A 43,878-nucleotide genomic window follows, 5' to 3' on the forward strand; every position below is an offset into this window, starting at 1 on the left:
GCCGCTGTCGAGCCCGTCCGCGCCAGCCCGGTCGAGGCGCGTCCGAGTGGAGCGAGGCGCGCCTCGCGCCGCCTCGCCGGACACGAGGCGGCTCGTGGCGTGCCCGCGGGCGGGGGAGCGGTGAACCTCTTCGGGCGCGTCCTTCGCGCCGGTGAGGGGAAGAAGCTGCGCAGCCTGGCTGAGGTCGTGCCGCTCATCAACGCCCTCGAGCCGGAGGTCGAGGCGCTGAGCGACGACGAGCTCGCGCACATGACCGTCTCGTTCCGGGAGCGCCTGGCGGCTGGTGAGGACCTCAACGACCTGCTCGTCGAGGCCTTCGCCGTCGTGCGCGAGGCGGCGCGGCGCACGATCGGCCAGCGTCACTTCGACGTCCAGCTGATGGGCGGGATGGCGCTCCACTTCGGCTGGATCGCCGAGATGCGCACCGGCGAGGGCAAGACCCTCGTCTCGACCCTGCCCGCGTACCTCAACGCGCTGAGCGGCAAGGGCGTGCACATCGTCACGGTGAACGACTACCTGGCTCGGCGCGACGCGGAGTGGATGGGCCAGATCTTCCGCTTCCTCGGCCTGACCGTCGGCCTCGTCGTGCCCGAGGTGGACGACTTCGAAGCCAAGCGCGCCGCCTACCGGGCCGACATCACCTACGGGACGAACACCGAGTTCGGCTTCGACTACCTGCGCGACAACATGGCCGTCGACCTCGGGCAGATGGTCCAGCGCGGCCACCACTACGCCATCGTCGACGAGGTCGACTCGATCCTCATCGACGAGGCGCGCACGCCCCTCATCATCTCCGGGCCGAGCGAGGACTCGACGCGCCTGTACTACCAGTTCGCGAGCATCGTCCGGACCCTCCGGCGTGACGAGGACTACGAGGTCGACGAGGAGAAGCGCACGGTCGTGCCGACCGAGTCCGGCATCGCGAAGGTGGAGCGGCAGCTCGGCGTGGACAACCTCTACGACGCCGTCTCGGTCAACTACGTCCACCAGCTCAGCAAGGCGCTCGAGGCGAAGGAGCTGTACAAGCGGGACAAGGACTACATCGTCGCCGACGGGGAGGTGAAGATCGTCGACGAGTTCACCGGGCGCATCCTCGAGGGCCGGCGCTGGTCCGACGGGTTGCACCAGGCCATCGAGGCCAAGGAGCGCGTCCGCATCCTCGAGGAGAACCACACCTGGGCGACGATCACCCTCCAGAACTACTTCCGCATGTACGAGAAGCTCGCGGGCATGACGGGCACCGCCGAGACCGAAGCCGCGGAGTTCGCCTCGACCTACGGCCTCCAGGTCGTGCCGATCCCGACCAACAAGCCGATGATCCGCGTCGACCACCCCGACCTCGTCTTCAAGACCGAGGAGGCCAAGTTCGCCGCGATCGTGGCGGACATCGCCGAGCGCTACGAGCGGGGCCAGCCCGTCCTCGTCGGCACCGCCTCGGTCGAGAAGTCCGAGCACCTCTCGCGCCTGCTCGACAAGCAGGGCATCCCGCACACCGTCCTCAACGCGAAGCAGCACGCCAAGGAGGCCGCAATCGTCGCGCAGGCCGGCCGGCTGCACGCGGTGACGGTCGCGACGAACATGGCTGGGCGGGGCGTCGACATCCTGCTCGGCGGCAACCCCGAGGGCCTGGCGCGCCAGGCGCTGCTCGCCGAGGGCCTCGACCCGGCGAGCGAGGCGGGTGCGGCACGCCTCGCCGAGCTCGAGGCGCACTACCGGGAGACCTGCGCGGCCGAGGCCGCCGAGGTGGTCGCGCTCGGCGGCCTGTACGTCCTCGGCTCGGAGCGCCACGAGAGCCGCCGGATCGACAACCAGCTGCGCGGCCGGGCGGGTCGTCAGGGGGACCCGGGCGAGAGCCGCTTCTACCTCTCCCTCGAGGACGAGCTGATGCGCCTGTTCGCGTCGGGCGCGATGAGCTGGGTGATGGACCGGGCGCTGCCCGAGGACGTGCCGATCGAGGCGCGCATGGTCACGCGGGCCATCGAGCGCGCCCAGAACACGGTCGAGGCGAAGAACGCGGAGATCCGCAAGGACGTCCTCAAGTACGACGAGGTGATGAACGAGCAGCGCAAGGTGATCTACGAGCGCCGCATGCAGATCCTCCAGGGGGAGGACCTGCGCGAGTACACGCTCGAGCTGCTGCGCTCGGCGCTCGGCGCGCTCGTCGACAGCGCCTGCCCCTCGAGCTTCGCCGAGGAGTGGGACCTCGAGCGCCTCGTCGCCGAGCTCGCCCAGTACTACCCGAGCCAGTTCACCGTGGAGGACCTCGAGCAGGCCGAGACGCTCGAGCAGCTGCGGGAGAGCATCGTGGCGGACGCCGTCGAGTACTACGAGCGGCGCGAGGCCGAGCTGCCCGGCGGCCCGGACACCGCCCGCCAGCTCGAGCGCCAGATCATGCTCCAGATCATCGACCAGCGCTGGCGCCAGCACCTCGCGGAGATGGACCATCTGCGCGAGGGGATCCACCTGCGCGGGCTCGCGCAGACCGATCCGCTCGTGGCCTGGCAGCAGGAGGGCTACGAGCTCTTCGGCAGGCTCATGGACGCGATCGACGACGACTACCTGCGCTACGTGATGCACGTCCAGGTGCTCGTCGAGGAGGAGGCCGCGCCCGACTACCGGCAGGCGACGTTCGAGGCCGCGCAGGACCCGGTCGCCGGCTTCGCCGCCCCGGCGGACGCGAAGGCGCCGCCGTCGGTGGGCGCCGCGCCGGACCGAGGCGCCAGCACGCTCGCGCCGCCCCAGCGCGCGGCCGCCCTCGCGCCGGCGAGCCGCCTCGTCGGCGTACCCAGGGCGAAGATCGGCCGCAACGAGCCGTGCTGGTGCGGGAGCGGGCGCAAGTACAAGCTCTGCCACGGCGCGACCTGAGGTGCCGGCGATGAGCGCGCCCGGCGTCGGCGGCGCCGGGGTCGAGCGGGGAGAGCTCGCGGACGAGCTGGCCGAGCTCGCCGGCCGCCTCGAGGCCGCCGAGGCCTACCTGCACCTCGACAGGCTGCGGGCTCGGCACAGCGAGCTCGAGGCGCAGCTCGCCGACCCCGGCCTGTGGGAGGAGCCCGAACGCGCCCGGCGCCTCAGCGCCGAGTACGGGCGCGTGCGGTCCGACCTCGAGGAGCTCGAGCGGCTGCGCCGGAGCCTCACCGAGGCTCGCGAGCTGCACGACCTCGCGCTCGAGGAGGGCGAGGAGGCGCTGGAGGCGCTGCGGCCCGAGCTTCGCGAGGCGCTCGACGGCGTGCGCGCCGCCCTCGAGGAGCTCGAGCTGCGGAGCCTGTTCGCCGGCGAGTACGACGAGCGCGACGCGGTCTGCGAGATCCACGCCGGGGCCGGCGGCACCGACGCCCAGGACTGGGCCGAGATGCTCCTGCGGATGTACCTGCGCTGGGCGGAGCGGCACGGCTTCGGGGTCGAGCTCGACGAGGTGTCCCCCGGCCAGGAGGCGGGCATCCTGTCGGCGACCTTCATCGTGCGCGGCCGCCACGCCTACGGCCTGCTCGCCGCCGAGCGCGGGGTGCATCGCCTCGTGCGCATGTCGCCGTTCGACTCCCAGCACCGGCGCCAGACGAGCTTCGCCTCCCTCGAGGCGACGCCGTTCCTCGAGGACGCCGGCGACGAGGTCGAGATCGACGAGCGGGACCTGCGCGTCGACACCTACCGCTCCTCGGGCGCGGGCGGCCAGCACGTCAACGTCACCGACTCGGCGGTGCGCATCACGCACCTGCCCACCGGGATCGTCGTCTCCTGCCAGAACGAGCGGAGCCAGCACCAGAACAAGGCCCGGGCGCTCCAGATCCTCGCCGCCAAGCTCGCCGAGCGGCAGCGAGCCGAGCGGCGCGCCGAGCTGAGCGCGCTGGCTGGTCCCCAGGCGAAGGTCGAGTGGGGCAACCAGATCCGCTCGTACGTCCTCGCTCCCTACCAGCTCGTCAAGGACCTGCGCACCGGCGAGGAGACCGGCAACGTCGAGGCTGTCCTCGACGGCGACCTCGACCGCTTCATGGTCTCCTACCTGCGCTGGCGCCGCGGCGGCGGGGCGGAGCAGCCCGGCTAGCCGAACGCCGCAGGCCTTCGACTGGCGAGTTGCGGCTGCGGGATCGCGCCGCTTCCTCGGCTCGGGCGGGTGATCTCGAGCCTGCGGTGACGGGTTGGCCAGCGACGGCCCCGCCTCGAGGGGTCGAATCCGTCCCTGGCGACGCGCTCGGGCGCGCGTCGACCAACGAGTGCCGGCTGCCAGGCGCCTGGCGGTGGCCAGGGGAGCGTTCGATGCGTCGGACGGCGCCGAGCACCACGTCGGCGGCCGGCCAGCCGTCGATGACGGGCGCGACCTCCCAGGGTGTCTGCGGGACGCGTCGGCCAGGAGCGTGGAAGAGGGCCCGTCGCAACGCCTCGGGCCTCGCGTCGCGCCAGGTGCCGTCCGCGGAGCGGGGCTGGAAGCACCGCACGAGATCGGCTGCAGGGACGCCGATCTTCATCCAGGCAGCGTCTGCCTCGAAGGAGGTGACTGGGAAGCGGCAGCGCTCGGAGTCTGCAGCCGGCGCAGGAGCTGCTCGGCGCGGGCGTGGGCTCGGTGGTGACGACGAGGTCCCTCGGGTCGGCTTCCCCGCTCGGTGCGCAGGCCCCAGGAGCCGTGATCGAGGGAGGGGAAGAGGCGGCGCTGGCGACCGGGGTGCAGGAGGTGCACGCAGGACGGTCAGGCGCGTGCCGTCTGGGAGGTCGGCGTCGGAGGAGCGCGAGGCGAGCTCGGCCGCCGCACGCTCGAGGATGCTCGGGTACGGGCAGCTCAGGAGCCGGCGTCGCCAGGGTGCGCTCGCCTGTTCTGGGCCTACCTCGGTCGGTGCCGCTCACCTGCTCCGCCCCGCCCTGCGGCCACCTCGGGATCGACGACCGCTGCCGCTGCCGTCGTCACCGCCAGGTCGAAAGTTACACTCGCGTACTTATTGGCAGGGCCCCTCGTCGGCGATGCTTTGTCCACGTCTGTCACGGGTTTGTCATGTCGCGTCGGCTAGGGTTTGGCGGGTCGTCGCGGCGCACGCGCTGGAATGGCGCCGCGGGCGGCACGGTGACAAGAACGTGCAAGTCGTCGCACCTACCGAGGTGGGCAGCTGAGCCGTCTCAGCGGCTCGACCCGAGGAAGAGGACGATGATCCGGTTCGAGAACGTCACGAAGGCCTACCGGGGTGGCGAGCCGGCGCTCCGGGACGTCTCGCTCGAGATCCAGCGGGGCGAGTTCGTCTTCCTCGTGGGTCCCTCCGGCTCCGGGAAGACCACCTGCCTCAAGCTGCTGCTGCGGGAGGAGACGCCCGACGAGGGGGCGATCTGGGTCGCGGGCCGCAACATCGGCGAGCTCTCGCACTGGCGGGTTCCCTACCTGCGGCGCAACATCGGGTGCGTCTTCCAGGACTTCCGCCTGCTGCCGAACAAGACCGTGGCCGAGAACGTCGCCTTCGCCCTCGAGGTGATCGGGCGTCCCCGCAGCGTCATCTCGACGCAGGTCGCCCAGGTGCTCGAGCTCGTGGGCCTCGGCGAGAAGTCGGCCCGCATGCCCGACGAGCTCTCGGGGGGCGAGCAGCAGCGCGTCGCGATCGCGCGGGCGTTCGTCAACCGGCCGCTCGTCCTCCTCGCCGACGAGCCGACGGGCAACCTCGACCCGGCGACGAGCGAGGGGATCATGCGCCTCCTCGACCGCATCAACCGCACGGGGACGACCGTCGTCATGGCGACCCACGACGTCGGCATCGTCGACGCCATGCGACGGCGCGTCGTCGAGCTCGAGCGCGGGCGGGTCGTGCGCGACCAGCTGCGCGGCGTCTACGGTGCCGACGCGCCGAGCACCTCGCGGGGGATCCCCGCGGTGTCGCTCCTCGCCCCGGGTGCCGGCGGCTCGAGCGCGGGCGAGCGCGCCGCCTCGCCGTCGTCCACCGGTCGCGTCGCCGCGCTGCGGGCGCGCCGCGGCGTCCGGCAGGTGTGATGGGCGTCTCGCTCGACTACGTCGCCAAGGAGACGGCGACGAACCTGTGGCGCAACCGCATGATGGCGCTCGCCGCCATCTTGACCGTCGCCGTGTCCCTCTCGCTCGTCGGGACGGCCCTCCTGCTGCGCCAGGCCGTCAACCGCCAGATCGGCCAGTTCGGCAGCAACGTGAGCCTGCAGATCTTCATGAACGCCGACGCGACGCCCCAGCAGGTGGCGAGCGTCCGCTCGCTCATCGAGCAGACGCCGCAGATCACTCACTTCACCTACCTCGACCACGCGGCGTCGTACGCCCAGGCGAAGCGCATCCTCGCGAGCTCGCCGACCGCGCTCGAGGCGCTCACGCCGGCGACGACGCCGACGGTCTTCGACTGCCAGCTGAAGAGCCCGGACGAGGCGCCGACGGTCGCGGCGATCTTCAAGGGCTACCCGGGCGTGTACGCCACGCCGTTCCCCGCGCAGAGCATCCGCGTGCTCCAGCAGGTGACGAACGTGCTGCAGGCGATCCTCCTCGCCATCGCGATCGTCCTGCTCGTCTCCTCGTCCGTGCTGATCCTGAACGCCATCCGCGTGGCGATCTTCGCCCGCCGGCGCGAGATCGGCGTCATGAAGCTCGTCGGGGCGACGAACTGGTTCATCCGGGTCCCCTTCATGCTCGAGGGGCTCGTGCAGGGGCTGTTCGGCGCCGTCGTGGCGGTCGGCATCGTGCTGCTCTCGAACGTCGGCGTCGGCTACCTGATCCGCCACTACCACGTCACCGTGCTCGGCTCGAGCGTGCTTCCCGCCTCGGACCTCGCCGTCACCGAGCTCGTCGTCGTGGCGATCGGTCTCGTCGTCGGCGTCGCGGGGTCCTCGGTCGCGATCCGGCGCTTCCTCGACGTCTGAGGCGGCCGACCCTGGGGGCGACCGGGCCCGGGCGGGCGCTCGCGGCCATCGACACCTGGGGGGCCGGGTCCGCCGCCGCCGCGCTCGTCGACCCCTCCGGGATCGTCGAGGCCCACGGCGACCTCGGCCGGCCCTTCGCGCTCGCCTCGGTGACGAAGCTCCTCAGCGCCTACGCCGCGCTCGTCGCGCTCGAGGAGGGCATCGTCCGGCTGGACGACGAGGCCGGCCCGCCGGGCGCCACGCTCGAGCACCTGCTCAGCCACGCCTCGGGACTGTCCTTCGCCGACCGCAACGTCGTCCTCGCCCGCCCTGGTGCGCGCCGCATCTACTCGAACGCCGGCTTCGAGGTGCTCGCCGAGCACCTCGCCGCCGCGGCTGGCATGCCCTTCTCCCGCTACCTCGCCGAGGCGGTGCTCGAGCCGCTCGGGCTCGCGACGACGCGCCTCGAGGGCTCGCCGGCGGCCGGCGCCCGCTCCAGCGCTGGCGACGTCGCCGCCTTCGCCGTCGAGCTGCTGGCACCGCGCCTCGTCGCACCCGAGACCCTCGGGCGCGCCGTCACGGTCGCCTTCCCGGGCCTCGCCGGCGTCCTGCCGGGCTTCGGTCGGATGGCACCGTGCGACTGGGGGCTCGGCTTCGAGCTTCGCGACGCGAAGGCGCCGCACTGGACCGCCCCCTCCTGCTCGCCGGGCACCTTCGGGCACTTCGGCCAGAGCGGCACGTTCTGCTGGGTGGACCCAGCGGCGCGCTGCGCGCTCGTCGTGCTCACCGACCGCCCCTTCGGCCCCTGGGCGAAGCGAGCGTGGCCGGCGCTCGGCGAGGCGGTGCTCGCCGGGCGCGGCGACTGACCGCCGGGTCGCGCCGAGGCACGCAAAGTAGACTCGCGCCCATGGCGTCGGCGCCCCCGTCGAGGCGATGAAGGGCGTCCTCCTCGCCGGCGGGACCGGCAGCCGGCTGCACCCGCTCACGCGCATCACGAACAAGCACCTGCTGCCGATCTACGACCGCCCGATGATCTCCTACGCGGTCGAGGCGCTCGTCAAGGCCGGGATCACCGAGCTCATGGTGGTCACCGGGGGCACCCACGCCGGCGAGTTCCTGCGCCTGCTCTCGAACGGGGAGGACCACGGCGTCGACCGGCTCTGCTACGCCTACCAGGAGCGGCCCGGGGGCATCGCCGAGGCGCTCGGGCTCGCCGAGCGCTTCGTCGGGGACGACCTCGTCCTCGTGATGCTCGCCGACAACGTGTTCGGCGCGTCGATCCGGCCCGTCGTCGAGGCCTTCGGCCGCCAGGGAAAGGGTGCCCGGATCGTCCTCGCGCGCGTCGAGGAGCCCGAGCACCTCCGCCACCTCGGCGTGCCGGAGCTCGGCCCGGACGGCAGCGTCGTGCGCATCGTCGAGAAGCCGCACGACCCGCCGAGCCCCTACTGCGTGACGGGCCTCTACTGCTACGACCCCTCGGTCTTCTCGGTGATCGCGACCCTCGAGCCCTCCGGGCGCGGCGAGCTCGAGATCACCGACGTGAACAACCACTACGTCGCCGCGGGACAGATGTCCTACGACGTCTACGAGGGCTTCTGGGGCGACGCCGGCGAGTCGATCGACGCCTACTACGCCGTCAACGACCACGTCCGGCGCTACGGGGCCAACCTGGGCTGAGGGCGCGACCGGCGTAGGGATCGGGCCGCCGAAGCCGCGCCGGGCGCCAGGCGCTCGGGGTCAGGGCGATGCCCCGTGGGTAGGCCTCGAAGAGCCAGCGCCCGACGCGGCGCGCGAGGGCGCGGCTCGCCCCACACCCGTGGACGACGGCACCCACGAGGCGGGGGTGCGCCATGAGCGAGGAGCAGGCGGCGGCGACGGTCTGGTCGCGCCGGAGCGTGCGCGCGAGCGCCGCCTCGTAGCGGCGGGCGACCGCGGCCGGGTCCGCGGAGCCGGGCCCGGCGATCGCCGCCGCCGCGAGCGTGCCCGTCTCGAGCGCCTGGGCGATGCCCTCGCCGGTGAACGGGTCGGCGGCGAAGGCGGCGTCGCCGGTGAACAGGACGCGCCCGTCGGCGGCGCAGACGCTGACGTCGCGGCGCGCCGGGATGGGCCAGGCGCGCGCCGGGGCCTCGAGGCGGGCGCGCGCGCCGAGCAGCGAGGTGACGAAGGGGCTGGCGAGCATCCGCTGCCAGGCGGCGGCGAGGTCGCGGCCCCGCCGGCCGGGCCCGAGCGGGGCGCAGACGCCGAGGTTCACGCTCGCCGCGCCGACCGGGAAGGACCAGCCGTAGCCAGGGAGGAGCTCCTCGTCGAACCACACCCACCACTGCCGGGCGGCCTCGGGGCCGACGTCTCGCGCGTAGGCGCGAAAGGCGAGCCAGCCCTCTTCGGGCCCGCCGGCGGTCGTGTCGCGCCCGAGGGCCCGCCGAACGGCCGAGCGCGCCCCGTCCGCCGCGACGAGGTAGGCGGCGCGCGCCGTGAGGCCGCCGTCGAGGGCCGCCTCGAGGAGCCCGCCGCCGGGCGACAGCGCACGAAAGGCGCGCGCCTCGAGGACGCGCGCCCCGGCGGCTCGGGCGAGGTCGAGGAGGCGGGCGTCGAGGTCGCCGCGCCGGGCGACGGCCGCGGGGACACCGCTGCCGTCCCCGAGCGGCAGCGTCGCGACGCGCCCGGACGGGGAGCGCAGCGCCAGCTCGCGAGCGGGCGTGAACGAAGCGACGTCGGCGGGGTCGAGCCCGAGCTCCTCGAGGCGGTAGAGCGCGCCGGTCGTGAGGCCGTCCCCGCAGGTCTTGTCCCGGGGAAAGCGCGCCCGGTCGACGAGGAGCACGTCCCGCCCGGCACGCGCGAGGCCGATCGCCGCCGCGCAGCCGGCCGGCCCGGCGCCGACGACGAGCACGTCGGCAGCGAGCGCGCCCGGCGGACCGCCCTCACCCATCGCGGCGCCCTCGCCGTCGGCGGCGCTGCGCGAGGGCGGCCTCGACGGCGCTCGCCACGTCTCGGTGGGCGAAGGCGAAGCCGTCCGCCTCGAGCCGGCGCGGCAGGACGCGCTGGCTCGCGAGCGCGACGTCGCGCGCGACGTCGCGCCCGAGGGCGAGCACGAGGAGGCCCCGGGGGACGGCGAGCACGGAGCGCCGGTGCAGCGCCGCGGCGAGCGCGGCCGTGAGCTCGGCGTTGCGGGCCGGCTCCGGCGCGGTCACGTTCACCGGGCCGGCGAGGTCCGGGCGCGTCGCGAGGTGGACGAGCGCCCCCACGGCGTCGTGCAGGGAGACGAAGCTCGTCCACTGCCGACCGCTCCCGAGGCGCGCGCCGAGCCCGAGCGAGAAGAGCGGGACGAGGCGCGCGAGCGCGCCGCCGTCGGGGCCGAGGACGACGCCGAGGCGGGCGTTCACGACCCGGATGCCCGCCTCCCGCGCCGGCGCGGCGGCGGCCTCCCAGGCGCGGCAGACCTCGGCCAGAAAGCCCGTGCCCGCGGCGCTCGACTCGTCGAGCACCTCGTCGCCTCGGTCGCCGTAGAAGCCGATGGCGGAGGCGCAGACGAAGGCGGTGCGGCGCGCCTCGCTCGCGGCGAGCGCGCGCGCGAGGACGTCGGTTGACACGACCCGGCTCGCGCGGATCCGCTCGCGCTTCGCCGGGCTCCAGCGCGTCGGCGTGATCGGCTCGCCGGCCAGGTGGAAGACGGCGTCGACGTCGGCGAGGCGCCCGTCGTCGAGGCCGGCGAGGTCGAGGCGCCGGCGGGCGAGGTCGAGGCCGACCTCGCCGGGGCCGGGCGAGGCGCGCACGATGCGCGCGACGTCCCAGCCCTCGGCACGCAGCCGGGCCTGGAGCGCGCGCCCGACGAACCCGCTCGCCCCGCTCACGAGCGCCCGCACGCCACCTCCCTCGCCGCTCGCCCAGCGGCCCTAGCCGGCGGGCGGCCCGCCGCGAAGGCGCGCCGCCGCCCCGACGAGGCGGCGCAGCGCGGCCTCGTCGGCCCCACCCTCGACGAGGGCGGCCACGAGCGCCTCGACCTCGCGCGCCGCCTCGGCGTCGACGCTCGCGCCGAGTTCGCTCGGCGTCTCGCCCACGGCCACGGCCACCATCAAGGCGACGATCGCCCCGCTCGAGACGCAGCCGAGGGCGATCACGCCGCCGAGGTGGTGCGTCGCCGCCGCGGCGATCATCCCGGCGATGGCGGCCGCGCTCGCCACCGCCACGACGCGGCGCACGATGGCGGCGAGGTTCGCGTCGACCCTGGCCACGTCATGCGACCCTACCTCGCCCGCCGGTAGGCTCGGAGCGATGCAGGGAGAACCCGCCCGGGAGCGCCGTCCGGCCGCGGCCTTCGAGGGCGCGCTCGGGATCAACGCCTGGTTCGTCGAGGACATGTACCGTGCGTACCTCGCCGACCCCTCGTCGGTGAGCGAGAGCTGGCGGGAGTTCTTCGCCGACTACCCGAGCCACATGCCCGGGGCGCCGCCCGCCCCTGCCCGCGCCGGCTACGCCACGCCGGGCGAGGAGGCGCCCGCGCCCGCACCGGCTCCCCCCGCCGCTCCCCCCGCTGCCGTCGCGCCGCTCGACGCCAGCCGGCCGTCCGCGACGGTGCTGCGCGGCGGCGCGGCGCGCCTCGTCGAGAACATGGAGCGCAGCCTCGCGGTCCCGACGGCGACGAGCGTCCACCCGGTGCCGGCGCGCCTGCTCGAGGCGAACCGCAACCTCGTCAACCAGCACCTGGCGCGCGCCTCGGGTGGCAAGGTGAGCTTCACCCACCTCATCGCCTGGGCGATCGTCCGGGCACTTCGCGACGTGCCCGCGCTCAACTCGAGCTTCGTCGCAGACGCCGACGGCACGGGGTCGCCGGGGGTCGTGCGCCACGAGCACGTCGGGCTCGGCATCGCCGTCGACCTCGAGCGCGCCGACGGGTCGCGGACCCTCGTCGTCCCGGTGCTCAAGGAGGCCGACCGGCTCGACTTCGCCGCCTTCCTCCACGGCTACGAGGACCTCGTGCGCCGCGCCCGGTCGGGGCGGCTGACCGTCGAGGACTTCGCCGGGGCGACGGTCTCCATCACGAACCCCGGCGTCCTCGGCACGACCCAGTCCGTGCCGCGCCTCATGGCCGGCCAGGGGGCGATCATCGGCATCGGCGCCCTCGGCTACCCCCCCGAGTACGCCGCGGCCGATCCGGCATCGCTCGCGGAGATCGGGATCGGCAAGGTCGTCACGCTCACCTCCACCTACGACCACCGGATCATCCAGGGGGCGGAGTCGGGGCGCTTCCTCCAGCGCGTCCACGAGCTGCTCGTCGGCGCCGATGGCTTCTACGACGACGTGTTCGCCGCGCTCGGCGTCGGCTGCGAGCCGGCGCGCTGGGCGCGCGACCGGCACCCGCTCACGCCGGGGCAGCGCGAGGCCACCCAGCTCGCCAAGGAGCAGGAGGTGCGCGCCCTCATCAACATGTACCGGGTGCGCGGCCACCTCATCGCCCACCTCGACCCGCTCGCGAGCGGCCCGCCGCCGCTGTTCAGCGACCTCGACCCGGCGAGCTACGGCCTCACCGTCTGGGACCTCGACCGCCCGTTCCACGTCGGCGGCCTCGCCGGCCACGACGTCCTCACCCTCCAGGAGATCCTCGACATCCTGCGCGACGCGTACTGCGGGACCGTCGGGGTGGAGTACATGCACATCCAGCACCCCGAGGAGAAGCGCTGGGTGCAGGAGATGGTCGAGGGGGTCCCGACCTCCCTCGGGCCCGACGAGCAGCGGCACATCCTCGCCCGCCTGAACGCCGCCGAGGCCTTCGAGCGCTTCCTGCACTCTCGCTACGTCGGACAGAAGCGCTTCGGCCTCGAGGGCGCCGAGTCGACGATCCCGTTCCTCGACGCCGTCCTCGAGGAGGCCGCCCGCTCCGGCGTCGTCGAGGCCGTCCTCGGCATGGCGCACCGCGGCCGGCTGAACGTGCTCGCCAACATCGTCGGGAAGGCCTACAGCGAGATCTTCGGCGAGTTCGAGGGCAACCTCGACCCCGAGACGGTCCAGGGGTCGGGGGACGTGAAGTACCACAAGGGCGCGGTCGGCAAGTGGGTGGGGCGGGACGGCATCTCGCTCCCGGTCACCCTCGCCTCCAACCCCTCGCACCTCGAGTCCGTCGACCCCGTCGTCGAGGGGATGGCTCGCGCCAAGCAGGACCGGATGCCCGCCCCCGCCGACTTCCCGGTGCTCCCCGTGCTCGTGCACGGCGACGCCGCGTTCGCCGGGCAGGGGGTCGTCGCCGAGACGCTCAACCTCTCGCTCCTCAAGGGCTACCGGACGGGCGGGACGATCCACCTCGTCATCAACAACCAGCTCGGCTTCACGACGCCGCCGACCGAGGCGCGCTCGTCGGTGTACGCGACCGACGTCGCGAAGATGGTCCAGTCGCCGATCTTCCACGTCAACGGCGACGACCCCGAGGCCTGCGTGCGCGTCGCCCGCCTCGCCGTCGCCTACCGCCAGCGCTTCCACAAGGACGTGGTCGTCGACCTCGTCTGCTACCGCCTGCACGGCCACAACGAGGGGGACGACCCGAGCTACACCCAGCCGCTCATGTACAAGCGGATCGAGGCGCACCGCTCGGTTCGCAAGCTCTACACCGAGACGCTCGTGAAGCGGGGCGACATCACCCTCGAGGAGGCCGAGCAGGCGCTCGCCGACTTCTCCGCGCGCCTCCAGCAGGCGCTCGACGAGACCCGGTCGGCCGCCCCGCCGCGCATCGACCGTCTGCCCGAGCGCCGACGCAGCGAGCTCCCGAGCCTCTCCTCGACGCCGACCGGCGTCGAGCGTGGGACGCTCGACCGCCTCGTCGAGCGGCTGCACGCCGTGCCGGACGGGTTCACGCTGCACCCCAAGCTCGCTCGGCACCTCGCCCAGCGCGTCGAGCAGTACCGAGGCGGCGAGGTCGACTTCAGCCTCGCGGAGGCGCTCGCCTTCGGCTCGCTCCTGCTCGAGGGCTACGACGTCCGCCTGACGGGCCAGGACACCCGGCGGGGCACCTTCTCGCAGCGGCACTCGGTGCTCGTCGACTACGAGACGGGCGAGGAGTACACGCCGCTCGAGCACCTCGAGGGGCTCGCGGCCGGGCGAACCGGGCGCTTCACGGTGCGCGACTCGCTCCTGTCCGAGTACGCCGCGCTCGGCTTCGAGTACGGCTACTCGGTCGAGGCTCGCGACGCGCTCGTCGCCTGGGAGGCCCAGTTCGGCGACTTCGCGAACGGGGCGCAGGTCATCATCGACAACTTCATCGTCGCCGCCGAGGAGAAGTGGGGCCAGCTCTCGGGCCTCGTCCTGCTCCTCCCGCACGGCTACGAGGGCCAGGGGCCGGAGCACTCCTCGGCGCGCCTCGAGCGCTTCCTCACCCTGGCGGCGGGCGACAACATCACGGTGGTCCAGCCCAGCACCGCCGCGCAGTACTTCCACCTGCTGCGCGCCCAGGTCCTGCGCAGCGCCGCCCGTCCGCTCGTCGTCATGACGCCGAAGTCCCTGCTGCGGGCGCGACCGGCGCGCTCGCGAGCCGACGAGCTCGTCGGAGGTGGCTGGCGCGAGGTGATCGACGACACCGGCGCGCCGGCGCGCGAGGCGCCCGAGACGGTGCGACGGGTCGTCGTGTGCAGCGGACGCATCGCCTACGACGCGCTCGGCCGCCGGGACGCGCTCGAGGCCGAGGGCGGCGCCGCGACCGCCGTCGTGCGCGTCGAGCAGCTCTACCCCTTCCCCGAGGCGGCGCTCGCCGCGGTGCTCGGCCGCTACGCGCGAGCCGAGGAGGTCGTCTGGCTGCAGGACGAGCCCGCCAACATGGGCGCGCGCACCTTCGTCGAGCCGCGGCTGCGCCGGCTCGCGCCCGCGGGTGCGACGCTGCGCTCGGTGAGCCGGGACGAGGCGGGCAGCCCGGCGACGGGAAGCCACGCCATCCACGCCCTCGAGCTCGAGCGCCTGCTCGCCGAGGCGGTCGGCGCGCTCGGGCGCTGAGGCCGACGAGTGCGCCCGCCGCCGGCTCCGGTGCGCCTGCTCGTCCCCGCTCGCGCATGACGGCGCACCACATCGTCGTCGACGGCTCGAACCTCGCCACCGAGGGGCGATCCCTGCCCAGCCTGGAGCAGCTCGAGCAGGCGGTCGCGGCGCTGCGCGAGGAGCTCCCCGACGCGCTCGTCACCGTGGTCGTCGACGCCACCTTCGCGCACCGCATCGACCCGGCCGAGCGCCCTCGCTTCGAGGAGGGGGCGCGCCGCGGCGAGTACGTGTCGCCGCCGGCCGGCGCGATCGGCCGCGGCGACGCGTTCCTGCTCAAGATCGCGCAGAAGGTGGACGGCACCGTCCTGTCGAACGACTCCTTCCAGGAGTTCCACGGCGAGCACCCCTGGCTCTTCGAGCGGGGGCGGCTGCTCGGCGCCTCGTTCGTGCCCGGCGTGGGCTGGATCTTCGTCCCGCGAACCCCCGTGCGCGGGCCGCGCAGCCGCGCCGCGCTGCGCGACGCGGCCCGTTCGCGCGAGGAGGTGGAGCAGGCGATCGCCGAGGCCACCCGAGAGGTCACCGTCGTCGAGGCGCCGAGCGACGGCGCCGAGGCGCGAAGCGCCCGTCGCCGCGCCCCGGCATCGTTCCAGGCGGTGAACGAACCGACGGCGTTCATCGCCTTCATCGCCGAGCACCGCCTCGGCGACCTGGTCGAGGGTGAGGTGGACAGCTTCACTTCGCACGGCGCCGTCGTCCGCTGCGGGGACGTTCGAGCCTACGTGCCGCTCGCGGGACTCGCCTCGCCACCGCCGCGCGCTGCCCGATCGGTGCTCCGCCGCGGCGAGCGCCGGACCTTCGCCCTCACGGCGCTCGACCCCCAGCGACGAGGCGTGGAGCTCGCCCTGCCCGAGGTCGCGGTCGTCTCGGGCCATCCGAGCGAGGAGACGGTCGAGGCGGAGCTGCGCATGGCGCGCTCGCTCGCGCGACCCGCGGGCACCGGGAGCGCCGGCGCGTCCCGGCGCCGCAAGACGGAAGCGACGGCTTCGCCGTCGGCCGAGCCGGTTCCGTCCGCCGAGCCGAGGTCGGCAGGCGACGCCGCTGCCGAGCACGCCGCCGCCGAGCCGGCACCAGTCGCCCCCGGCGCGACCGCAGCAGCAGAGCGCTCCTCGGCCCGACGCGCCCCGGCGAGGAGGGGAGCGAAGCGAGCGCTCGACCAGCAGGCCCCGCCGCAGGGCGCGCCGCCGTCGGACCTGGCGCCCGCGGCGGAGCCGACCGGCGGCAGCGGGGCGCGGCGGAGGCGGCGGTGAGCGCCGGCGGTTCGGCTCGACCGCCGGCGCCAGCCGAGCTCGTCCCCCACCGGCCGCCGTTCCTCCTCCTCACGGAGATCGTGTCGCTCGCGCCAGGTGAGACCGGGCGGGGGCGGTGGCGGCTTCGCGGCGACGAGGACTTCTTCGCCGGCCACTTCCCGGGACGCCCGACCCTGCCGGGGGTGCTCATGGTGGAGGCGCTGGCGCAGCTCGGGGCGGCGGTGGTCCTCGCGGACGACCGGTTCTCCGGGCACCTGCCCCTCTTCGGCGGCATCGACCGGGCCCGGTTCCGCCGTCAGGTCCTCCCGGGCGACGTCCTCGACCTCGAGGTGCGTCTCGCCCGCCTCTCGACGCGAGCGGGGAGGGGGCACGGCGTCGCGACGGTCGACGGCGAGCTCGCCTGCGAGGCAGACCTGCTCTTCGTCCTGGTACCGGCGTGACGCGACTGCGGCTGGCGACCTGGAACGTCAACTCCCTGCGCGCGCGCGTCCAGCGCGTCGAGGAGTGGCTGCGCCGCAGCGAGCCCGACGTCGTGTGCCTGCAGGAGACCAAGTGCGCCGACGACGCCTTCCCGGCCGAGGCCTTCGCGGCTCTCGGCTACGCGGCCGCGCACCACGGCAACGGGCCCTGGAACGGCGTCGCGATCCTCTCGCGCGTCGGCCTCGCCGGGGTGCGCGCCGGCTTCCTCGACGAGGCCCCCGGCGAGGTCGACGAGTGCCGCATCCTGTCGGCGACCTGCGGCTCGATCCGCGTCGTCAGCGTGTACGTGCCGAACGGCCGCGCCGTCGGCTCGCCGCAGTACGCCGCCAAGCTCGCCTGGCTCAGGCGGCTGCGCGCCGAGCTCGACGCGACAGCTCGGCCGGACGAGCTGCTGGCGCTCTGCGGCGACTTCAACGTCGCGCCGGAGGACCGGGACGTCTTCGACATCAGTCGGTTCGAGGGCATGACGCACGTCACCGGCCCGGAGCGTGCGGCGCTCGCCGAGGTGCTCGGCTGGGGCCTCGAGGACGTGACCCGCGCGTTCCATCCGGACGAGGTGGGCCCCTTCTCCTGGTGGGACTACCGCGGCGGCGCCTTCCACAAGGGAGAGGGGATGCGCATCGACCTCGCGCTGTGCTCCCGGCCGCTCGCGGCGCGGGCGGTGGGAGCCTTCGTCGATCGCGAGGCGCGCAAGAAGGGCTCGAAGGCCATCACCCAGCCGTCGGACCACGCGCCGGTCGTCGTCGACTTCGACCTCGCCTAGCGCTCGGCCGCCCTCGGCGACCTCGGGCGGGGCCTGCCCGCGGGCCGTTTCGCGCGACGGGACGGGCCGGCGCCGCTAAGGTCGTCGCCGTGCAGCTGCTCGGCGACGACGCCATCGCCGCCGCGCTCACCTCCCTGCGCTGGGAGCGCGACGGGGCAGAGCTCGTGAAGGTGGTGCGCCGCGACGACTTCGCGTCGGCCCTCGCCTTCGTGAACGAGGTCGGCCGGCTCGCCGAGCAGGCCGGACACCACCCCGACATCGAGATCCGCTGGAACACCGTGACGCTGCGGCTGTCGACGCACTCGCTCGGCGGCATCACCGACGCGGACCTCTCGCTCGCCCGTTCGATCGACGCGCTCGGCTGACGCGGGCCGATGCCCCCGTCCGGCCTCCCCTACGTCCCGGTCGACGCGCTCGCCGGCCGGGCCCACGTGGTCGTCGACGGCGCGCCACGCCCCGGCTCGGTCCTCGTCCTCTCGCACTGGCCGTCGACCCCGGCGCCCGCCGGCCTGCGCCGGGACCTCTCGGCGGAGATGGCCTTCGCCTGGCTCGCTCGCCACCCCCGGTGGCCCGCCTCGGCGGCCGCGGTGACGACGGACCACCTCGACGAGGACGGCCTCGCGGCGCTGCTCGCGCTCGTCGACCCCCCGGTCGCCCTCGCGCGCCGGCGCGCGCTCGTCGCGCTCGCCCGGGCGGGCGACTTCGGCGTCGTGGCCGACGCCGCAGCGGCGCGGCTGGTCTTCGCGGTCCGGGCCGTGATGGGCCGCGACGCGCCGTCCGGCGCACCGGGGTGGCGCGGCGAGGAGGTCGGCGCTCGCTACGAGGAGCTGCTCGGGCGGCTCCCCGAGCTCATCGACCACCCCGAGCGCTTCGCGCGCCTCGGTGCGGCGGAGGAGGCCCGCTACCGCGCGAGCGTGGCGTGCCTCGAGGTCGGCGAGGCCACGATCGAGGAGGAGCCGTGCCTCGGCCTCGCCGTCGTTCGGGTCGGGCGCGCCGTCGCCGACCTCGGCGAGCGCCTCGGCGAGCGGGCGAGCCTCCCGCTGCACCCCGCCGCCCTCCACTCGGCGACCGCCATGGCCCGCGTCGCCCTCGTGCACGGCGACCGCTTCGTCTACTACGACCGCTACGAGACCTGGGTCGCCTACACGAGCCGGCGCCTGCCTCGCCGCCGCGACCTCGAGCCGCTCGCCGGGCGTCTCAACGAGGCCGAGGGCGCGCCGGTGTGGGAGGCCGACCCGCCCGGCGCGCTCGTGCCGGTCCTGGCCCACGCGCCGGGCCGGTCGAGCCGCCTCCCGCCCGAGCGCGTCCTCGAGCTGGTGCGGCGCTACCTCGCCAGCGCGCCGGCGGCCTGGGACCCCTTCCTCTCCGTCCCGGCGCTCGGTCGTCGGTGAGGCGACCGTGGCGCCTCAGCGGACGGGCAGGTCCCAGATGGGGAACCAGCGGTCGAGCTCGGGCTCGATGGCGAGGTCCTCGCCGAGCTCGGCTTTCAGCCGGAGCTCGGCCTCGTTGTCGCGTCGCTCGCCGTCGAGGGGGACGAAGGGGTAGAAGGTGCCGCGCTTGTAGAGGTAGACGAGGTAGACGCGGCCGGCAGCCTCCGCCGCCGGGGCACCAGGCGGTCTCGCGAACGCGAAGACCGAGCAGAGCAGCTGGGGGCCGTAGCCGTGCTCCTCGAGGGTCGAGTTGGCCACGTGCACCCTGGTCACGAGGGTGTCGAAGTCGTCCGCGCGCAGCACGAGCCACCGGTAGCCGTACTGGTCGCTCTCCTTGGTGAGACGCAGCGCGCCCTCCTCGGCGTCCTCGAGCGACAGGAGCTGGCCGATCTCGGCCTCCGTCTGGCCGAAGGCCTGGCCGGCCACCGGCTTGAAGCACACGCCCGCGGATCCGGTCGGGACGAGGCCCTCGGTCGCCTCGAGGGTCACCCGGGCGCCAGGCAGGCCGAAGAGGCGGTCGAGGTTCGGCTTCGCCGGCTTCGTGCGCCCGAGGAGGACGTCGAGGAGGCCCACCCGCTGCTAGGCGACGCTGCGCCGCATCTGGGCCTCGAGGCGCGCCAGCTGCTCGAGGCGCTTCTGCAGCGGCGGGTGGGTCGCGAAGAGCGTCGACACGCTCGCGCCGCCGGCGATGGCCGGCGCGAAGTAGAAGGCGTTGAAGTGCTGCGCCGCGCGCAGGTCCCTCGTCGGAATGCGGGACATCTCGCCGCTCACCTTGACGAGCGCCGAGGCGAGGAGCGCGGGCTGGCCGATGAGCAGGGCGCCGGACCGGTCGGCGGCGAGCTCGCGATAGCGCGAGAGCGTGCGGATGAGGACGAAGCTGATGGCGTAGACGATGGCGGAGACGAGCATCATGCCGAGCTCGACGATGGCGAGCTGACCGCCGTTGCGGTTGTCCTCGAAGCCCCCGAACAGACCGGTCCAGTAGAAGAGGCGGGTCGCGAGGCCGGCGAGGATGCCGAGGAAGCTCGCGACCGTCATCACCGCCACGTCCCGGTGCGCCACGTGGGACAGCTCGTGCGCGAGCACCGCCTCGAGCTCGGGCTCGCTGAGCCTGCGCAGCAGGCCCGTCGTGACGCACACGACCGCGTGCCGCTGGTCGCGCCCGGTCGCGAAGGCGTTCGGGATGTCGCTGTCGGCGACGGCGACGAGCGGCCGCGGCATGTCCGCCAGCGCCACGAGGCGGTCGACGACGGCGTGCAGGCCGGGAGCCTGCTCGCGCTCGACGATCCGGCCGCCCATCGCGTACAGGGCGATCTTGTCGGAGAAGAAGTACTGGACGGCGAGGATGCCGAGCGCGACGACGAGGATCACGCCGAGCGCGACGTGGGCGACGACGAGCGCGGTGACGAAGGCCGCGTAGAGCAGGCCGAGCAGGAAGACGGTCGTCATCATGCGCGCCGTCAGGCCCCGGTCGGCCGGGTAGCGGGTGCGGGTCATTGCCGAGCTGCTCCTCACGTCGTGGCCTCAACCATCCTGCACGTCGCTCGCCTCGGTCTCGAGGAGGCGTCGGACCTCCTCGAGGTCGGCGCCCGGCGGCGGGAGGACGAGCTCCGAGGGGACGATCCTCGAGGGAGGAAGCTCGGTGCCGGTCGCTCGCACCGCCTCGATCGCGGCGGCGAGCGCCTTCTCGAAGTGGTCCTCGTCTCCCTCCCGGATCGCGGCGTCGAGCTCGAGGTCGAGCACCTCGAGGGCGTCCCGCTCGGCGTCGGGCAGCTCGTACTGGCTGTCGCCGAGGATGCGGACGATCACGACCCACCTCCGTCGCCGAGCGTGAAGAGGTCCTTCGGCGCCTCCTCCTCGACCGTCTCGCCGTCGACGGGCCCCTCGGCCTCCGCGCCGGCCTCCCCGCTTGCCGGCGCGGCGATCGCCGCCGTCGGGGTCGCCGTCCCGAGCTGGCTCTTCAGCTGCGCGAGCTCGAGCTCGACCTGGCCGCTCTGCTGGGCCTTGTCCAGCTCGGCCTGGATGGGGTCGCTGCTCCCGCTCAGGTCGGTGAGCGCGCCGGAGGCGAGGAGCTCGTCCACCGCCGAGGCGCGCGCCTGCATCTGCGCGATCTTGTCCTGGGCCCGCTCCATGGCGAGGCCCGTGTCGCTCATCGACTCGGAGATCCCGGCGACCGCCTCGCCGATCTTCGTCTGCGCCTGCGCGGCGGTGTAGGAGGCCTTGAGCGTCTCCTTCTGGGTGCGGAAGGCCTCGACGCGCGCCTGGAGCGCCTGGGTCGTGGCCACGAGCCGCTCCTGCTGGGCGACGAGCTGGTCGTGCTGGCCCTTCAGGGACTCGAGCTGGCTGCCGAGGGCGGCGCGCCGGGCGAGCAGCTCGCGCGCGAGGTCCTCGCGGTTCTGCCCGAGTGCCTGGCGGGCCTGGTCCTGCAGCTTGGCGGCCGCCTGCTGGAGCTGCTGGGCCTGCAGCTCGATGCGCTTTCGCGCCGTCGCGACGTCGGCCACCCCCTTGCGCACCTGCTGCAGCTGCTCGAGCTGCTTCTCGTAGGAGAGGTCGAGCGTCTCGCGGGGGTCCTCGATGCGGTCGAGGGCCTTGTTCGCCTTTGCCTGCACGATGCCGGTCAGGCGCTTCAACACGCTCATCGCACGCTCCCTCGGTGCTGTCGAGTCCCTCGCCGGCGCCCCGCCCACGGGCGTCGTGCCGGAACGAGTGTAGGCCGTCGCCGTCCCGACCTGGCAGGCGGGCGGGGGTGGCGAGGCGGTACGCGCCGAGGCGCGCGAGCCGTTAGGTTCGAGGCGTGGCCGCGGACCTGTGCCTGCTGTGCGTCCACGCGCACCCCGACGACGAGGCGTCGAAGGGCGCGCCGACCGTCGCCCGCTACCACGCCGAGGGCGTGCGCACCGTCCTCGTCACCTGTACCGGCGGCGAGGAGGGGGACGTCCTGAACCCGGCGCTCGACACGCCCGAGGTGCGGGCCGATCTCGCCGCCGTCCGCCGGCGCGAGCTCGAGGCGGCGGCGTCGGTGATCGGCTACGACGAGGTCGTCCTCCTCGGCTACCGGGACTCGGGCATGCCCGGCTCGCCGGCGAACGCCGACCCGCGCAGCTTCGCCCAGGTGCCGCTCGAGGAGGCGGTCGGGCGCCTCGTCGCCGTGATCCGTCGTGTCCGGCCGCAGGTCATCGTGACCTACGGGGACGACCAGCGCGTCTACCCCCACCCGGACCACCTGCGCGTCCACGAGGTGTCGGTCGCCGCCTTCGACGCGGCTGGGGACCCCGGCGCGTTCCCGGAGGCGGGCCCGCCGTTCCGGCCGAGCAAGCTCTACTACTCGGCGACGCTCCGGGAGCAGTTCATCGCACGTCACGAGAAGTTCCTCGAGCTTGGGCTCGCCTCCCCCTACGAGGACCGCCTCGCGCGCTTCGCCGCGTGGGACCCGCCGGCGCCCACGGCGCGCGTCGACGTCGCCGGCTACGCGCACGTGCGGCGGGCCGCCCTCCTCGCGCACGCCACGCAGATCGACCCGTCGTCGCCCCACTGGTTCGGCCTGCCCGAGGAGGTCGACGAGGCCATCCACACCGTCGATGGGTACGTGCTCGCCCGCAACCTCCTCGGGCCGATCGGTCCAGAGGACGACCTGTTCGCCGGCCTGCGGGAGCGGGCCGCGGCGCCGAGGTGATGCCGGCCGGCGAGCGGCCCGCGCCGCCGGCGCCTCGACCTTGCGCGCCCGGGCCAGCCGCGCGCTAGGAAGTGGGGCGGCGGGCGAGCGGAGGGTGCCGAGATGGCGAAGTGGCTGACGCAGGAGTGGCTCGACGAGAGCACGGAGCTGGCGAAGGACCAGCCGGTGCGTCCCGGCGCGAGCGCGCGGCTCCAGTACCGCATCGTCGACGGCCCGGACGGCGACGTCTCCTACTACTGGATCGTCGTCGACGGCAGGCTCGTGGAGAACCGCCTCGGCGAGCTCGCGGACGCAGAGGTCACCCTCACGGAGTCCTACGAGGACGCGAAGGCGATGCAGCAGGGCCTCCTCGACGCCAACACCGCGTTCATGCAGGGCAAGATCAAGGTGACGGGCGACGTGGCCAAGCTCATGTCGCTCCTGCCGATCACGATGTCGCCGGAGTTCCAGGCCTTCCAGCAGGCCGTCCTCGCGATCACGGAGTTCTGAGTCGCGCCCGGCGCGCAGGCCGAGGGCACCGACGCCCGGGTCCGCTCGGGTGCTGGCTCGGTACCGGTCCGGCGGGGCGGGTCCGGTGCGTGCGCGCTGCACCTCGCTACCACGCCGCGTGGAACCGCACGGAGCGCGAGTTACAGTTGGTGCACTTTCGTGCACCCTGACGTGCATTGACTGTGCACGACTGACTGCGCTCGCCTACACTCGGCGCTCGATGCCCGGCCGACGGCCGGGGGGCGACGAGCGACGGGGCCCGCAGGCGCGCGGCCATCGAAGCGGGGTGGTCGAGGTGGCAGAGGCGCAGGCTGGCGGGCGGATGCCAGACTTCGGTGCTCGCCGCATCACGACGTACGTGGCAGCGGACGACCCCATCTCCAAGGCGGGTCTGTCGAGCCAGCTGCGGACGAACCCGGAGCTCGTCGTCGTGGAGGACGTGGAGCGCGCGATCGTCGCCGTGGTCGCCGCCGACCTCGTCGACGACGACGTCGCGCGCACGATCCGGGCCCTGCTGCGGGGCGGCTGCCGGCACGCCGTCCTCGTCGCCTCGAGCGTCGACGACCGGGGGGTCCTGAAGGCCGTCGAGGCCGGAGCGGGCGCGATCCTCCGCCGGGGCGAGGCATCCCCCGATCGGCTGGCCAACGTCATCATCGCGGTGACCGAGGGCCAGGGCACGCTGCCCCCGGACCTCCTCGGCTCCCTCCTCAGCCAGGTCGGCAAGCTCCAGCGCAACGTGCTGCAGCCGCGCGGGCTGCTGTTCAACGGCTTCACCGAGCGCGAGATCGAGGTGCTGCGCCTCATCGCCGACGGCTACGACACGAGCGAGGTCGCCGACAAGCTCGCCTACTCCGAGCGCACGGTGAAGAACGTGATCCACGACGTGACCTCCCGCTTCAACCTCCGCAACCGCTGCCACGCCGTGGCCTACGCGGTGCGCGCCGGCGTGATCTGAGCGGCGGAGGCCTCTTCGGGCAGGAAATCCTGCCCGATCGGTTGGACGAGGGACCGTGACGGACCGCGAGGCGACGGGGAGCATCGCCGGGTGATCCACGAAGTCGACGAGGTGCTCGAGACGCTCGTGAAGCGCGAGGCGCTCGGCGGCTCCGGCGTCGAGGTCGTCTTCGACGCGCCGACGAAGGAGTGGGCGTCTCGGCGCAACACCCCGACCGTCGACGTCTACCTCTACGACATCCGGGAGGACCTGCACCGGCGCGCCTCGGGTGCCTACGATCAGCGCGACGGCGCGGGCGTCCTCACGTCGCGCACCGAGCCGCCGCGCTACTTCCGGCTCTCCTACCTCGTGACCGCGTGGACCCAGCGTCCCGAGGACGAGCACCGGCTCCTCGCCGCGATGCTCGCCACCTTCCTCCGCCACAAGATCCTCCCGCCAGCCGACCTGGTCGGCTCGCTCGCCGAGATCGGCCTGCCCGTCCTCCTCGAGGTGGCGAAGCCACCACCCGAGCCGCGCCAGATCTCCGAGGTGTGGACCGCGCTCGGGGGCGAGCTCAAGCCCTCGCTGGACGCCGTCGTCACGGCGCCGATGACGAGCGAGCCGGTGCTCGTCACCGCGCCGCCGCCCGAGGAGGGCCTCGAGCTGCGCACCTTCGGGGAGCCCGGCCAGGAGTCGTTGGCGCGCTCGCGGCAGCGTACGGGCACGGCAGACGACGCGCGCGACGCCGCAGCACCTCGCGCGCCGGCGCGCGGTGGCGCGAGGCGGTGAGCGTCGGGGCCCGCGCTCCGGGCGTGCGTCGGCACGCGGCGGACGAGCCCACCGCGGCTCGCGCCCCCGAGGCACCCGGGGGCGGCGGCGCACTGCACCAGCTCCTGGCGCTGGTCGAGGCGCAGGTGCGTGCTGCGGTGGCGGCGCGGCGCGCGCTCGACCCGAACCCCGACGACGCCTTCCGGGGCCTGTACCTGTCGGACGAGCAGGTCGACCGCCTCCTCGCGGGCGGGTGGCCGCCGGTCGCCGCCCCGGACGCCGTGCGCGCGAAGGTGCGTCGGCGCGTCGAGGCCGTCCTCGCGGCCGAACGAGGCGAGCCGGGCAGTCTCGTGCACCTGGCGAGCCGCTTCGGGCTCGAGACCCTCGACGTCGAGCTGCTCGTGGTCGCGCTCGCGCCGGACCTCGACAGCCGCCTCGAGCGCCTGTTCGGCTACCTGAACGACGACGTGACGCGGCGCCGCGCGAGCGTCGGCCTCGCCCTCGAGCTGTGCGGCGAGTCGCCGATGGGCCCCGGGCGCCATCACCTCGGGCCGAGCTCGCCGCTCGTCGCGGGAGGCCTCGTGTTCCTCGAGGAGCCGGAGCGGCCCTTCCTCACGCGCTCGCTGCGCGTCCCCGACCGGGTCGCCGCCCACCTGCTCGGGGACGACTCGCCGCCGCCCGAGCTGGCCGACCTGCTCCTGCCGGCCCCGGCGCCGGTCGAGCTCGACGCGGCGTCCCTCGCGCGCGCCATCGAGGGCGGGGTCGCCTTCGTCTACCTCCACGAGCGCCCCGGGACCGCCGGGCGCGCGCTCGCCGTCGAGGCGCTGCGCGTGGCCGGCCTCGAGGCGCTGAACGTCGACCTCGCGCGCCTCGGCCCGGACGCGGACCCGGCGACGGTCGCCTCGTGCCTCGAGCGAGAGGCGCGCCTGCGCGGCGCCGCGATCGTGGCGGGTCCGCTGGAGGCCCTCGGGGAGCGCGCGAGCCCTCGGGAACGGGCGGCGGTGCGCGCCTTCGCGGAGCTCGACGCGACCGTCGTCCTCGTCGGCCGGGGCGGCTGGGACCCGGCGTGCTCGTGGCGCGTCCCGCTCGTCCTCGACGCGCCGCTGCCGTCGCTCCCGGCCCGCCTCGGCGCCTGGCAGGCGCAGCTCGGCAGCTCGGTCGCCCCCGCTGCGCTGGAGGCCGCCGTCGCCGCCTTCCGCCTCGCCCCCGAGCAGATCGCGCAGGCGAGCCAGGCGGCGCGCTGGCACGCCCTGCACGCCGACGAGGCCGTCGGGCCGGCGCACGTGCGGATCGGCGCGCTGGGCCAGAACTCGGCGGGCCTCGAGCGCCTGGCGCGGCGCGTCCAGCCGGCGGTGGGCTTCGACGACCTCGTCCTGCCCGCCTCGACGCGCCGTGCCCTCGAGGAGCTCGTCGGGCGCGTGCGGCACCGGGAGCTCGTGCTCGGCGAGTGGGGCATGCGCCCAGGGGGCGCCCGTGGGCACGGCGTGACCGCCCTGTTCGCCGGCGAGTCGGGGACCGGCAAGACGATGTCGGCGGAGGTCGTCGCCGGGGCGCTCGGGCTCGAGCTGTACACGATCAACCTCGCGACCGTGGTCGACAAGTACGTCGGCGAGACGGAGAAGAACCTCGAGAAGATCTTCGCCGAGGTCGACGGCGTGAACGGGGTCCTCTTCTTCGACGAGGCGGACGCGCTCTTCGGCAAGCGCTCCGAGGTGAGAGACGCCCACGACCGCTACGCGAACATCGAGGTCGCCTACCTCCTGCAGCGCATCGAGACGTTCGAGGGCCTCGCCATCTTGGCCACGAACCTACGGGCGAACGTCGACGAGGCGTTCACGCGGCGCCTCGATGCCGTCGTCGACTTCCCCTTCCCCGACGAGGCCCAGCGCCTCGAGCTGTGGCGGCGCTGCCTCGGCGCGAGCGTCCCGCTGGAGCCGGACGTCGACCTCGACTTCCTCGCCGCCTCGTTCGAGCTGTCGGGCGGCAACATCCGCTCCATCGCCCTCACCGCCGCCTACCTCGCGGCGGCCGACCGCCGACCGCTGTCGATGGCCGACGTCGTGCGCGCCGTGCACCGCGAGTACCGCAAGCTCGGCCGCCTCTCGGTGCGCGCGGAGTTCGGCAAGTGGTACGACGTGGTGGCCAGCGAGGAGGAGCTGGAGGGGGCAAGCTGAGGTGCCATCTCGACGGGAGGAGGAGTGCCATGCGCGAACGTGAAGAAGCCGTCTTCGTCGAGCGCCCTGCCGAGCCGCGGGCCACGAGTCGCGCGAGCGAGCCGGCGGTGCGCTTCGACCCTGCGTCGCCGTCCCCGGGCCTGGGCGCGGGCACGGTGCTCCGGCTCCAGCGCTCGGCCGGCAACGCGGCGACCGCCGCCTACCTCGAGCGCGACGACGAGGCCCGCTCGCCGGTCTACGACGTCGTCGGGCGCGGCGGCACGCCGCTCGACGACGCGACGCGCGCCACGATGGAGGAGCACCTCGGCGCGGACTTCTCGGACGTGCGCCTCCACGTCGATCGCCGGTCGGCCGAGTCGGTGCAGGCGGCCGCGTACACGGTGGGCAACGACATCGTCGTCCACCCCGACCACTTCCAGCCGGGGACTCCGCAGGCGCAGCGGACCTTGGCGCACGAGCTCACCCACGTCGTGCAGCAGCGCTCGGGGCCGGTCGACGGCACGCCGGCGCCGGGCGGCATCCAGGTCTCCGATCCGTCCGACCGCTTCGAGCAGGAGGCGGAGCGCTCCGCCTCGGCGGTGCTCGCCTCGGCTCGCTCGACCCCGAGCGACCGGGAGCCCGTCCAGCGACTCGCGCTGCAGCGCGAGCAGGGCGAGGAGGACGAGGACGAGGAGGTGCAGCGCGTCGCCCTCCAGCGGGCCGGCGAGGAGGACCAGGAGGAGCAGGAGGAGGCCTGAGGCGACCCGGCGCCGCCCGCCGTTCCTCCTCGGCGGCTGTCCTGGTTCCAGTTGCGTCATGCCTTATGGCGCGATAGGGCGTGCGTTATGTCGCAATTTCGCCGGTGGCGTGTGCCCATCGGGGCAAGAAGAATTGCACCTTCGGCGACCTCGATGTCATGGCAGGGCAGGACACGGGCGGTAATGATGACCGCAGTCGGCGCGGTCACCTAGGAGGGTCCACCAATGCCCACGTACCTGTCTCCCGGCGTCTACGTCGAGGAGCTCGAGTCTGGCTCCCGCCCGATCGAAGGCGTCGGGACGGCAGTCGCCGCGTTCGTCGGCCTCGCCGAGCGAGGCCCGTTCAACCAGCCCACGCTCGTCACCAACTGGAGCCAGTACACCCAGACCTTCGGCGAGTTCGTCGAGGGCGCGTTCCTCTCGCACGCCGTCTACGGCTACTTCCAGAACGGCGGCGGTGCGTGCTACGTCGTGCGCATCGGCTCGGGCCCCGAGCGCGCCGCTGTCGCGCAGCTCGGCACGGGCGGGGAGGCGCCGCTCAGCGCGTACCGGATCCAGGCGCTCGCCGCGGGCCCCGAGGGCAACGGGATCACGGTCGAGGTGGCCGACAGCGAGGTGGCCGGCGCCGAGGAAGGCGCCTTCAAGCTCGTCGTCAAGGCGAACGGGAGCGTCGCGGAGACCTTCGACCCCGTCTCGCCCAAGCGCGGCAAGACGAACGTCGTGACCGTCGTGAACGCCCAGAGCCAGCTCATCCGCATCGAGGAGACGGCGAAGGGCGCCATCGAGTCCGTCGCTCGCGGCAGCGTGAGCCTCTCGGGGGGCGGCGTCGAGGCGCCCTCGAGGCTGAACGCCGGCGACTACGTCGGCGACCCGGCGTCGCGCTCGGGGGTCGGCGGTCTCGAGGCCGTCGACGAGGTGACGATGGTCTGCGTGCCCGACCTCATGAGCGCCTACCAGAAGGGTCTCATCGACCTCGAGGGCGTGAAGGCCGTGCAGCTCGGCATGATCTCCCACTGCGAGCTCATGGGCGACCGCATGGCGATCCTCGACGCGCCGCCGGGCCTCAACGCCCAGGAGGTCAAGGACTGGCGCGTCAACCTGGCGGGCTACGACTCGAAGTACGCGACCCTGTACTGGCCGTGGATCAAGGTGTTCGACCCTGCCACGGGCACGAACATCTTCGCGCCGCCCTCCGGCCACGTCGCCGGGATCTGGGGGCGCAACGACGACACGCGCGGCGTCCACAAGGCGCCGGCGAACGAGGTCGTCCGCGGCGCGATCGACATCGAGCTCAACATCACGAAGAACGAGCACGACCTCCTCAACCCGGTCGGGATCAACGTCATCCGGGCCTTCCCCGGACGCGGGATCCGCGTCTGGGGGGCGAGGACGCTCTCGAGCGACCCGGCGTGGCGCTACATCAACGTGCGTCGGCTGTTCAACTACCTCGAGGAGTCGATCCTCGGCGGTACGGACTGGGTGGTGTTCGAGCCGAACGACCGCGCGCTGTGGGCGAAGATCCGCCGCACGATCGCGGCGTTCCTCGTGAACGAGTGGCGCAAGGGCGCCCTGTTCGGCTCGACGCCGAACGAGGCGTTCTTCGTGAAGTGCGACGACGAGACGAACCCCGCGGAGGGCATCGACGCTGGCCAGGTCGTCTGCGAGATCGGCGTCGCGCCCGTCAAGCCGGCGGAGTTCGTGGTCTTCCGACTCTCGCAGTTCTCCGGCGGGACGAGCCTCGTCTCGGAGTGACACGTCGGGGCGCGCAGCGCCCCGACCGCCGCACGGCGGCGAAGGTGAACCAACGGCTGTAGGCGGGCGAGGAGCCCGTGGACGTGGAGAAGAGGAGCGACGAGCGTGGGACTTCCCGAATTCGACACCGGCGTCGGCTGGTCATTCGGCCTGGAGATCGACGGCATCGAGATCAAGGAGATCCAGCAGGTCGACGGGCTGAAGCTCGAGGTCGACTCCATCGAGCTCAAGCACAACACCTCGGACGGCAAGTACATCAACAAGATGCTCCCGGGCCGGCGCAAGGCGGGGGAGATCAGCCTGACCCGAGGCGTCACGAGCGACACCGGCTGGCACAGCTGGATCCAGCTCGTCATGGAGGGCAACATGCCCGGGGCCCGCAAGAACGGCCAGATCAACATCTACGACTACATGGGCAATCCCGTGCAGTCGTTCAAGTTCATCAACGGCTGGGCGAAGAGCATCGAGTACGGGACGCTCAAGGCAGGTGACACCTCCGTGCTCACCGAGAAGCTGACCATCGCCCACGAGGGCCTCGAGCCGGCGTCGTGATGCGGCGGGGCCCGGCGACGGCCACCGGGTCCGAGTCGGACGCTCCGGCGGCGGAGCCCTCCGCGGCTCCGCCGCCGGGCGCGACCGCGCCGGCGACGGTGGCGCAGCCCGAGAGCCAGGCGCTGCGCACGGAGTTCGACTTCATCCTGCCGCGCGGCTACGTCGACCCATCGGGTACGGTGCACCGCGAGGGGCGGATGCGGCTCGCGACCGCGCGCGACGAGCTGCTCCCGCTCCACGACGACCGCGTGCGCGCCAACCCCCCGTACCTGAGCGTCGTGCTCCTCGCGCGGGTGATCACCCGACTCGGGACCCTCGAGGGCGACGCGGTGAACGCGAGCGTCGTCGAGAACCTCTTCGCCTCGGATCTCGCCTTCCTGCAGGATCTCTACCGGCGCGTCAACTCGGAGGGGCACACCCTCGCCGCGGTGACGTGCCCGTCGTGCAACGAGCGCTTCTCGGTCGATCTGGCCGGTGGTCGCCTGGGGGAATCGTGACGTACGCGCCCGACCGGCTCTACCAGGAGGTCGCGTACGTCGCCTACCACTTCCACTGGTCGCTCGGCGACATCCTCGACCTCGAGCACCCGACCCGTCGTCGCTTCGTCGACGAGATCGCCAGCATCAACCGACGGCTGTCCGGCGAGAGCTGAGCGATGGGCGTCGTCTCGCTGCTGCGCCGGACGGTCTCCCGTGCGCGGGGGGGTGCGTCGCCGGCGGCGCCCGCTCCGCCGGGCCCGGTCGCGCTCCAACGCGCAGCGGCTCCCGAGGTGCCCACCCGCCCGGCCTGGGAGGAGGTGGCGCCGCTCGAGCTGACGCTCGGGGAGCTGGACGGCGTCGTGTCGACGCGCTTCGGGGAGCACCTGCGCGCGTGGCAGGACCCGACGGTCTCGCTCGCGCCACTCGGCCACCGTCGCGGCGCGGAGGAGCCCGCCGGCGAGGTGGCGGGCATCGCCGTCCTCTCCGAGCCGCTCGCCCCCCCCGCCAATCCGATCGGCGTCGGCGGACCGAGTCTCGAGCTCGCCGAGACGGCGCCCGCCTCGCGCGCGCAGCATGCGACCTCGGCGCCAGCGGCGGTCCCGGCGTCCGTGCAGCGCACGACGCCGCCGCCGGAGCCGATCGCGACCCCCGCTGCCGAGCCTGTCGCGCCGGGGCGTCCGCCGCTCGCGCGCTCGCCGTCGGGCCAGCGCGTCGTCGAGGCCGAGCCGATCGTCGCGCGCTCGCAGCCGGTTCCGGCGCGAGCGCTGGCACCGGCGTCGCAGGGAAGGCCCGACTCGCCCGGGCCGGGAGCTCGGGCGCTCCCGCTCGCAGCGCCCGTCGCGCGCGAGCGAGGCCCCGAGTCGCCGCCGCTCGCAGGCGTCCCCGTCCAGCGAGCCGGTCTGCGCGCCGGTCCCGACGTGCTGCAGCCGGCCGCCCCCGCCCCGCCGGCCGCCCCCGCCCCCCCGGCCGCTGTCCCGGCCGCGAGCGGGGGCGCAGCCGTCGCCGGGCTCTCCAGCGCGCCCGCCGTGCCGCCCCGCCCGCGCGGACGCGTGGAGGCGCCGCAGGGCGCCCTCGTGCGCGCCGCCGACCCCCCCCTCGTGCTGCGCACGCTGCGCAGCGCGGCAGCGCCGGGCCCGACGTCGAGCGCGGGAGCGGTCGCCTCCGCGCCGGCGACCGCCGCGCCTGCTGCGCCGGTCGTCCAGCGTGCGGTGTCGCCGGAGGCGCCGGAGCCGGCGGATTCCGGGCGCGAGCGGGCGCAGCCGGCCGCGCACGACACGGCGGCGCTCCTCGGCGAGCGGCCTGCGCCGACGAGCGCCGGAGTCCCGGCCGCGCCGGCCGCGCCGGCCACTCCCTCGGAGGGCTCTCGTCCGCTCGCGAACGCCGAGGAACCGGCGCGCCCGCTGCGGCGGACTGGGCTCGGCGAGCCGCTGCACAGCCTGCCGCCGACCGCAAGGAAGATCGACGCGCCCGCGGCCGACCGGCCGGGCGCGCAGGTGCAGCGTTCCCCGGCGCCGCCCCTGGCACCCGTGGCGCCCCCCACGAGCGGCCGTGCCGGCCCTGTTCAGGAGGACATCGAGCTCGTTCCCGAGGGCCTCGAGCTGTCGCGCGTCCTCGAGCGCCGGGTCCGCCTCGACGAGGCGCCGGTCGCACCACCCGATCCCCGGGCACCGCTCGTCGGCGACCGCTCGATCGCGCCCGTGCTCGGTGGCGAGCCGACCGGTGGCGCCGCGGGCGCGGCCGGCGAGGGCCCTCGACCCATCCACGAGTCCGTGGCGTCCGCCCACCGGCTCGCGGCGGCGACGGTCCAGCGAACGGTCGAGGGCGCTCCCGCCCGCCAGCCGCACGCGCCGTCGTCGTGGGCAGGACCGACTGCTGCGAGCGCCGGGCGAGCGGCGGCTCCCGTCGGCGGTGCGCGCCCGTTCCCGGGCGCAGGGCATCCGGCGCAGGTCGGACCGAGCCCGGGCGCGCTGACGCTCCAGGCGCTCGCCGAGCCAGGAGTGCCGAGTTCGCCGCTCGCGCCGTCGGTCGCCGTCCCGACGCCCGTCGTCCCCGCGTCCCCGTCGCCGGCCGGCCTGCGGACGCCGGTCGTGCGCCCGACCTTCGTCCAGCCCGACGTGCCGCCGATCGTCCAGCGGGCCAGCTTCGAACGGCCTGGCCCTGGCTCGGCCGGCTCGGCAGCAACGGTGGCCGGGCTCGCGGTCCACGCGCGCGAGGCGCCCGTACGGGTGCTCGGCCAGCCGACGTCGAGGCCGAGCCCTGGCGGCTTCGCGCCGGCCTACGAGCCGCCCGCGTCCTCGCCGCGCGAGCCGCTGGCGCTCACGGCTGGGCCGAGCGATCGAGCGCGTCGTTGGTCGCCGGATGCGACCGCGCCGCGCGAGCCGCTGGCGCTCGCCGTCGCGCCCCCGGCGACGATCCAACGCCTTCCCGCCGCGGGACCCCAGCCGGCGCGAGCCGAGGTGTCGACGAGCTCGGTCCAGACCAGCGCGCGCCCGCTCGGCTCGAGCCCGGCTCCGGCTCCCGCCGCGCCGGTGCTTCCGGTGCAGCGTTTCGTTGGGGACCTCGCTGCCAGCGTCCTGCAGTCGGCGTTCGGCTCGAAGGCCGCCTCCAAGGAGGCGGGCGCCCAGGAGGGTGCGCCCGGCAGAGAGCTGTCGAACCAGGAGGTCCGCCGGCTCGCCGGACGCGTCTACCCCTACATCAGCCAGCGGCTGAAGGCCGAGCTCGTGCGCGACCGAGAGCGGGCCGGGATGATCACCGGCCTGCACCGCTAGGGGCCGGCGATGAGCGACCCGACCCTCGACTCGGTCGTCAGCGTCTACTTCAGCCTCGAGATCGACACCGCCGACCTCGGCGTCTTCTCCGCGTGCGACGGCCTCGGGATGGAGTTCCAGGTCACCCAGCGCGAGGAGGGCGGCGGCGGCATCTACGTCTACCAGCTGCCCGGGCGCTTCAAGTACACGAACCTGCGGGTCACCCGACCCGTCGGCCCGGACACCGCGAAGACGATGGCGTGGCTGTCGAGCATGGCGGGCACGATGCGGCCCACGACGGCGCGCCTGCGCGCGCTCGACCCCGCGGGCAACACCGTGTTCGCGTGGGTGCTCACCGGCGTCGTCCCGGCGCGCTGGACCGGCCCGTCCTTCGACGCGAGCAACCCCCAGGCGGCTACGGAGACGCTCGAGCTCGCGTACACCTCGATCACCGTTGACCCTGGTACCTAGGGAAGGGAACCGTGACCTTTCTCCCCGACACCTCTGACCTCGCGAACGTCGTCGATCGCAAGCTCGAGCAGGCGTACCTGCTCATCATTCCGCCGTCCTCGCCCGCCGGCGGTGCCGCGTCGGCGGCGCTCGCCGCGGCCGGGATCGGCGCTGACGAGGGGGCGTCCCTCGCCACCGGCGGTGGCGGCGGCGGGACCGCAGGCGAGCAGGCCGCCTACGGCGACTCGGCGGTCAGTACGACCGAGGCGGAGATCGGCGGCAACGCAGGCGGGAAGATCACGTTCCTGTTCAACCCGCAGCAGTACACGGTCGAGAAGAGCGCTGACTGGTCGCGCGAGCCGCAGGTCGGCGCGCTGCTGGCGCCGGTGCCGCAGTTCAGGGGCACGAACGCGCGCGTCATGAACGTCGACATCCTCCTCGACGCCAGCTACTCGACGTCGGGCAGCGTCGAGAACGACGTCAACCTGCTCTTCTCGTGCTGCGCGCCGACGGCGATGTCGGTCCTGCTCGGAACGCCGTCGCCGCCCTTCGTCCTCTTCGGCTGGGGGACCACGCTCGGCTTCCTCGCCTACATGCGAAGCGTGCGGGCGGAGTACACGCTCTTCCGTCCCGACGGCGCGCCGCTGCGCGCGAACTGCAGCCTCGTCATGGAGGAGATTCCGATGCAGTTCGGCAAGCAGAACCCGACCTCTGGCGGGCGCGCGCGCCGGACGCGCACGACGGTCGCCGGCGACACCCTGCAGAGCGTCGCCTATCGCGAGTACGGCCGACCGGCGCTGTGGCGCGCCATCGCCGAGGCGAATGGCATCGAGGACCCCCTCCGCCTGGCTCCGGGGACGACGTTGCTCATCCCGCCGCCCGACGAGGCGGCGGCCATGGCGTGAGGTAGCCGCGGCGTGGACACGCAGTGGTCGAGCTCGCTCGTCATCGAGGTCGACGGCGTCCCGCTCGATCCCCTCGTCGCGGACCTGCTCGTCGGGGCGGTGGTCGAGAACAGCATGCACCTGCCCGACATGTTCGAGCTCGTCTTCACCGACCCCGCCGCGGACGTCGCCGAGCTCGGCGGCTTCGTCCCCGGTGCCGAGGTGGTGATCAGCGTCGACAACGGCGAGCCGGTGCCGGTCCCCCTCGTGGTCGGCGAGGTGACCGCCCTCGAGCTCGAGTACGACCAGACGGGCAAGCGGACGATCATCCGTGGCCTCGACCTGTCCAACCGGCTGATGCGCGGCAAGAAGACGCGCGTCTTCGAGGACATGCTCGCCTCCGAGATCGTCGAGGAGATCCTCGCCGAGAACGGCATCGAGCTGAACGAGATCGAGCCGACCGACGACCTCATCGAGTACAAGCTGCAGGCGGGCGTCACCGACTGGGACTTCATCCAGACGCTCGCGATGGACTGCGGCTACCGGGCCTACATGTCCGACGGCGTCTTCACCTTCGCCCCCGCCGTGCCTCCCGTGGAGGGGGACGTCCCCGGGACGCTCGAGGAGAGCGGCCCCACCCAGATCGTGGTCGGCGACAGCCTGATCCGGCTGCGCGCCGTCGTTCGCTCCAACGAGCAGGTCGAGGACGTCCAGGTGACGGGCTGGAGCCCGCTCGAGGACGCGCCGGTGATCGGCGTGTCCCCGGCGGAGGCGATCGCCACCGAGACGGTCGTGCAGCCCGAGGAGCTCGCCTCCGTCGAGGGCGCCAACAGCTTCCTCTACCTCGGCTTCCCGACGGCCGACGAGGACGCCGCCGAGACGAAGGCGGCTGCCCTCGGCAATCAGCTCGCCGAGTCCTACGCCGAGCTCGAGGGCGAGTGCATGGGCGACGCTGCCTTGAAGGCGGGTGTCGCTATCAACCTCAGCCTCGCCGGGGCGAGCTTCGACGGCGCCTACACGCTCACCTCGACCCGGCACGTCTTCAGCCCGGAGAGCGGCTACACGACGCAGTTCAGCGCGAGCGGCTGGCAGGATCGCACGCTGCTCGGGCTCGCGAAGGGTCCCGAGGTGGGCGTCACGCCGCCGCCCCAGCGGATCAACGGGGTCGTCTCGGCGACCGTGGTCAACGTCCGCGACCCCGAGGAGCAGGGGAGGGTCCAGGTCCTCTACGAGTGGATGGACACCGAGGGCGTCGCGATGAGCGACTGGGCCCGCGTCGTGCAGATCGGCGCCGGCGAGGGGTTCGGCTTCTTCTGGCTGCCCGAGGAGGGCGACGAGGTGCTCGTCTCCTTCGAGCAGGGCGACCCGTCTCGCCCAGTCGTCCTCGGCTCGCTCTACAACACCGTCCTCGAGCCGGCCGCCCCGGCGGCGATCGACGAGGCCACCGGCCTCGTCGCCATGCGGAGGATCAGCTCCCGCTTCTACCACAACATCACCTTCCTCGACTCCGAGGAGCAGACCGGGATCTTGATCGAGACGGGCGACGAGCTCGCCGGGATCTTCCTCGACGCGGACGAGCAGGTCATCAGCATCTACAACCTCGACGGGGACATCGCGATCAGCGGCACCGACATCCAGATCAGCGCCGAGGGGGACCTGTCCCTCGAGGCGGTGGGGGAGCTGTCGATCTCCGCCGCGTCGGTGACGATCGAGGGGGAGGGCGACGTCTCCCTCTCGGGCGCGGCGGTGGAGCTCACCGCCGAGGGGGAGATGTCCCTCGACGGTCCGATCGTCACGATCAACGGCTAGGGGGGCGCGTGGCGCAGGAGTTCATCGGATCGGGGTGGGCCTTCCCGCTCTCGACGACCTCGACGGGCTCGATCGCGCTCGTGAGCGGGGACCGCGAGATCGAGGAGTCGATCCGGATCATCCTGTCCACCGCCTACGGCGAGCGGCCCATGCGCCCCGAGTTCGGCTGCGGCATCCACGACCACGTCTTCGACCCGGCGGACGCGACGACGGCCGGCCTCATCGCCTTCGAGGTCAAGCGCTCGCTCGCCCGCTGGGAGCCGCGCATCACCGTCCTCGGGGTCGACGTCATGGTCGACCGGGTGCACGAGGCGACGATGTACATCGACATCCGGTACACGAAGCGGGGGACGAACGACCCGCGCAACCTCGTGTTCCCCTTCTACGTGATCCCCGAGGAAGGCTCACCGCGTTGACCCTGCCCGTCCCGAACCTCGACGACCGGCGCTTCCAGGACTACGTGGACGACGCCAAGCGCCTCGTCCAGCAGCGTTGCCCGGAGTGGACCGACCACAACGTCTCGGACCCCGGCGTCACGCTGATCGAGACGTTCGCCTACATGGTCGACCAGCTCACCTTCCGGCTGAACAAGGTCCCCGACCGCAACTACGTGAAGTTCCTCGAGCTCATCGGGGTCCACCTCTTCCCGCCGTCGGCCGCGGAGACGCTCGTCACCTTCTGGCTCACCTCGCCGCAGGACCGGCCGGTCGTCGTCCCGCGCGGCACGAGGGTGTCGACCCAGCGCGTCTCCAAGGAGGAGCCCGTCGTCTTCGAGACGACCGAGGCCCTCACCGTCGTGTCGAGCTCGCTCGCGAGCGTCGTCTCGGTCCTCGCCGGCGACCGCAGCGTCGACCACAGCGAGCGCCTCGGGCGCGAGGAGTTCCCGTGCTTCGGCGCGGTGCCCATGCCCGGCGAGGCACTGCTGCTCGGCTTGCGCGAGGCCGTGCCCTCGAACGCGGTCGCGCTGCGCTTCCAGTGCCGGATCGAAGGCGTCGGCGTCGACCCGAACAACCCGCCGCTCGCCTGGGAGGCCTACGACGGCGCGAGCTGGGTCCCCTGCGAGGTCGAGCGCGACGAGACCGGCGGCCTCAACAAGGCCGGCGACGTCGTGCTGCACGTGCCGACCGGGCACGAGGCGGCGGTGCTCGACGGGCGGCGCGCCGCATGGCTGCGCTGCCGGGTGACCGAGCCCGAGCCGGGGCAGGCCTTCTACTCCTCCTCGCCGAGCATCGCCAACCTCTCGGCCTTCGTCGTCGGTGGCACGACGCGGGCGGTGCACGCCTCGGTCGTCGACGGGGAGATCATCGGCGTCTCCGAGGGCGTCGCCGGCCAGCGCTTCCACCTCCGCCAGGCGCCCGTCGTGTCCTCGCCCACGCCGCACGTCCTCGAGGTCGCCGGCGGCGAGGGCTGGGAGGAGTGGCGCGAGGTCGACACGTTCGCGGCGAGCGGGCCCGAGGACCGGCACTTCATGCTCGACCGCGTCACCGGCGAGGTCGTGCTCGGCCCGGCGGTGCGCCTCGAGGACGGGACGGTGCGCAACTACGGTGCCGTGCCGCCGAAGGGAGCACCGCTGCGGCTGCGCCAGTACCGTTCGGGCGGAGGCCAGCGGGGCAACGTGGCGCGCGGCGCCCTCGTCTCGATGAAGACGCCGGTCCCCTTCGTCGCACGCGTCGAGAACCGCGTCCCCGCGGCGGGCGGCGTGGACGGCGAGGACATCGAGAACGCGAAGGTGCGCGGCCCGATCAGCCTGCGGACGCTCGGCCGCGCGGTGACCGTCGAGGACTTCGAGATCCTCGCCCGGCAGGCGGCGGCGGGGATCGCCCGGGTGCGCGCCGTGCCGGCCGGCGGGGAGGGGACCGAGGAGGGCGTGCGCGTCCTCATCGTGCCCGCGGTCGCCGACGACGAGGACGGCAGGATCCCCTTCGAGCGCCTCGCGCCCTCCGAGGAGGTGCTCCGGCGCGTCGCGTCCGAGCTCGACACCAAGCGTACGATCGGGGCGCGCGTCGTCGTCGAGCCCCCCTTCTACCAGGGGATCACGGTGGTGGCGCAGCTGCGGGCGCGGCACTTCGCCGACCCGAGCCGGGTGCGCGACGACGCCACCGCCGCCCTCTACCGCTACCTGCACCCGATCCACGGCGGGGCGGACGGCGACGGGTGGGGCTTCGGCAGGCCGGTGCACGCCGGCGAGGTCTACGCCGTGCTCCAGCGCGTCGGCGGCGTCGAGCTCGTGGAGGCGGTCCAGCTCTACCCGGCTGATCCGGTGACCGGCGAGCGCGGGCCGGTCGCGCAGCGCCTCGACATCCCGTCGAACGCGCTGCTCTTCTCCTACGGCCACGAGGTGCGGGTGGTCGGGCCATGAGGGGCACGGTCGAGGGCCTCGCCAGCCCCTACACGTTCGGCGAGCTGCTCCCGTCCATCTACCAGGAGGACGGCTTCGCCCTCCGGTTCGTCTCAGCCTTCGACGACCTCGTCGCGCCGATCATCTCCGTGCTCGACAACATCGACGCCTACTTCGACCCGACGCTCGCGCCCGGCGACTTCGTCGCCTACCTCGCGAGCTGGGTCGGCGTGGAGCTCGACGAGACCTGGTCCGCGCGCTCTCGCGCCGAGCTCGTCGCGCAGGCCGTCGAGCTCTTCCGGGTGCGCGGCACCGTCGAGGGGCTGCGCCGCCACGTCGCCATCTACACCGGCGTCGAACCGGAGATCGAGGAGAGCGGCGGGTGCACCTGGTCGAGCGAGGCCGGCGCCGACCTGCCGGGCTCCGCACCTGCCCGGCTCGTCGTGCGCGTCCGGGTCGACGACCCGGCGACGGTGGACGTCCGCCGCCTCGACCGCCTCGTCGAGACCTCGAAGCCCGCCCACGTGCCCCACCGCGTCGAGGTGCTCGGGCCGTGATCGTGTGCAAGGCCTGCGGCCAGCACAACGAGGAGGCGGAGGAGTTCTGCGCCCGCTGCGGCCGCTACCTGCCGTGGTCCGGCGAGCGCGTCGAGCTCGTCACGCCAGCCGAGCCGGAGCCCGTCGCCGAGCCCGAGCCGGAGCCGCCACGACCGGGTCTCCTCGCCCGGGTGCTCGCGCGCCTCGGGCGTCGCCCGAGACCTTCGCCGGGCGCTGCGCTGGCGCCGGCGCGCGACCCGGACACCGTCGTGGTGCCGGCAGTGCGCCCACCGGCCGACCCGCACGCCACCGAGGCCGAGACGGCGCCGACCGAGCCGGCCGCGCCCGAGGAGCCGGACGGCGGTGGGGTCATCATCCCGCTCAGTTCGCCGTCCTCTGGTCCAGCGCCGGAGGCCGCCGCCTCCGGGCCGACGGCGCTCCTCACCGGCTCGCCAGCGATCGAGCAGGGGGCGGTCGAGCCGGCGCGCCCCGGCGACCACCCGTCGCTCGGCCCGTCTCGCGCCCGCGCCGTCGTGCTGCGCAAGCCCACCGAGGCCCAGCGCGCCGAGCGGCGGCGACAGTCGGCGACCGTCCTCGCACCGATCGTCCAGGAGCTCCCGACCGGTCCCCAGCCCGGGGACGTCTTCTGCCGGCGCTGCGGCCAGTTCAACGCGCCGACGCGCGTCTTCTGCCGGCGCTGCGGCACCGAGCTCGACCTGTCGGAGCTCGACGTGGAGCAGTCCTACGTCCCGCTCAGCTGGTGGCGCCGCCACCTGCGCCGAGACGTGCGCGTCGTCGGCGTGGGCGAGCGGCCCGGGCGGTGGGGGAAGGCGAGCTCGGGGGGCGGGGCCTCAGGGATGCTGATGCGCGTCATGGCGCGCGCCGGTGCGGTGTTCATCGGCGCGGCGATCGTCCTCAGCTTCCTCGGGCCGGTCGCGCAGCCGCTGCGCAGCTGGTACCTGCGCACGTACCGGTCGATCCTGCACCGGGTGAACGTCACCTACACCCAGCAGTTCGCGGTCGGCGCCAACGCCACCTCCTCGGCGCCGAACCACCCCCCCGGCCTCGCCATCGACGACGCCACGAACACCTACTGGCAGTCCAAGCCGACGAGGCGCGACGGCGCGGGCCAGTCGCTTACCGTCGTCTTCTCACAGCCGACGACGCTCGACCGCATCGGTGTCCTCTCGGGAGCCGGGCCGAGCGAGCAGGCGTTCCTCTCCGAGGCGCGCCCGAAGCGGATCGAGCTCATCTTCCCCCGAAAGCCCCCCATCTTCGAGACGCTCCAGGACACCCCGAGCTTCCAGCGCCTCGCCCTCCACGTCGTCGGCATCAGTGCGATGACGGTGAAGATCCTCTCCGTCTACCCCTCGGCGACGGGCCACGCGGTCGCGATCACCGAGCTCGAGTTCTTCCAGCGGACGTGACGCGATGCACGTGGACCAGCGCGCGCGAGCAGGCCGCGCCGTGCCAGGCGGAGCGGCGATCCCAGCCCGCGCGCGCGCCGGGCGCCTCCGGGCCGTGCTCGCCGGAGTGGCGATGACCGCCCTCGCAGGGGGGCTCGTGCCCGCCGGTTCCGCCGGCGCTACCACCTCGGGCGGCCTCGGCTCGCTCGACCTCAGCTTCGGCAACCTGCCGACAGGCCAGAGCGCGCACACCGGCGTCGCCTCGCTCTCCCAGGCTGGCAACCTCGCGGCGGTGGCCTACGACGCCGCCGACGGCGACGTCGTCGCCGCGGGCCAGGACACCGCAGTCACCCCGCATCAGCTCGCGATCGGGCGGTTCAGCCTGGACGGGAGCCCCGACGGCTCCTTCTCCTCGAGCCCGTCGGCAGGCCTCGCCCTCGCCGGCCTGGGCTCGAGCGGCAGCGGGTCGGCAGCCGAGACCGTCGCCGTCTACCCGAGCGGCGCCAACGGCTACGCCGGCGACGTCGTCGCGGCCGGCTGGCAGGAGCCGCAGAGCGTCGAGCAGCCCGCCCTCGTGCGCTACGTGCCGGCCAGCCAGTCCTTCGACTCGAGCTTCGACAGCGCCGTGGCCAACGAGCTCTCGCAGGTCGGGCTGACGGGCGGGTCGTTCCAGGCGGTGGCGATCGAGCCGCCGACGGCGCCGGGTGTCGCCGGCGACGTCGTGGCGGCGGGGACCGTCTCCACCGCCGGCGCGCCCCTCGGCGAGGTCGGGGTGTTCGTCTTCGACGCCTCGGGCGGCCTCGTTGCCTCCTACCTCCACCAGGTCGGGAACGCGAACTACCCCGACACCGTTGGGGGCGTGGCCGTCGACCCGACCTCGGGCGCCGTCTTCGTCACGGGCGGCGACCGGGCGAGCGACTGCGGAAGCACGAAGCAGGAGGCCTTCGTCCTCGAGCTCGCGCCCTCGACCTTTCAGCCGCCCTCGTCGGGCTTCGGTGCTGGTGGGCTCGTCCAGCTCGACGACTGCTCGTCGTCGTCGGGCGGCCTCGTCGCGAACGCCGTCGCGGTGAACAGCGCCGCCTCGGACGTCCCCTACCTCGTCGCTGCTGGCACCGACGAGACCGCGCCGACCTCGGCCGTGCTGATCGGGCTCACGGCGAGCGGCTCGCCCGCGTCGAGCTTCGGCTTCCCCGCCTCCGGCTACCTCTCCCAGTCAGCGCTCTCGCGCGGCCTCGCCGTCGCCTACGTCGAGCAGTCGCCGACCGACTCAACCCCCGCCGGGGTCGTCCTCGGCGGGCCGTCGCAGTCCGGCTCGCCCCAGTACGCGAGCGTCGCCCTCTACGGCGCCGGGACGCCGACAGCGCTCGACGAGGGCTTCGGCAGCTCGGGGGTTTCCTCGGTCGTCGTGTGCACGTCTGGCGGGGCGACCTGCGGCTCCGGCCTCGCCGTCCAGCCCGACGGGAACGTGCTGGTCGCGGGCGACGTCGAGGGGACCCCGCCGGCGACCCAGGACAGCCTGTCGGTGGCGCGCCTCGTGGACCGCGCCGTCACGGTCATTGGTCCGGGGACGGTCGCGGTCACCGGCGCGGGCCAGAGCGCCACCTTCCAGGTGAGCCTCGTCTCAGCGACGCTCGGCCAGGCGAGCGTGTCCGTGCAGTACGCGACGGCGGACGGGAGCGCGCGGGCCGGGACGAACTACACGAGCGCGAGCGGGACGATCACCTTTCCGTGCTCCTCGAGCGAGCCCGCCGGGGTGACCTGCTCGGGCGACACGGCCTCGGTCGTCGTCCCCCTGCTCTTCCCGGCCGGAGCGTCGGGGGACCTCGCCTTCTCGCTCGACCTGAGCAACCCGCAGAACGCAGGTCTGATCAGCACCTCCGCGAGCGCGACGATCGCCTACCCGGCGGCCTCGCCCCCGTCGAGCGGGTCCGGCGGCTCCTCGAGCACCCCGACGACGACGACGACGTCACCCCCGTCGTCGCCCGTCGCCGGGCGCGGCTACTGGGTCGTCACCGCGAACGGCCGGGTCTTCGCCTTCGGGGACGCGAGGAACTACGGCTCGGTGAGCCCCCGCAGGCTCGGCGGCAGGGTCGCGGCGATCGCCCCCGCGGCCGCGGGCGAGGGCTACTGGATCGTGTCGACGAGTGGGCGCGTGTTCGCCTTCGGGACGGCTCGCAGCTACGGCTCGGTCCCCCGCAGGCGACTGCGCGGCAGGATCGTGGCGATCGCCGTCGCGCCGCGGGGCACCGGCTACCTGCTCGTCTCGAGCACCGGCGCGGTCTACGGCTTCGGACGCATTCGCAGCCACGGCTCGGTGCCGCGGCGCCGCCTCGACGGCCCGATCGTGGCCGTCGCCACGACGTCGAACGGCGGTGGCTACTGGCTCGCCTCGACGAGGGGGCGCGTCTACGCCTTCGGGAACGCCCGGAGCCGCGGCTCGGTCCGTCCGAAGCTGCTGAAGGGCTCGGTGAGCGGGCTCGCCCGCACGGCCTCGAACGGCGGCTACTGGATCGTGTCGACGACGGGCCAGGTGTTCGCGTTCGGCAACGCCCACCGCTACGGCTCCGTCCCCCGCAAGCGCCTGCGCGGCCGGGCGAGCTCGATCGTCCCGACGCCGAACGGCCGCGGCTACTGGGTCGTGACGTCAGCCGGCCGGATCTACCCCTTCGGCGACGCCCGCTCCTACGGCTCGCCTTCGACCCGGTTCGCGGTTGCCGGGATGGCGTCGACATGAGGCCGCGTCCTCGCACCCGCCGTCCGCCGGGGGGTTTCGCGGGCCACTCGCCTCGACGCCTCGTCCTGCTCGCCGCCGGCGGGGCGGGCCTCTTCGGCGCCTGCGTGCTCGTCGCGCTGGCGCTCGCCGCTCCGCCGGCTGCGGCCTCGTCGACGCTCACCGTCTCGTGCAGCGGCACCTCGGTGACGATCGGCGGCACGTCGCCGGGCACCTCGCCGCCGACGGTGTCCATCGCCTCGTCGACCGAGCAGATCGCGGGTGACACGATCGGCTCGACGCAGTTCACGACGGACTTCGGGTCCTCGACCGGCTGCAGCGCCTCGACGACCTACACCTCCTTCGACGCCTCGGCGGTGAGCGGCAGCGTCCTGTTCGAGACCGACGGCTCGGTAGCGGCCACCTTCACTGGCAACGACTCGGGTGCGACGGCGAACTCGAGCCTGACCCTGACCGGCCCAGGCGCGGTGACGCTCACCGGGATCGGTGCGGGCAGCTTCGGCACGTCGAGCTTCTCCCAGGTCAAGGGCACGATCACCGGGGGCGCCTCGGACCCGGTCACCTTCGACGTCGCCTCCTCCTTCGACGCCGTGACGGGGGTCTTCACGGTCTCCTCCTCGTCCCAGACGCTGTCGGGCTTCACGTCCTTCACCGCCGGCGGCACCTA

General features: G+C 73.9%; 39 protein-coding genes. 32 read left to right on the plus strand and 7 right to left on the minus strand.

What is annotated here, in order from left to right:
- Positions 1 to 99: 99 nt before the first annotated feature.
- The 6 genes from secA to VKV23_09625 all read left to right on the plus strand — a co-directional run bounded on the left by secA (position 100) and on the right by VKV23_09625 (position 8,499).
- Positions 100 to 2,865, plus strand: coding sequence for a preprotein translocase subunit SecA (secA, locus tag VKV23_09600; protein ID HLI16290.1), 2,766 nt, complete (start codon positions 100 to 102; stop codon positions 2,863 to 2,865).
- A 10-nt stretch (positions 2,866 to 2,875) separates the two neighbouring features.
- Positions 2,876 to 4,039 carry a peptide chain release factor 2 gene (gene prfB, locus VKV23_09605; protein ID HLI16291.1) on the plus strand — a complete coding sequence of 388 codons (1,164 nt, stop codon included), beginning with the start codon at positions 2,876 to 2,878 and terminating at the stop codon, positions 4,037 to 4,039.
- A 1,089-nt stretch (positions 4,040 to 5,128) separates the two neighbouring features.
- Positions 5,129 to 5,956 (plus strand): cell division ATP-binding protein FtsE, encoded by an 828-nt coding sequence (gene ftsE, locus VKV23_09610; GenBank protein HLI16292.1) that lies wholly within the window; start codon positions 5,129 to 5,131, stop codon positions 5,954 to 5,956.
- A complete protein-coding gene (locus VKV23_09615) occupies positions 5,956 to 6,843 on the plus strand; it encodes a permease-like cell division protein FtsX (GenBank protein HLI16293.1) in 888 nt (295 codons plus the stop codon). Before ftsE ends, VKV23_09615 begins: the two co-directional genes overlap by 1 nt.
- Positions 6,844 to 6,944: 101 nt before the next feature.
- On the plus strand, positions 6,945 to 7,688 hold the full coding sequence (locus tag VKV23_09620) for a serine hydrolase domain-containing protein (protein HLI16294.1): 744 nt from the start codon (positions 6,945 to 6,947) through the stop codon (positions 7,686 to 7,688).
- Positions 7,689 to 7,755: 67 nt separating this feature from the next.
- Positions 7,756 to 8,499: a sugar phosphate nucleotidyltransferase gene (locus VKV23_09625; GenBank protein HLI16295.1), complete on the plus strand. Its 744-nt coding sequence runs from the start codon at positions 7,756 to 7,758 to the stop codon at positions 8,497 to 8,499.
- On the opposite strand, the gene VKV23_09630 is transcribed toward VKV23_09625, so the two are convergent.
- Genes VKV23_09630 through VKV23_09640 form a run of 3 tightly spaced genes read right to left on the minus strand, consistent with a single transcriptional unit; the run spans position 8,459 to position 11,051 of the window.
- Positions 8,459 to 9,748 (minus strand): NAD(P)/FAD-dependent oxidoreductase, encoded by a 1,290-nt coding sequence (locus VKV23_09630; protein ID HLI16296.1) that lies wholly within the window; start codon positions 9,746 to 9,748, stop codon positions 8,459 to 8,461. The two genes, VKV23_09625 and VKV23_09630, sit on opposite strands and share 41 nt — an antisense overlap.
- Entirely contained in the window at positions 9,741 to 10,682 is a 942-nt protein-coding gene (locus VKV23_09635; GenBank protein HLI16297.1) for a TIGR01777 family oxidoreductase, read from the minus strand. Before VKV23_09635 ends, VKV23_09630 begins: the two co-directional genes overlap by 8 nt.
- Before the next feature lie 30 nt (positions 10,683 to 10,712).
- The gene (locus VKV23_09640) at positions 10,713 to 11,051 is read right to left on the minus strand and encodes a hypothetical protein (GenBank protein ID HLI16298.1); all 339 of its coding nucleotides are present in this window, start codon (positions 11,049 to 11,051) and stop codon (positions 10,713 to 10,715) included.
- Positions 11,052 to 11,091: 40 nt separating this feature from the next.
- On the opposite strand from VKV23_09640, the gene VKV23_09645 reads away from it, so the two are divergent.
- The 6 genes from VKV23_09645 to VKV23_09670 all read left to right on the plus strand — a co-directional run bounded on the left by VKV23_09645 (position 11,092) and on the right by VKV23_09670 (position 18,713).
- Positions 11,092 to 14,790, plus strand: a complete 3,699-nt coding sequence (locus tag VKV23_09645) for a multifunctional oxoglutarate decarboxylase/oxoglutarate dehydrogenase thiamine pyrophosphate-binding subunit/dihydrolipoyllysine-residue succinyltransferase subunit (GenBank protein ID HLI16299.1) — start codon at positions 11,092 to 11,094, stop codon at positions 14,788 to 14,790.
- A 56-nt stretch (positions 14,791 to 14,846) separates the two neighbouring features.
- On the plus strand, positions 14,847 to 16,079 hold the full coding sequence (locus VKV23_09650; GenBank protein ID HLI16300.1) for a hypothetical protein: 1,233 nt from the start codon (positions 14,847 to 14,849) through the stop codon (positions 16,077 to 16,079).
- Positions 16,076 to 16,519, plus strand: coding sequence for a 3-hydroxyacyl-ACP dehydratase FabZ (fabZ, locus tag VKV23_09655; GenBank protein ID HLI16301.1), 444 nt, complete (start codon positions 16,076 to 16,078; stop codon positions 16,517 to 16,519). Before VKV23_09650 ends, fabZ begins: the two co-directional genes overlap by 4 nt.
- On the plus strand, positions 16,516 to 17,322 hold the full coding sequence (locus VKV23_09660) for an exodeoxyribonuclease III (GenBank protein HLI16302.1): 807 nt from the start codon (positions 16,516 to 16,518) through the stop codon (positions 17,320 to 17,322). Before fabZ ends, VKV23_09660 begins: the two co-directional genes overlap by 4 nt.
- A gap of 89 nt (positions 17,323 to 17,411) precedes the next feature.
- The gene (locus VKV23_09665) at positions 17,412 to 17,687 is read left to right on the plus strand and encodes a 4a-hydroxytetrahydrobiopterin dehydratase (GenBank protein ID HLI16303.1); all 276 of its coding nucleotides are present in this window, start codon (positions 17,412 to 17,414) and stop codon (positions 17,685 to 17,687) included.
- A 9-nt stretch (positions 17,688 to 17,696) separates the two neighbouring features.
- Positions 17,697 to 18,713 carry a DUF6687 family protein gene (locus VKV23_09670; GenBank protein HLI16304.1) on the plus strand — a complete coding sequence of 339 codons (1,017 nt, stop codon included), beginning with the start codon at positions 17,697 to 17,699 and terminating at the stop codon, positions 18,711 to 18,713.
- Positions 18,714 to 18,728: 15 nt separating this feature from the next.
- On the opposite strand, the gene VKV23_09675 is transcribed toward VKV23_09670, so the two are convergent.
- Genes VKV23_09675 through VKV23_09690 form a run of 4 tightly spaced genes read right to left on the minus strand, consistent with a single transcriptional unit; the run spans position 18,729 to position 21,391 of the window.
- Positions 18,729 to 19,325, minus strand: coding sequence for a hypothetical protein (locus VKV23_09675; GenBank protein HLI16305.1), 597 nt, complete (start codon positions 19,323 to 19,325; stop codon positions 18,729 to 18,731).
- 6 nt (positions 19,326 to 19,331) lie between these two features.
- Positions 19,332 to 20,249, minus strand: coding sequence for a zinc metalloprotease HtpX (htpX, locus tag VKV23_09680; GenBank protein ID HLI16306.1), 918 nt, complete (start codon positions 20,247 to 20,249; stop codon positions 19,332 to 19,334).
- 27 nt (positions 20,250 to 20,276) lie between these two features.
- Complete coding sequence (locus VKV23_09685; protein ID HLI16307.1) at positions 20,277 to 20,561, minus strand: hypothetical protein; 285 nt, start codon at positions 20,559 to 20,561, stop codon at positions 20,277 to 20,279.
- The gene (locus tag VKV23_09690; GenBank protein ID HLI16308.1) at positions 20,558 to 21,391 is read right to left on the minus strand and encodes a PspA/IM30 family protein; all 834 of its coding nucleotides are present in this window, start codon (positions 21,389 to 21,391) and stop codon (positions 20,558 to 20,560) included. The genes VKV23_09685 and VKV23_09690 overlap by 4 nt, the downstream gene beginning before the upstream one ends.
- Before the next feature lie 155 nt (positions 21,392 to 21,546).
- Between VKV23_09690 and mca the strand changes: the two genes are divergently transcribed.
- From mca to VKV23_09790, 20 genes are all read left to right on the plus strand, one after another.
- Complete coding sequence (gene mca, locus VKV23_09695; GenBank protein HLI16309.1) at positions 21,547 to 22,425, plus strand: mycothiol conjugate amidase Mca; 879 nt, start codon at positions 21,547 to 21,549, stop codon at positions 22,423 to 22,425.
- A gap of 102 nt (positions 22,426 to 22,527) precedes the next feature.
- The gene (locus VKV23_09700; protein ID HLI16310.1) at positions 22,528 to 22,914 is read left to right on the plus strand and encodes an SCP2 sterol-binding domain-containing protein; all 387 of its coding nucleotides are present in this window, start codon (positions 22,528 to 22,530) and stop codon (positions 22,912 to 22,914) included.
- Between the two features lie 220 nt (positions 22,915 to 23,134).
- The gene (locus VKV23_09705; GenBank protein ID HLI16311.1) at positions 23,135 to 23,869 is read left to right on the plus strand and encodes a response regulator transcription factor; all 735 of its coding nucleotides are present in this window, start codon (positions 23,135 to 23,137) and stop codon (positions 23,867 to 23,869) included.
- A gap of 90 nt (positions 23,870 to 23,959) precedes the next feature.
- Complete coding sequence (locus VKV23_09710; protein HLI16312.1) at positions 23,960 to 24,637, plus strand: DUF4255 domain-containing protein; 678 nt, start codon at positions 23,960 to 23,962, stop codon at positions 24,635 to 24,637.
- Positions 24,634 to 26,790, plus strand: coding sequence for an ATP-binding protein (locus VKV23_09715; protein HLI16313.1), 2,157 nt, complete (start codon positions 24,634 to 24,636; stop codon positions 26,788 to 26,790). Before VKV23_09710 ends, VKV23_09715 begins: the two co-directional genes overlap by 4 nt.
- A gap of 29 nt (positions 26,791 to 26,819) precedes the next feature.
- On the plus strand, positions 26,820 to 27,527 hold the full coding sequence (locus VKV23_09720) for a DUF4157 domain-containing protein (protein ID HLI16314.1): 708 nt from the start codon (positions 26,820 to 26,822) through the stop codon (positions 27,525 to 27,527).
- A 225-nt stretch (positions 27,528 to 27,752) separates the two neighbouring features.
- Positions 27,753 to 29,279, plus strand: a complete 1,527-nt coding sequence (locus VKV23_09725) for a phage tail sheath family protein (protein ID HLI16315.1) — start codon at positions 27,753 to 27,755, stop codon at positions 29,277 to 29,279.
- Between the two features lie 105 nt (positions 29,280 to 29,384).
- The gene (locus VKV23_09730; protein ID HLI16316.1) at positions 29,385 to 29,831 is read left to right on the plus strand and encodes a phage tail protein; all 447 of its coding nucleotides are present in this window, start codon (positions 29,385 to 29,387) and stop codon (positions 29,829 to 29,831) included.
- A gap of 98 nt (positions 29,832 to 29,929) precedes the next feature.
- Positions 29,930 to 30,328 carry a hypothetical protein gene (locus tag VKV23_09735; GenBank protein ID HLI16317.1) on the plus strand — a complete coding sequence of 133 codons (399 nt, stop codon included), beginning with the start codon at positions 29,930 to 29,932 and terminating at the stop codon, positions 30,326 to 30,328.
- On the plus strand, positions 30,325 to 30,483 hold the full coding sequence (locus tag VKV23_09740; GenBank protein ID HLI16318.1) for a DUF6760 family protein: 159 nt from the start codon (positions 30,325 to 30,327) through the stop codon (positions 30,481 to 30,483). Before VKV23_09735 ends, VKV23_09740 begins: the two co-directional genes overlap by 4 nt.
- A gap of 117 nt (positions 30,484 to 30,600) precedes the next feature.
- Positions 30,601 to 33,078 carry a hypothetical protein gene (locus tag VKV23_09745; protein ID HLI16319.1) on the plus strand — a complete coding sequence of 826 codons (2,478 nt, stop codon included), beginning with the start codon at positions 30,601 to 30,603 and terminating at the stop codon, positions 33,076 to 33,078.
- A 9-nt stretch (positions 33,079 to 33,087) separates the two neighbouring features.
- Entirely contained in the window at positions 33,088 to 33,528 is a 441-nt protein-coding gene (locus VKV23_09750) for a phage tail protein (GenBank protein HLI16320.1), read from the plus strand.
- An 11-nt stretch (positions 33,529 to 33,539) separates the two neighbouring features.
- Positions 33,540 to 34,412: a hypothetical protein gene (locus VKV23_09755; GenBank protein ID HLI16321.1), complete on the plus strand. Its 873-nt coding sequence runs from the start codon at positions 33,540 to 33,542 to the stop codon at positions 34,410 to 34,412.
- A gap of 12 nt (positions 34,413 to 34,424) precedes the next feature.
- Entirely contained in the window at positions 34,425 to 36,200 is a 1,776-nt protein-coding gene (locus VKV23_09760; GenBank protein HLI16322.1) for a VgrG-related protein, read from the plus strand.
- Positions 36,201 to 36,208: 8 nt separating this feature from the next.
- Positions 36,209 to 36,616 carry a GPW/gp25 family protein gene (locus VKV23_09765; GenBank protein HLI16323.1) on the plus strand — a complete coding sequence of 136 codons (408 nt, stop codon included), beginning with the start codon at positions 36,209 to 36,211 and terminating at the stop codon, positions 36,614 to 36,616.
- Positions 36,613 to 38,559, plus strand: a complete 1,947-nt coding sequence (locus VKV23_09770; GenBank protein HLI16324.1) for a putative baseplate assembly protein — start codon at positions 36,613 to 36,615, stop codon at positions 38,557 to 38,559. Before VKV23_09765 ends, VKV23_09770 begins: the two co-directional genes overlap by 4 nt.
- Positions 38,556 to 39,095: a phage tail protein gene (locus VKV23_09775; GenBank protein ID HLI16325.1), complete on the plus strand. Its 540-nt coding sequence runs from the start codon at positions 38,556 to 38,558 to the stop codon at positions 39,093 to 39,095. Before VKV23_09770 ends, VKV23_09775 begins: the two co-directional genes overlap by 4 nt.
- Entirely contained in the window at positions 39,092 to 40,501 is a 1,410-nt protein-coding gene (locus tag VKV23_09780; GenBank protein HLI16326.1) for a hypothetical protein, read from the plus strand. Before VKV23_09775 ends, VKV23_09780 begins: the two co-directional genes overlap by 4 nt.
- A gap of 40 nt (positions 40,502 to 40,541) precedes the next feature.
- Positions 40,542 to 43,214 carry a Calx-beta domain-containing protein gene (locus tag VKV23_09785; protein HLI16327.1) on the plus strand — a complete coding sequence of 891 codons (2,673 nt, stop codon included), beginning with the start codon at positions 40,542 to 40,544 and terminating at the stop codon, positions 43,212 to 43,214.
- Positions 43,211 to 43,878, plus strand: a 668-nt coding sequence (locus tag VKV23_09790) for a hypothetical protein (protein HLI16328.1), incomplete at its 3' end; no start/stop codon positions are given. The genes VKV23_09785 and VKV23_09790, both read left to right, overlap by 4 nt.

Source organism: Acidimicrobiales bacterium, assembly GCA_035294085.1.
GTDB lineage: Bacteria > Actinomycetota > Acidimicrobiia > Acidimicrobiales > Bog-793 > DATGLP01.

Bases quoted from the DNA above. Each gene is read 5' to 3' on its own strand.
- prfB (HLI16291.1), top strand. From the start codon at position 2,876: ATGAGCGCGCCCGGCGTCGGCGGCGCCGGGGTCGAGCGGGGAGAGCTC.
- ftsE (HLI16292.1), top strand. From the start codon at position 5,129: ATGATCCGGTTCGAGAACGTCACGAAGGCCTACCGGGGTGGCGAGCCG.
- VKV23_09615 (HLI16293.1), top strand. From the start codon at position 5,956: ATGGGCGTCTCGCTCGACTACGTCGCCAAGGAGACGGCGACGAACCTG.
- VKV23_09625 (HLI16295.1), top strand. From the start codon at position 7,756: ATGAAGGGCGTCCTCCTCGCCGGCGGGACCGGCAGCCGGCTGCACCCG.
- VKV23_09630 (HLI16296.1), bottom strand. From the start codon at position 9,748: ATGGGTGAGGGCGGTCCGCCGGGCGCGCTCGCTGCCGACGTGCTCGTC.
- VKV23_09645 (HLI16299.1), top strand. From the start codon at position 11,092: ATGCAGGGAGAACCCGCCCGGGAGCGCCGTCCGGCCGCGGCCTTCGAG.
- VKV23_09650 (HLI16300.1), top strand. From the start codon at position 14,847: ATGACGGCGCACCACATCGTCGTCGACGGCTCGAACCTCGCCACCGAG.
- VKV23_09670 (HLI16304.1), top strand. From the start codon at position 17,697: ATGCCCCCGTCCGGCCTCCCCTACGTCCCGGTCGACGCGCTCGCCGGC.
- htpX (HLI16306.1), bottom strand. From the start codon at position 20,249: ATGACCCGCACCCGCTACCCGGCCGACCGGGGCCTGACGGCGCGCATG.
- VKV23_09690 (HLI16308.1), bottom strand. From the start codon at position 21,391: ATGAGCGTGTTGAAGCGCCTGACCGGCATCGTGCAGGCAAAGGCGAAC.
- VKV23_09700 (HLI16310.1), top strand. From the start codon at position 22,528: ATGGCGAAGTGGCTGACGCAGGAGTGGCTCGACGAGAGCACGGAGCTG.
- VKV23_09705 (HLI16311.1), top strand. From the start codon at position 23,135: ATGCCCGGCCGACGGCCGGGGGGCGACGAGCGACGGGGCCCGCAGGCG.
- VKV23_09720 (HLI16314.1), top strand. From the start codon at position 26,820: ATGCGCGAACGTGAAGAAGCCGTCTTCGTCGAGCGCCCTGCCGAGCCG.
- VKV23_09725 (HLI16315.1), top strand. From the start codon at position 27,753: ATGCCCACGTACCTGTCTCCCGGCGTCTACGTCGAGGAGCTCGAGTCT.
- VKV23_09750 (HLI16320.1), top strand. From the start codon at position 33,088: ATGAGCGACCCGACCCTCGACTCGGTCGTCAGCGTCTACTTCAGCCTC.
- VKV23_09775 (HLI16325.1), top strand. From the start codon at position 38,556: ATGAGGGGCACGGTCGAGGGCCTCGCCAGCCCCTACACGTTCGGCGAG.